This is a genomic window from Microbacterium sp. PRC9 (assembly GCF_031844125.1).
Lineage (GTDB): Bacteria > Actinomycetota > Actinomycetes > Actinomycetales > Microbacteriaceae > Microbacterium.
Window position 1 is genome coordinate 173,015 of sequence record NZ_JAUZUR010000004.1, and the last position, 55,705, is coordinate 228,719.

Consider the following 55,705-nt stretch of genomic DNA (forward strand, 5'->3'; position numbering starts at 1 on the left):
GCTGCACGTCGCCGAACAGGTTCAGGTCTTCGTCCTTGCGGTGCAGCGAGGCGCCGAAGCCGACGCCGTGTTTCCCGACGCGAGAGGAGATGATGTCTTCCAGCCCGGCGAACGCGCCGGCCACGATGAACAGCACGTTCGTCGTGTCGATCTGGATGAACTCCTGGTGCGGGTGCTTGCGGCCGCCCTGGGGCGGGACCGAGGCGACGGTGCCCTCGAGGATCTTCAGGAGCGCCTGCTGCACGCCCTCTCCCGACACGTCCCGCGTGATCGAGGGGTTCTCCGCCTTGCGGGCGATCTTGTCGACCTCGTCGATATAGATGATGCCGGTCTCGGCGCGCTTCGTGTCGAAGTCCGCGGCCTGCAGCAGCTTGAGGAGGATGTTCTCGACGTCCTCGCCGACGTAGCCGGCCTCCGTCAGCGCGGTGGCGTCGGCGACGGCGAACGGCACGTTGAGGCGCTTTGCGAGCGTCTGTGCGAGGTAGGTCTTGCCGCAGCCCGTCGGGCCGAGCAGGAGGATGTTGCTCTTCGCGAGCTCGATCTCGTCGGCGCGCTGCTCTGCGGACTGGATCGTTCCGTGGGCGCGGACGCGCTTGTAGTGGTTGTACACGGCGACCGACAGCGCGCGCTTCGCGTCGGTCTGGCCGACGACGTACTCCTCGAGGAAGGCGAAGATCTCACGAGGCTTCGGCAGGTCGAAATCGGCGACGACGCCGGACGACGACTCGGCCATGCGCTCTTCGATGATCTCGTTGCACAGCTCGACGCATTCGTCGCAGATGTAGACGCCGGGGCCGGCGATCAGCTGCTGGACCTGCTTCTGGCTCTTGCCGCAGAAGGAGCACTTGAACAAGTCGGCGCTCTCACCGATGCGTGCCATGCCGCTCCTCCTCGTACGTCGGGGGCGAGCCCCCAGCTGTTCTCCGAGCCTAATAGCTGACGCCGACATGCGGCGGCATTGCGACGCACGTTGTGGACGACCCGCGGTTCGCGGAGAGAGAACCCCTGCCGCACACGCGAGTGCCCCGCCGCCCGGTCATCCGGGCGGCGGGGCACTGAGCTCCGCGTGGAGCGACTACTTCGTCAGGGCCTGCTGGCCGCGCTTGCGCGTGGTCAGCACCTGATCGACGAGGCCGTAGGTGACCGCCTCCTCCGCGGAGAGGATCTTGTCGCGATCGATGTCCTTGTTGACCTCGGCCTGCGTCTTGTTCGAGTGCTTCGCGAGCGTCTCCTCGAGCCAGGTGCGCATGCGCAGGATCTCGGCCGCCTGGATCTCGATGTCCGACGCCTGACCGTGGCCGGCCTCGCCGACGGCGGGCTGGTGGATGAGGATGCGGGCGTTCGGCAGCGCCAGGCGCTTGCCGGGTGCGCCGGCCGCGAGCAGCACGGCCGCAGCGGACGCCGCCTGGCCCAGCACGACCGTCTGGATCTGCGGCGACACGTACTGCATCGTGTCGTAGATCGCGGTCATCGCCGTGAACGAGCCACCGGGCGAGTTGATGTACATGATGATGTCGCGGTCGGGGTCCTGGGACTCGAGCACGAGCAGCTGGGCCATGACGTCATCTGCCGAGGCATCGTCGACCTGGACGCCCAGGAAGATGACGCGGTCCTCGAACAGCTTGTTGTACGGGTCCTGGCGCTTGTAGCCGTAGGCGGTGCGCTCCTCGAACTGCGGCAGGATGTAGCGGCTGCCGGGCATCTGGAGGCCCTGGGGCGCCATCGGCGCTCCGCCGAAGGTGGGGGTCAGCATTGCGAGTTCTCTCTCTTTCGCCTTCGGGTCGTTCAGTTCGAGGAGCCGGCGGTGCCGCCGCCGCCGATGACGTCGCTCGCAGATTCGCGGATGTGGTCGACGAAGCCGTACTCCAGGGCTTCCTCGGCGCCGAACCAGCGGTCGCGGTCACCGTCGGCGTTGATCTGCTCGACCGACTTGCCGGTCTGCTTGGCGGTGATCTCGGCGAGGCGCTTCTTCATGTCGAGGATGAGCTGCGCCTGCGTCTGGATGTCGCTCGCGGTGCCGCCGAAGCCGCCGTGCGGCTGGTGGAGCAGGACGCGGGCGTTCGGCGTGATGTAGCGCTTGCCCTTCGTTCCCGCCGTGAGCAGGAGCTGGCCCATCGAGGCGGCCATGCCGATGCCGACCGTCACGATGTCGTTGGGCACGAACTGCATCGTGTCGTAGATCGCCATGCCCGCCGTGATCGAGCCACCGGGCGAGTTGATGTAGAGGTAGATGTCCTTCTCGGAGTCCTCTGCGGCGAGAAGCAGGATCTTCGCGCAGATCTCGTTGGCGTTGTCATCACGCACCTCCGACCCCAGCCAGATGATGCGGTCCTTCAACAGCCGGTCGAAGACGCTGGTCGCGACAAGTGGTTCGGCCATGTGTACTCCTGTTTCCTTGGGTCGCCATCGAATCTACCGGCGCCTCGCGAACGACCCGCCCGTGTTCGCCCTGGGCAGAGCGCGCAGAAGACGGAAGAGGACGGATGCCGCGGCATCCGTCCTCTTCGGTCAATCGGTCAGCAGACCGAAACGTGTCTCACTCGGCGTCGGCGGCCTTCTTGGCCGGAGCCTTCTTGGCGGCCGGCTTCTTGGCGGGAGCCTTCTCCGCGGCCTCGGCGTCCTCCGCGGCAGCCTTCTTCGCGGCGGGCTTGCGCGCGGGAGCCTTCTTCGCGGCGGGCTTCTCGGCGGCCTCGGCCTCTTCGGCCTCGATCACGGCGTCGGCGTCGGCTGCGGCATCCGCGATCTCCTCCGCCTCCTCGACGACCTCTTCCTCGTCCTCGGTGGCGACGAAGCCGCTGAGGTCGACGGGCTTGCCGTTCGTGTCGACGACCTTGACCTTGCCGAGCGCGACGGCGAGAGCCTTGTTGCGGGCGACCTCGCCGACGATGGCGGGGAGCTGGTTGCCCTCCTGCAGCGCGTTCACGAAGTCCTGCGGTGCCATGCCGTACTGGGCGGCCGACTGCACGAGGTACTGCGTGAGCTCGTCCTGCGAGACCTGCACGTCGACCGTCTCGGCGATCTTGTCGAGCAGCATCTGCGTCTTGAACTGCTTCTCGCTCGCCTCGGCGACCTCGGCGCGGTGGACGTCGTCCTCGAGACGGCCCTCGCCCTCGAGGTGGTTGTGCACCTCGTCCTCGATGAGCTGCGGCGGGACGGGGATCTCGACCTGCTCGAGCAGCGTCTCGATCAGCTTGTCGCGAGCGGCGGAGCCCTGCGTGAAGGCGCCCTGCTGGCCGACGCGCTCCTTGAGGCTGTCGCGCAGCTCGGCGATCGTGTCGAACTCGCTCGCGATCTGGGCGAAGTCGTCGTCGGCCTCGGGCAGCTCGCGCTCCTTGACGGCCTTGACGGTCACCGAGACCTCGGCCTCGTCGCCGGCGTGGTCGCCGCCGACGAGCTTCGAGCGGAAGGTGGTGTCCTCACCGGCGGTGAGCGAGTCGATGGCCTCGTCGATGCCCTCGAGCAGCTCGCCCGAGCCGACCTCGTAGGAGACACCCTCGGCGCGGTCGATCTCGTTGCCGTCGATCGCGGCGACGAGGTCCAGCTCGACGAAGTCGCCGGTGGCGGCGGGACGGTCGACGGTCACGAGCGTGCCGAAGCGGGCGCGCAGGCGGTCGAGCTCCTCGTCGATCGCGGCCTCGTCGACCTCGATCGCGTCGACCTCGACGGTCGTGCCCTCGAAGGACGGCAGGTCGAACTCGGGACGCACGTCGACCTCGACGGTGACCTCGAGGTCGCCCGAGAAGTCCTTCTCGTTCGGCCACGTGGTGACGTCTGCGGACGGACGGCCGAGCACGCGCAGCTCGTGGGCTGCGGCGGCCTCGCGGTAGAAGGTGTCGAGACCCTCGCTGACCGCGTGCTCGAGCACCGCGACACGACCGATGCGCTGATCGATGATCGGCGCGGGCACCTTGCCCTTGCGGAAGCCGGGGATCTGCACGTCCTGCGCGATGTGCTCGTACGCGTGCTTGATCGACGGCTTGAGCTCGTCGGGGCTGACCGTGATGTGCAGCTTGACCCGGGTGGGGCTGAGCTTCTCGACGGTGCTGTTCACCATGCCTGTACTTCTCCTCTTTCCGGCCGCACGCGGCAGCGTGCGGTTGAAGGTCTGGGTTCGAAAATTCCGAGGGCCGTGATGTCGGGGCGACAGGATTTGAACCTGCGGCCTCCCGCTCCCAAAGCGGGCGCTCTACCAAGCTGAGCTACGCCCCGGGCGGGTTCGCACGCGTGCGTGCGCCTTTCGGCCCCGAGAAGTCTAGCCGACGCGCCCGCGACGTTCCTGCGCGCCTACATCTGCTCGACCCAACCCGCGCGCCAGTCGGGGGCCGGGAACGGCTTCGTCCAATACGCGGTCTCTTTCGAGATGAGTCCGTCGCGCAGCTCGAAGACGAACACCGTCTGGTAGGGATCGCCGTCACCGTAGTCCAGATCAGCCTCCAGCACCCACAGGTCCCCGGCACCGGTGAGGCGGCGCGGCGAGATCGCAGGAAGCTGCGGAAATGCGCCGTAGATGGCGCGCCGGTTGTCTGCGCCCACGATGCGCTCGCCCGACTGCGGCCACTCGATGACGGCATCGTCGTGGAACACATCGTCCATGCCTGCGACGTCGCCCGCATTGAGTGTGGCGACGAGCGCCTCGACGACCTGTCTGCCCATGCGTTCCATGACCGGCCCCTTCGCTCGGCCGCGCGTCTGGACAGCGGGTCGGAACGGGAAGGCCGTCGCGATGTAATACGATGGACCGGTGCCCGTCCGCGGGCGCACGGGGATGTAGCTCAATGGTAGAGCCTCAGTCTTCCAAACTGATGGTGCGGGTTCGATTCCCGTCATCCCCTCCAGAAGCCCTTCCGCGGTCGGCCCCAGGCCGTCGACGGACGGGCTTCTCCCATCTGCGCCGCACGAATCCCCTGCGCGCCCTACTGTTCCCGGGTCGCCCTCTCGCGGCACACTGGGTGTGGAACTGTTCCATGCCCTCCAGGAGCCGCGATGAGCAGCCGTAAGCCGATTCCCGAGCCGGGTGAGCGCAAGCTCCCGCGGCGCCCTGCGTCGCAACTCGCCGAGAGGTGGACCCGCATCGACGGCGTCGACGTCTTCTACCGGGAGTCGCCGAATCCGACCAAGGACGAGCGCGTCATGGCGCACGTGCACGGCTTCGGACTCTCCGGCCGCTACCTGCTGCCGACGGCCGAGCGGCTCGCCGACGAGTTCCACACCTATGTCCCCGACCTTCCCGGATTCGGCCGCAGCGGCAAGCGCAAGGACATGCTCGACATCCCCGATCTCGCGCGTGCCGCGGTCGACTTCTTCGACGACCGCGGCGTCGAAAAGGCGACGCTCGTCGGCAACTCGATGGGCTGCCCCGTCATCATCGAGTTCGCGCACCGCTACCCCGAGCGCATCGACCGCGCGGTGCTGGTCTCGCCGGCGGGCGGACTGTTCAACCAGCCGCTGCGTCGGGCGATCAAGCAGCTCTCGCAGGATGCTCCGCGCGAGCCGGTGAAGATGGCGCGGGTCGCCGTGCCCGACTACGTGCGCTTCGGCGTGCCGAGCACGATGAAGATGTTCCGCTCGCTCACGCAGTACCCGTCACTGCAGCGGCTGCTCGAGATGCGCATCCCCACACTGGTCGTGCTGGGCCAGCGCGATCCGCTCCTTCCGCACGCGCACCGCGTCGACGAGATCGCCAGTCAGACCGACAGCCATGTGCTCGTCGTGATGCTCGAGGGCGCCGCCCATGCGATCAACTTCAGCCATCCGGGGCAGCTGGCCCACGTGATCCGTCACTTCATGGACGACCTGCCGATCGAGAACGATCCGGCCTGGCCCGGCCACGTGCGCCTGTACGAGGTGCACCGCGGCAAGCACCACCCGCCCGCGCAGCCGCGCGGCTGACACCTCGCGCCGCCTCAGCCGAGGGGCGTCGCGTCGCGGTGCTCGTCGATGTGCGCGAGGTAATGCTCGGCGTTGCGGAGAAGCCCTGCCCGCTCCTGCGCGGTGAGCTCCCGACGCACCTTCGCGGGCACACCCGCGACCAGGGATCCATCCGGGATGTCGGAGCCCTCGAGCACGACCGCCCCACCGGCCACGAGGCATCCCGATCCGATCTTCGCGCCGTTGAGCACCACCGCGCCCATGCCGATGAGCGAGCCGTCGCCGATCGTGCAGCCGTGGACGACGGCGTTGTGGCCGACGGAGACGTTCTCGCCGATCACGACGGGCCTGCCGGCGTCCACGTGGACCGAGACGTTGTCTTGGAGGTTGCTGTTCGCCCCCACGGTGATGGTGTCGCCGTCGGCGCGGAGCACTGCGTTGTACCAGACGCTGGCACCGGGGCCGAGGGTCACGCCCCCGACGACGCGTGCACCGGTGGCGACGAACGACGTGGGGTCGAGCGAGGGCGTCCTGCCCGCGGCGACGAGGACCGATGCTCCGGGTGCGACCGTCATGGTCCGACCCTAATCGCCAGCGCCTTCTCGATGGCGTCGGTGTACCAGGGCGCCAGCGTGTCGGCGAACGTGACCGTCAGGTGGTCCTGGTCGCGGTAGATGTTCGCCCCGCCGACGACCGGCGCGCAGGTGTCGGCGCCGCAGAACACGTCGGTGAAGTCGAGCAGCGTGACGGAGTCGAGACCGGATGCTGCGCCCCGGAGCGGATCGTCGTCCACCAGCACGTCCGATCGCGCGCCGTCGCACTCGGACATGTCGTGCGTGCGCAGGCACTTGTTGGGGTCGGTCTCCCACACGGGGTTGTCGACGACGGTGACGACGGGGATGCCGCGTGCGGTGACGGTGCTCCACGCGTCGCGGTAGCCGGCGACGGCCGCGTCGTAGGAGGAGTCGTAGCCGGCCGCCGAGTACGGAGTGGTCGCGATCGCCGCGGTGAACACGGCGTCGAGGTCGGCGTCGTCGATCGCGTTCTGCACGCGGTCGCGCCACTCGGTGCAGGCAGCGCCGAAGGCCCCCGGCGTAGCCAGCGGTGTGGCGTTCCAGGGGCACGCGCCCTTGAACCAGGTCACGAGCTGCCAGCCGTTCTCGTCCGCCATGCGCTGGAACGTCGACAGCAGCTGGTAGGCGTGGCTGTCACCGATGAGCGCGACGCGCGGGGCGTCGGGGTCGTCCGAGCCGAAGGTGCACGAGACCGGTCGCGAATCGGTGAGCTGCACGAAGCAGTCCGGATTCTCGGGCCGGTCGATGCCCGCGAAGCCGGGAGCGGGGAGGATCGTGTCGCCGAAGTCCGCGTCCGCACAGGAGGAGTCGAGGACCGACGCTGCGCCGAAGCAGTCGGGGGGATTCTGCTGCAGCTCCGCGATGTCGCGGGTGCCCTGGCTGTACAGGGGCGCGTTGACGAACCATGCGGAGGCGGCCACCAGGGCGACCACGATCATCGCGGCGAGCGACGACCACAGGGTCACGCGAGCGGGGCGAGAGGTGAGCACCTTCCAGCCGCGGGCGGGATCCTCGACGAATCGCTTCGTGAGCCATGCGAGAACGAAGCACAGCACCAGCAGCGCGACGCGATGGTAGATCGTGAGACCCCAGAACGGCACGGAGGGTGCGATGACGATCAGCGGCCAGTGCCAGAGGTAGAGCGAATACGAGATGTCTCCGACGAACTGCGCGGGACGGATCGCGAGGATGCGGGTGGGGTACCACCAGCGCTCGGTGTTCGAGGCCGCGATGACCGCGGCCGCGCCGAGAGTCGGCAGCGCCGCCATGTAGCCGGGGAACGGCGTCTGCCCGTCGAACGTGAAGGCGACGTAGACAAGGAGCAGGATGCCGCCCCAGCCGAGCACGAAGCTCCCGATTGCGCCCCGGACCCTGAGCATCGGGACGAGCGCGATCAGGGCGCCCACGCCGAACTGCCACATGCGGCCGAACGTGACGAAGTACGCGGGCGCGGGGTTCGTGATCGTGAAGACGACGCAGAACACGAACGAGACGGCGGTCACGATGCCGAGCGTCGTGATGATGACGCGGCGACGGGCGCCGCGGAAGAACTTCACGCCGATCCACGCGGCCAGCAGCATGATGAGCGGCCACATCACGTAGAACTGCTCTTCGAGCGACAGCGACCAGTAGTGCTGCACCGTGGTGGGCGAACCCGAGTGGTTGAGATAGTCGGCGGAGTTGAGCGCCAGGTACCAGTTCTCGACGTAGAACGTCGACGCGAGGATCTCGCGGACTTCGTTCGGCAACGCCGACGTGGGCATCAGATACGGCGACATCACCACTACTGCGCAGAACAGCAGGACGAGGAGGGAAGCCGGGAGCAGGCGCCGTGCGCGTCGCGCCCAGAACTGGCCGAGCTTCACCGAGCGGGTGCCGGTCAGCTCGCGCATGAGATGCGCGGTGATGAGGAAGCCCGAGATCACGAAGAAGATGTCGACGCCGATGTAACCGCCCGTGAGCCGGCCCGGCCAGAAGTGGTACAGCACGACGCACAGCACGGCGATCGCACGCAGGCCCTGCACATGCGGGATGAAGCGCGAGGGCTCGGCGTGTTCGGGCGAGCGGTCGCGGGGCTCGCGGGTCACGGTCTTTGCGGGAACGCTCAGATGCTGCGGTCCGAGGTCGTGATCGGCGGAAGGCACGAATCGACGTTAGCCGCTGTCGCACCGTCGGCCCGCACCGACGGTGCGGATTCCCCGGTTTAGCCCAGCCTTCTCTTGCTTGCGGAATGACTCCCGCTGAGTAGCGTTGCAGTCACCAGAGGCCGAAAGATGGAGACGAGCGACATGACGAACACCCAGACCACCCCCGCAACCGCAGCGAACCCCGACGTCGCCGCCGCGACGGCGCAGTTCCTCACCCCCGTCGTCCTGGGCCTGCAGGCCCTGGCTGTCAACGGAAAGCAGGCGCACTGGAACGTGCGCGGCGCGAACTTCATCGCGATCCACGAACTGCTCGACTCTGTCGTCGCCCACGCTCAGGCCGGCGCCGACCAGGCCGCCGAGCGCATCGTGGCCCTCGGGCTTCCGATCGACGCCCGCGTCGGCACGGTCGCCCAGAAGACCTCGACCGCGGTCCCCGCAGGCTTCACGCAGTGGGATGCGCTCATCCGCAACGTGATCTCCGACATGGACACGGTCATCGCCGACTCGCAGGCCGCGATCGACGGACTGGACGAGTTCGACCTCACGAGCCAGGACATCGCGATCGGCATCAAGGAGTCGCTCGAGAAGGACCGCTGGTTCCTCTTCGCGCACCTCGCCGAGTGATCGCCATCTGATGACGAAGGCCCCCGGGATCTCCCGGGGGCCTTCGTCGTGTCACGGATGCTGCAGGAAGGCGAGCACCGCGAGGACCCGGCGGTGCTCGGTGCCCGACTCCTCGAGCCCGAGCTTCGCGAAGATCGCGCTGATGTTCTTCTCCACCGCTCCCACGCCGATGAACAGCCGCCCCGCGATGCTCGCGTTGCTGCGTCCCTCGGCCATGAGTGTCAGAACATCGCGCTCGCGCGGCGTCAGCGTGGCGAGCGGATCGGGTCGCGCCGAGAGCAGCCCCTGTACGACGAGTGGATCGAGCACGGTCCCCCGCTCGCGGACGCGGCGGACGGCGTCGGTGAACTCGTCGAGGGACGTGACGCGGTCCTTCAGGAGGTAGCCGACGCCGCCCTCGCCGCCGGCGAGGAGCTCCTTCGCATACACGCCCTCGACGTACTGGCTGAGCACGAGGATGCCGACCGCCGGCAGCGCGGCGCGCACGGCCAGCGCCGCGCGGATCCCCTCGTCACGGAAGCCGGGCGGGAGGCGGACGTCGAGGATTGCGACGTCCGCACGCGCTTCGCGCACGCGGGCCACCACGTCATCGGCGTCGCCCCAGGCGCCGGCCGTGACGTATCCCGCCTCGTCGAAGAGCCGGACGAGGCCCTCACGCAGGAGGACCGAATCCTCGAACAGGACGACGCGGAGCGGGGCGGAGCGGAACGACGAGACCACTCCCTCAGGATAGGGATCGGTCATGGCAGGGCCGTGAGCGGGATGTGCGCGCCGACCGAGGTCGGCCCTCCGACCGGGCTGGTCACGACCAGCACGCCACGGAGTCCGGCGACGCGCTCGCGCAGGCCCTCGAGCCCGTGACCCGACGTGATGGCGGCGCCGCCGCGGCCGTTGTCGACGACCCAGACGTCGAGGTGCGTGGGTGTCCCGGCAGCCGTGCGTCGCAGCGACGCGCGCAGCGTGACCCCGGTGGCGCCGGAGTGCTTGACCGCGTTCGTGATCAGCTCCGCGACGATGAAGTAGACGGTACGGGCCACTTCCTGGCTGACCCCGCGGTCGACCGCGGGGTCGACCTCCAGCTGGACCCACAGCGGCGAGCCCGTCGCGAGCGCGTCGAGTGCGGCGGCCAGGCCACGGTCCTGCAGGAGGGGCGGCGCGACGCCGCTCGACAGCGCACGCAGCTCGTCGAGTGCGGCCTTCGCGTGACCCCGCGCGTCACGGGCGAGCTCGGCGGCAGCATCCGTGTCTCCCGACTCGGCGCGGCGCTCCAGCGCGGCGAGGTCCATCTGCAGCCGCACCAGGCGCTGCTGTGGACCGTCGTGGATGTCCCGTTCCAGGCGGCGCAGCGCCAGGTCTTCGGCATGGACGGCGGCACCGCGGGCGGCCGCCTCCGCACGGACCTCGGCGGCGAGCTCGTCCGAGTTCCACCGGCCGAGCATGCCCTTCGCGACCGCGTGGTGACCGCGGGCGAGGCCGCCGAGCACCCACGGCATCGTGAAGGTGAACACGATGCCCGCGACCAGGTACAGCGTGACCTCGACCGCCCAGCCGCTCCATCCGCCGAACAGCCCCGGCACGGCGTCCGCGACGAAGTGGCCCCAGTCGCCGCCGTCGCCTCGGGGCAGGAAGACACCCCAGAACCAGTACGTGAGTCCACCCAGCCCGACGCTCAGCCACACGGTCGTCAGCACGAACGAGATGGTGCTGATGATCGGGCTCACGATCATGCCGTGAACGAGGTACAGCCAGTAGTGGGCATTGCGGATGGGACGCGTGAGCGTCATCCAGAAGCCGGAGGTGTCGAGCTTGTCGCGGTTCCACTCCGGCTCGGCGATCTCGGCCAGACCCGTGAGCAGCAGCAGAAACCGGTCGGCCACGCCGAACCCGCGCGCGATGAGCAGGGTCAGCACGACGAGCGGCAGGCCGATCACGAGGATGAGCAGGCCCACACCCGTCCAGAAGAGCGCGGCGAGCACGCTCACCGAGATCATCGCGAGGACGAAGACGGCGAGAAGGTACAGCGCGCTGCCCGGTGTGCGCGCCCAGGCGCGTCCGTAGTGCGCCCAGAACCCGGGGGCGGGTTCAGTCGCGGCCGGCTGCAGCGGGGCCGGCTCAGTGGTCGTGACGGTCATCGGTGTCTCCCTCGGGACGCTTCAGGTCGGGCCGCTGGCCCGGTTCGACGACCAGGAACTGTCCCATCATGCCCTGGTCCTCGTGCCACAGCAGGTGGCAGTGATACATGTACGGAGTGGTCGGATCGGCGTGGTCCTCGAACCGCACGAGCAGGCGGTACTCGCGTTCGCCCTCGAGCGCGATCGTGTCCTTGAACCCTGCGAGTCGCGGCGGCGGCGGAGCGCCGTCGACGCTGAGGATCCGGAACTGCGTGTCGTGGACGTGGAACGAGTGCGGGAGCGGATTGCCGTTGCGCACGGTCCACACCTCGCTCGTGCCGACGGTCGCGACGACGTCGGCACGGCCGAGGTCCATCTCCCGGTCGTTGATGCTGTGCCCCGACATGACGAACGTGCGCTCGGTGGCGGCGTCCGCATCGTCCGCGGCCGGCAGGCTCGCGAGCCGCGTCGGCACCTCCGGCGAGGGGGTCAGGGATGCCGCGGCCCGCAGCTCCATCACGTCGAACGCCGCCGAGCCCGCGTGAAGAGCCGGGTCGGGAGCCTCGGAGCGGAGCACGACCCGCTCCCCCGGGCTCATCGCCACGACGATCTCCGCGCGTTCGCCGGGCGACAGCGGGATGTCGGTCGCGCGCACCGGCTCCTCAAGCAGGCCGCCGTCGGTCGCGATGAGGTCGAATGGGCGACCGTCGGCGAACGCGAGGTCGTACATGCGCGCGCTCGAGCCGTTGAGCAGGCGCAGCCGCACCCGCTCGGTCCCGACCTCGAGATACGGCGCGACGGTGCCGTTGACGAGGATCGTGTCGCCGAGCACGCCGTCGAACTGCATGCCGAGACCGCCGGCGAACGAGCCGTCGCTGTGGAACGAGCGGTCCTGGACGATGACCGGGAAGTCGTCGACGCCGTACTCGCGCGGAAGCGGGAGCGCCGACTCCTCTTCGTCGCGGACCAGGAACATGCCGGCCAGCCCCGCGTCGACCTGCTCCCTCGTGCGCTCGTGCAGGTGCGGGTGGTACCAGAGCGTCGCGGCGGGCTGGTCGATCGTCCACTCCGGATGCCACGTGGCCTCGGGCGCGATCGAAGAGTACGGACCTCCGTCCATCGCCGCGGGCAGATGCATGCCGTGCCAGTGCACCGTCGTGGGGTCGGACAGGCCGTTCGTCACATCGACGCGAACCGTCTCGCCACGCTGGGCGACGATGGTGGGTCCGAGGTAGGCGCCGTCGTAGCCGAGCGTGGGCGTTTCGCCCCCGGTGACGAACGACGAGCTCCCTTCCTGAGGGGTCAGCTCGAAGACGCGCACGCCGTGCTCGACGCGCGACGGGGCGAGCGGCGGCACGGCGAGCGGTGCACTGAAGTCGAGGGTGCCCGCGGGGGGAGGTGTCGCCCGCACGGCGTTCGTCGCGAACCAGATTCCCGCGGCCCCGACGAGCAGGACGATGACGGCGAGGGGGATGGTGACGAGTGCGATGACGAGCCGGCGGCGGCGCCTTCTCCGTGGCGGAGCCGGCGGTGCGGCGGCGCTCACGGCAGCCAGAGGGAGGGTCATGCCTCCAGCCTCGCGACGACGCCGGCGCGGCGGCATCCGACCCCCTCCCGAACCCGTACGGGGGAAGACCCCCGAACGGGCCGCGGGATTACACGCGGTGTGTCAGGCGCCCGCCCAGGAGCGTCGCAGATACGGGCATGCCTCGCAGGGCCATCTCATCGGCGCAGAGCGGGTCGCGTTCGACGATCGCGAGGTCGGCGACGTCGCCGGGACCGATCCGCGCCGGTTCCGCGGAGCCTCCGCGTGTCGATGCCGCCAGCGCCGTCGCCGCGTCGACGCGCTGCGCCGGCTGCCAGGCGTCGCGGCCGTCGCGCGTGCGGAACACCGCCGAGGCCATCGCCGCCCACGGATCGAGCGGCGACACGGGTGCATCGGAGCCGAACAGCAGGTTCGCACCGGAATCGGCGAGTGCCCGCAGCGGATACGGCTGCGCCGTCTGGCCCGCCCAGACGGTGTCGGTCAGGTCGCGGTCATCGAGCGCGTGCTCGGGCTGCACGCTCGCTCCGATGCCGAGGCGGGCGAACCGCGGGATGTCGGCATGCGAGACGAGCTGCGCGTGCTCGATCGTGCCCCACGCCCCGGTCGCGGCGAAGGCGTCGAGCGCGTGCGAGTTCGCGACATCGCCGATCGCGTGAATGGCCGAGGCGATGCCCGCCGCTGTCGCACGCGTCATCAGGTCGACGAGCGTGGCGAGATCGACGGTGAGCAGGCCGTGGTTGTGCGGATCGCCGGGATACGCGTGCGAGCACGCGGCCGTGCGAGTGCCGAGCGATCCGTCGGTGATGACCTTGAGCGGGCCGACACGGACGAGATCGGATGCTGCGCCCCGGGCGACGTCTCCGGACTTGAGCCCGTCGACGACCGCGCGATCGAGGAACTGAGGGTAGATCCCGAACGAGATGCGCAGCGCGTCGAACCCGGCGGCGAGGCGACGGGTCCACGCGTCCTCGTTCCACGACATGTCGAGGTCGACGAGCCCCACGACACCGCGGGCGGCGGCATCCCGTGCCATGCGCGCGACGAGCGGGTCGGACACCGACGCGTCGACGGCGTTGAGCCTGCGGGAGATCTCGAACGCCGGCTCCTCGCGGAGGATGCCGTGGTCGTCTGGTTCGAAGCCCTCGCGGCGGAGCGCCGCCGAGTTGAGCCACACGCTGTGCACGTCGGCGTTGATGAGGTAGGTCGGGACCTCGCCCGTGGCGGCATCGAGCACATGGAGATCGGGGGTGTCGGCCCAGAACGCGTCGCGGAAACCGCTGCCGACGCGGCGCCCGTCGGGGAGCGGGTCCGCGGCTCCCATGAGACTCGCCGCCTGCGCGGCGGACGTCGCTCCCCCGAGCGGCACGCGCTGGGCCGAAAGGGCCCACTGCACGGTGTGGACGTGGTGGTCCCAGAGCCCGGGGACGACCCAGCCGCCCTCAGCGTCGAGCACGCTTCCGTTGCGCGCGAGCGCACCGGCGGGCGCGATGTCGACGACGCGGCCCTCGGCCAGGTGCACGTCGACCGGATCCGCACCGAAAGGATCTGTGCGGTCGGAGCCGGTGAGACGCGCGTTCGCGATGACGTCGACGGTCTCGCCGCGCGCCGCCGTCACCGAGCGGCCTTCCGGGTCTCGAAGTCGCGGCGCATCTCTGCGGCCAGGCGCGGGTCGGCGTACGGACTCGCGCCGGCCTCGAGCTCCATGACGACGGTTTCGACGGTCTCGTCGGGCTTGTTCTGGCTCAGCTTGCGCTTGCCGACGACCTTCGTCGGCGTGAGCCGGAAGCCCGCCGTGCCCCTCTCGAGCCGGCGCACGTACTCCGGATCGTTCGGCGGCTCCCACATCAGGCGCGGCTGCGGCAGGCCGCTCTCGAACCGCGCGACGAGGCGTTCGAGCACTTCGAGGTTCTCCTCCGGCGCGAGCAGCTCCGGGATGCCGCTGAGGTGCGCCGAGACGAAGTTCCAGGTCGGGACGCTCTGCACGTCGCCGTACCAGCCGGGCGAGATGTACCCGTGGGGACCCTGCACGACCACGAGCAGCTCACGCTCTCCCAGCCCGTGGATGAGGTCGTCGGGCTTGCCGACATGGCCGACGATCGTCAGGTCTTCGCGTTCGGCGTCGAGGAGCACGGCGTAGTGCGAGGCGACGAGCCCGTCCTCGGTCGACGAGACGATCGTGACCCACGGGTTCTGCTCGATGAGCCGGCGGATCTCACCGACATCCGACATCGCGAAGCTCGGGTTCTGACGCATGCGCCCAGCCTATTCGCGCAGGCTGCCACCGCGGATCGGCGTCACGCCTGGCAGCGCGGGCACCAGTAGAGCTTCCGCCCCGCGGCCTCCTCCACCACGATCGCCGTGCCGCACACCCGGCACGGCAGGTCGGCGCGGTGGTAGACCCAGTGGCGATCGTCGCGACTCGCCATCGCGGCACGGTAGGCCTCGGGGTCGAGGTCGTCCATCGTCATCATCTGGCCGGTCTCGACGCCGATGGCGAGCAGTCGCACCCAGTCCCGCCAGATGTCGCGCACGACCTCCTCGGGGACGTCGCGCCCCGGCGTGTGCGGGTTCTGCCGTGCCCGGAACAGCAGCTCGGCGCGGTACACGTTGCCGATGCCGCTGACGACGTTCTGGTCCATGAGCAGCAGGCCGATCGATGTCGGCTTGCGGCGCACGACCGAGGTGAAGCGCTCCTCCCCCTCCGCGACGTCGTCGACGAGTGGGTCGGGCCCGAGTCTGGCGATCGTCGCGGCGACCTCGTCGGGTGTCTGCAGCTCGCACGCGGTCGGGCCGCGCAGGTCGGCGCACGTGACGTCGGTGAGCAGCCGCAGGCGCACCTGCCCGACCACGGGCGGCGGCCACTCGTCGCCCTCGTCGGCGAGCCCTGTGGTCTGCTCCGACATGCGCACGTGCACGCGGGTGCGCCGCGGGGCGCCGATCGAGGTCAGCGAGTTCTCGCCGGCGCTGTCGAGGATCGGGTCGTCGAGATCCGTGCCGCGCTGGTTCGTCTGTCCCATGCGGCCATTGGCCGAGGCGATCGTCGGATCGACCAGGATCTCACCTGCGAAGTCCCACGCCCCGTACATGCCCAGGTGCACGCGCAGCCAGAGGTCATCGTCGAACTCGAGGAACATCTGCTTGCCGACGGCCCGCACCGAGGTCGCGGAGCGTCCGCTCAGGATCTCCGCGCCCTCGACGAATCGGCCCTGGGGGCTCGAGGCCGCGAGCGCGCGCCCGACGAAGTTGCGGTCGAACTGGCGGGCGATGCGATGGACGGAATGCCCCTCGGGCACGACTCAGCCGGCTTCGGGGTCGAATGAGCTGTCGTCGGCGGCGAGGACGTCCGGCTGCCCGGCAGTGGCACGCGGGTCGGGCTCGAGGGCGCCGTCCTCCTCGTAGGCCGCGAGCTGGGCGATGCGGCGCGCGTGGCGCTCCTCGCCCGAGAACGGCGTCGCGATGAAGCGGTCGATGAAGGTCGCCGCCTCCTCGAAGGTGTGCTGGCGCGCCCCGATCGCGATGACGTTGGCGTCGTTGTGCTCGCGGGCGAGCTCTGCCGTGGCGATGCTCCACGCGAGGGCGGCGCGGACGCCCACGACCTTGTTCGCGGCGATCTGCTCGCCGTTGCCGGAGCCGCCGAAGACGACGCCGAGCGCCTCGATGCCCGCTGTCTGGTCGCGCACGACGGCCTTGGCGGCACGGATGCAGAACGCGGGATAGTCGTCGAGCGGGTCGTACTCGATCGGGCCGTGGTCGACGACCTCGTGACCGGCGGCCGCGAGGTGGTGCTGCAGCTGCGTCGAGAACTCGAGGCCGGCGTGGTCGGTCGCGATATGGATGCGCATGGGCTCAATCCTAGAGAGGGCGGGAAGCGGACGACGAAGGATGCTGCGCCGCGGCGAGCGGTCCGTTCAGGCGGTTCGCTCGCTCAGGGCGCGATGCCCGCGGCTGCCGGCTTGAAGCCCGCGCGCACGTTCTCGCAGCAGGCGGGACGACAGACGTCGAACCAGGGTCCGAGGTCGGTCGCGTGGGGCCGTTCCCCCGCAGGCGTGCCGTTCAGGCGCTCTTCGACGAGGTCGATCAGCCCCGACACGAACACCGGGTCGACGCCAGGCGTCGGCGTGCGCACCGCGCGGATGCCCGCCTCGGCCGCGGCATCCATCGCCTCGGTGTCGAGGTCCCACAGCACCTCCATGTGGTCGCTCATGAAGCCGAGCGGCACGATCGCGACCGCCTGCACACCGGCCGCGGGCAGCTCGGCGATCACGTCGTTCACGTCGGGCTCGAGCCACGGCTGGCTCGGAGGGCCGGATCGCGACTGGTAGACGAGATCCCACGCGACGCGGTCGGCGCCGGGGACCTCCGAGGCCACGGTCGCCATGACGACCTCGGCGACCGCGAGATGCTGTGCGGCGTAGGCGCCGCCCTCACCCAGGTCGCGGTGCAGCTCGTCGCCCTCGCGCGGGCCGGAGCGCTCGGCATCCGCCGTCGGGATGCTGTGGGTCGAGAACAGCACCCGCACGGCCTCGGGGGCGATGCCGTCGGACAGGAATCCTGCCACGGCGTCGCGCACACCGTCGACGAACGGCTGCACGAACCCGGGGTGGTCGAAGAACTGGCGCACCTTGTCGATCGTGACGCGCCCGCCCAGGTCCGTCTCCGTCAGCACGCGCGCGAAGTCCTCGCGGTACTGCCGGCAGCTCGAGAACGACGAATAGGCGCTGGTGGCGAGCGCCAGGAGCTTCGTGTGGCCGGCGTTCGCGGCATCCGTCACGGCCTCGCCCAGGTAGGGCGCCCAGTTGCGGTTTCCCCAGTAGACGGGGAGGTCCAGTCCGCGCCGAGCGAGCTCGGTCTCGAGGGCGGCCTTGAGCGCGCGATTCTGCGCGTTGATCGGGCTCACGCCGCCGAAGTGACGGTAGTGGTGCGCGACCTCTTCGAGGCGCTCATCGGGGATGCCGCGGCCGCGCGTGACGTTGCGGAGGAAGGGGATGACATCGTCCTGACCCTCGGGGCCGCCGAAGCCGGCGAGGAGGAGGCCGTCGTAGGCGACGGGCTGCTCGACGAAGGGCGAGCCGGGCGCGGCGGCGGGAGAGGCGAAGGGGACGACGTTCTGCTCGGGAGAAGTCACCCCTCCATCCTGACACCGCATCCGGGTGCTTTCAGCCACGGGATCGGGCGTTCGCGGGCCCGCTGACATAGGCTGGGACGGTTGTCATCGGTGCCAGCAGCGCTGGTGGCGGCCGCCGGATCGAGCGCTCGCGCGACGAGCCGATCGACCACCTCCGTCATCCTCACCCATGGGAGCCACAGCAGTGCCTGGAGAGAACCTCACCCGCATCGAGGCGCAGGAGCGCCGCGCGATCGTCGACACGCAGTCGTACGAGGTCGCGCTCGACCTGACGAAGGGCGCCGAGGTCTTCGGATCCCGCTCCGTCGTCCGCTTCACCGCGACGCCCGGTGCCGCGACGTTCATCGACCTGATCGCGCGCGAGGTGCGCGAGATCACCCTGAACGGCCGCTCGATCGACCCCGCGACGGCGTTCGCCGATTCGCGCATCGCGCTGGACGACCTGGCCGCCGACAACGAGCTGGTCATCGACGCGGATTGCCTGTACACGAACACCGGCGAGGGCCTGCACCGTTTCGTCGACCCGGTCGACGGCGAGGTGTACCTCTACTCGCAGTTCGAGGTGCCCGACTCGCGCCGTGTGTTCGCGGTGTTCGAGCAGCCCGACCTGAAGGCGACGTTCGCGTTCACGGTCACGGCCCCCGAGCCGTGGAAGGTCGTCTCCAACTCCGCCACCCCCGAGCCGAAGAAGCACGGTGACGGCACGGCGACCTGGCGCTTCGAGCCGACGCCGCGCATCTCGTCGTACATCACGGCGCTCATTGCGGGCCCGTACGAGGCGACGTTCTCCGAGCTGACCAGTTCGTCGGGCCGGGTCATCCCGCTCGGCGTGTACGGCCGCAAGAGCCTGTGGCAGTTCCTGGACGCGGAGTACATCTTCGACAAGACGCGTCAGGGCTTCGCCTACTTCGAGGAGAAGTTCGACTACGCCTACCCGTTCGCGAAGTACGACCAGCTGTTCGTGCCCGAGTTCAACGCGGGCGCGATGGAGAACGCCGGCGCCGTCACCTTCACCGAGACGTATGTCTTCCGCTCGAAGGTGACGGATGCCGTCAAGGAGCGTCGCGTCGTCACCATCCTCCACGAGCTCGCCCATATGTGGTTCGGCGACCTCGTCACCATGAAGTGGTGGAACGACCTGTGGCTGAACGAGTCGTTCGCCGAGTGGGCGTCGACGATCGCCACCGCCGAGGCGACCGAGTGGACCGAGGCGTGGACCACGTTCAACGCGATGGAGAAGACCTGGGCCTACCGCCAGGACCAGCTTCCCTCGACGCACCCGGTGGTCGCGCAGATCAACGACCTCGAAGACGTGCAGGTCAACTTCGACGGCATCACGTACGCCAAGGGCGGCTCGGTGCTCAAGCAGCTGGCCGCGTGGGTGGGCATCGAGGCGTTCTTCGCCGGTGTCGCCGCCTACTTCAAGAAGCACGAGTGGTCGAACACCGAGGTGGGCGACCTGCTCGCCGAGCTCGAGGCCACCAGCGGTCGCGAACTGTCGACGTGGTCGAAGAAGTGGCTCGAGACGGCGGGCGTGAACACGCTGTCGCCCGAGATCGTGACGGATGTCGACGGCACCATCACGCGCTTCGCGATCGTGCAGACCGCGCCCGCGGACTACCCGACGATCCGCCCGCACCGCCTCGGGGTCGGCTTCTACGAGCTCCGGGGTGAGGCCCTGGTGCGCGTTCACCACGTCGAGCTCGACGTGGACGGCGATCTCACCGAGGTGCCCGAGCTCAAGGGGCACAAGCGCCCGGCGCTCGTGCTCCTGAACGACGAGGACCTCGCCTACGCGAAGATCCGCCTTGACGACCAGTCGCTTCAGACCGCGATCGACCACCTCGGCAAGATCAGCGACCCGCTCGCCCGCTCGCTGGTGTGGGGTGCCGCGTGGGACCAGACGCGCGATGCCGAGGCATCCGCTTCCGACTACGTCGACCTGGTGCTGCGCAACATCGGCGCCGAGACCGAGTCGACCACCGTCCGCACCACGCTCGCGCAGCTGCAGCTCGCCGCGAACTCGTACGTCTCGCCCGAGAAGCGCGACGTCACGCGTGCCAAGGTCGCCGACGCGCTGTGGGCGCTGGCCGGCTCGGCCGAGGCCGGCGGCGACAGCCAGCTGCAGTTCGTGACCGCGTTCGCGTCCGCCGCCGCCACCCCCGGCCAGTGGGAGAAGGTCCGTCAGCTGCGCGACGGAGAGGCGGCGTTCGACGGTCTCGACATCGACACCGACCTCTCGTGGCAGCTGCTCGTGTCGCTCGCCGCCGGCGGGGTCGTGACGGCGGCCGACATCGACGAGGCCCTCGCAGCCGACAACACCGCCAAGGGCGGCGAGTTCGCCGCGCAGGCCAAGGCGGCGCTGCCGTCGGCGGAGGCGAAGGCGGCGGCGTGGTCGTCGCTCGTCGACAGCGACGACCAGCCCAACACGATCGTGCGGGCCGCAGCTCTCGGCTTCGTGCACCCCGCAGGACGCGGACTGCTCGCCGACTTCGTCGCGCGCTACTTCGCGTCGCTGCTGCCCATCTGGAACTCGCGCACGTACCAGATCGCGCAGTACCTCATCGTGGGTCTGTATCCCGCACCGCTCGCCGACGTCGCACTTCGCGACGCGACGCGCGCGTGGCTCGAGGCGAACGGCGACGCCGCTCCGGCCCTGCGCCGCCTCGTCGCCGAGAACCTCGCCGGCGTCGAGCGCGCGCTGTCGGTGCAGGACCGCGACTCCCAGTAGGCAACGACGACGGATGCCTCGACCCTGCGTGGGTCGAGGCATCCGGCGTCTTCGGCACCCTGGTACCACGTCGTCCGCGATTGTTCATCCCGAAGACTGACGCGCACGGGCACAGCTGACTCATAGCGTTGTGGGCATGATCGTTGCAGAACAGCTCACGAAGCGCTTCGGAGACAAGACCGCGGTGTCCAACGTGTCGTTCACCGTGCAGCCGGGGAAGGTCACCGGGTTCCTCGGTCCGAACGGCGCCGGCAAGTCGACCACCATGCGGATGATCGTCGGCCTCGACCGGCCCACATCCGGCACGGTGACCGTCTCCGGCCAGGATTACGCGCACCTGCGCTCACCGCTGACCGAGGTCGGCGTCCTGCTCGACGCGAAGGCCGTGCACACGGGTCGCTCGGCCCGCAACCACCTGCGCGCCATGGCCGCGACCCACGGCATCGGCCGCTCGCGCGTCGACGAGGTGATCGAGCTCACCGGCATCTCGTCGGTCGCCGGAAAGCGGGCAGGCAAGTTCTCGCTCGGCATGGGCCAGCGGCTGGGCATCGCGGCGGCGCTGCTCGGCGATCCGCGCACGCTCATCCTCGACGAGCCCGTGAACGGCCTCGATCCCGAGGGCGTGCGGTGGGTGCGCCAGTTCGTGCGGCATCTCGCCGCCGAGGGGCGCACCGTCCTGCTCTCCAGCCACCTCATGAGCGAGATGGCGCAGACCGCGGACCACGTCATCGTGCTCGGCCGCGGGCAGGTGCTCGCCGATGCCGAGCTGTCCGAGCTCGTGCAGGCGTGGACCACCAACAACGTCATCGTGCGGTCGCCGCGCCTGTCGGAGCTCGTCGCCGCCCTCGCGGGCCCCGACGTCACCGTGACGGCGTCGTCCCCCGGTGTCGCCGAGATCTCAGGCGTCACCGCCGCGTCGATCGGCGACCTCGCCGCCTCGCTCGGCATTCCCGTCCACGAACTCACCTCCCGCACCGGATCACTGGAAGACGCCTATCTCGCCCTCACCGGCGACGCCGTCGAGTACACCTCCAAGGAGATCGCATGACCGCCCTCGCCCCCGCCACGCGTGCCGACGCCGGAGCGCGCGCCGCATCGCCGTACCGACTGACGTTCGCGAATCTGCTGCGCAGCGAGTGGATCAAGATCACGACGCTCCGCTCGACGTGGTGGTCGCTCGCGATCACCGCTGTGCTCTCCATCGGCATCTCGATGATGATCGCGTCGGCGTCCGCCCAGTTCGGCGGCGGATTCCCCGCGGTCAGCGCGATCCTCTCGCCGACGCAGTTCACCATGCTCGTCGCCGGCATCCTCGGGGCGATCGTCATCACCGGCGAGTACTCGACAGGGATGATCCGCTCGACACTCACCGCCGAGCCGCGCCGCGGCGCCGTCGTCGTGGCGAAGGCGGTCGTCATCGGCGTGCTCATCGCGCTGACGACCGTGGTGACCTACGCCCTCGCGATCGCGGCGACCGCCCCGTTCCTCGCTGAGGGGATCGACTGGTCGGAGCCAGCGCAGTCGATCGTGCCGCTCGCGCTGGGCGTGCTCTCGATGGTGGTCTTCACCCTCATCGGCCTCGGGTTCGGGTTCATCCTGCGCAACGGCGCCGGAGCCATCGCGGTGACCGTCGGCGTCCTGTTCGTCCTGCCCATCGTGTTCAGCCTGTTCTCGATGTTCGGTGAGAGCTGGAGCTGGATCGCCGACCTCGCCGAGTACCTCCCGATGAATGCCGCGTCGGCGGTGACCGCTCCGGGCGCGGAGGACCTCACCGTACCGCTGGTCACGTTGGCCGCCTGGGGCCTCGTGCCGCTGGTGGGCGGCTGGGCGGTGCTGCGCGGACGCGACGCGTAGAGTCGACCGAATGCCGCGATCCGCCAGCCAGGCCGTCGTCGGTGCCGCTCCCGGCGCCGACGACGGCCTGCTGCTGCCGCGACCCCCGGGGGTCTTCCGGCGCTTCTGGGCGCGGCATCCGCGAGCCGCCGATGTGATCGTCGCGGTCCTCGCGTTCCTCCTGTCCGCACCCACTGCCGCGTTCCGCTCCGAATACCCGATCCCCCCGACGGTGCCGCAGACGGTGTACGCGATCGTCGTGGTCGTCGGCGCCTGCGTCGCCCTGGTGTTCCGCCGCTCGCGGCCGCTCCTCGTCTTCGCCGCGGCGGCGCTGCCCCTGGTGATCCTGCCGCCGAGCCTGGTCCCGGCATCCCATCTCCTTCCGGCCTTCGCGATCTACGCGGTCGCGGTCTATCGGTCGGTGCGGTCGTGCTGGATCGCCTTCGCCACGGCGACCGGCCTGATGGCGGTCTACACGGTCGTCGCCGGCCTCGCGGATCCCACAACGTGGGGCTACCTCGTCACTTCGCTGGTGTCGGGCGCCATCGCCATGCTCATCGGGGCGTTGATCGGGGTCAACGTCGGCAACCGGCGACGCTATCTCGAGGCGCTCATCGACCGATCCCGCCAGCTGCTCGTAGAGCGCGATCAGCAGGCGCGCCTGGGTGCCGCCGCCGAGCGCACGCGGATCGCCCGCGAGATGCACGACATCGTCTCGCACAACCTGACCGTCATCGTCGCCCTCGCCGAGGGGGCGACCGCGACTGCGGACCCGGCCCGCGCGCGGGCGGTCACCGAGCAGATCGCCGACACGGCACGCGGCGCCCTGACCGAGATGCGTGCGATGCTCGGCGTGCTGCGCGATCCCGAACTGTCCCCGGACGCGCCCCTCGCGCCGGTCGACGCGGCGTCGGTCGCGGATGCGGTCGAGTCGGCGCAGCGCGCCGGGTTCCCGGTCGTGCTGCACGTGGAGGGTCGCCTCGACGATGTCCCCGCGGAGGTGCGGTTCGCAGTGGCGCGCATCGTGCAGGAATCCCTCACCAACGCGATGCGGCACGCTCCCCTCGCCACCACGATCGACGCGCGGATCGCCGTGCGTGCGGACGCCGTCGACCTCGACATCGTGAACGACGGCGTGCGGCCGCGCACCGAAGCCGCAGATTCGCCCGGGGGCGCGGGGTTCGGCCTCCCGGGGCTCCGCGAGCGCGCGGCGCACGTGGGCGGCACCCTGCAGGCCGGACCCGTCGACGGCAGACGGTGGGCCGTGCGCGCTTCGCTGCCGCTGTCGGCCCAGGCAGGCGCGAAGGCCGACCTGGAGGAGAACGCACCATGACGACACCCATCCGCGTCCTCCTGGTCGACGACCAGGAGCTCATCCGACTCGGCTTCCGTCTGGTGCTCGAGGCCGAACCGGACGTCGAGGTGGTCGGTGAGGCGGCCGACGGCGACGAGGCGCTGCGTGCGGTGGCCGCCCATGCACCGGATGTGGTGCTGATGGACATTCGGATGCCGCGCACCGACGGCATCGCGGCGACCCGGTCCATCGTCGCCGCACACCCGTCGACGCGCGTTCTCGTGCTCACCACGTTCGACCTCGACGAGTACGCCGTGGGAGCGCTCGATGCCGGCGCCAGCGGATTCCTCCTCAAGGATGCGCACCGCTCCGAGCTCACCGCGGCGATCCGCGCCGTGCATCGGGGCGACGCCGTGCTGGCGCCGTCGGTCACACGGCGGCTCATCGACCGGCTCCACGCGGCGCCGCCCGTCACGGAACCCCCGAGCCCGGCGGGCGACCCGACGGCCGAGCTCACCCAGCGCGAACGGGAGGTGTTCCTCGCGATCGCGCGCGGGATGAACAACGCCGAGATCGCGGCCCATCTGTTCCTCAGCGAATCGACGGTGAAGACGCATGTCGGCCGCGTGCTGGCCAAGATCGGGGCGCGCGACCGGGTTCACGCAGTGATCCTCGCCCACCGTCATCGGCTGGTCGACGAGTCCGCGCCGCCCGACGGCGAGCGGTCCACAACCTGAGCGCCGCCCAGGCTGAGCGCGTCCTCACCTCGTTAGGATCGTGACGATGATCAGCCTCCCCCTCGACACAACGACTCCCGACGAGCCGACCATCGCAGACATCGAGTTCTGGCAGCAGGTCGGCGATTTCTTCGTCAAGGCCGGCTGGAACCTGCTCACCGTCGCCGGCATCATCGTCGGCGCATTCATCCTCGCCTGGATCCTCCGCTTCGTGATCCACCGGGTCGTCAGCCGCATCGTCAACGGCGCCAAGAACAAGGCGAACGTCGACGACACCCAGGCGCTCGAGCGGTCACCGCTCGCGTCGGTGCGGCTCGTCCAGCGCACGCGCACGCTCGGTTCGATCCTCGGCAACATCGTCAACGTGACGATCGTGATCATCGCGCTGCTGCTGATCATCAACGTGCTGGCGCCGACCGCTCTCGGATCGCTCACGCTGCTCACCGCCGCCATCGGCGCCGGTCTCGGCTTCGGCGCGCAGAACATCGTCAAGGACGTGCTCAATGGGATCTTCATCGTGGCCGAGGATCAGGTGGGGATCGGCGACGTGGTCGACCTCGGACTGGCGACGGGCGTCGTCGAGTACGTGAGCGTCCGCGTCACGCACGTCCGCGACGTCAACGGCACCCTCTGGTACGTGCGCAACGGCGAGATCCTGCGCATCGGCAACCTCTCGCAGGGCTGGTCGCGGGTCATCCTCGACCTCTCGGTGGCCACCGACTCCGACATCGGCGAGGTCGAGAAGGCGATGCTCGACACCGCCAAGGAACTCTCGAAGGATCCGAAGTGGCGCACGCGCATCCTCGAGCAGCCCGAGGTGTGGGGCCTCGAGTCGATCTCGGGCGACGCGCTCGTCATCCGTCTCGTCATGAAGACCCGCGCGAACGCGAAGGACGACGTGGCACGCGAGCTGCGCATGCGGCTGAAGCACACGATCGATGAGATGGGCATCACGCTGCCCGCCCTCACCGCGGTCATGCCGAGCGGCCTCGAGGGCGCTCAGCGTGTGCGCGGCGCCAACCCGCCCAAGACCAAGCCCACGCCGGTCGCTTCCACGCCGGAGCGTCCCGTGTGGAAGCCGAAGCGAACCCCCAAGAAGCCGTCGACACCGCCCACGGGCGACGAGCCCGGCCCGACCACCGGAGGAACCCCATGACGGACCCGGCCACCCCGCTGAGCTTCTACGACGAGGTCGGCGGCCACGACACGTTCGTGCGGCTCGTCGACGTGTTCTACCGCGGGGTCGCCGAGGACGAGGTCCTGCGCCCCATGTACCCCGAGGAGGACCTCGGCCCGGCGCAGGAGCGGCTCACGCTGTTCCTCGAGCAGTACTGGGGCGGTCCGACGACGTACAGCCAGGAGCGCGGCCACCCCCGGCTGCGTATGCGTCACGCGGCGTTCCACGTGGACCCCGACGCGCGCGACCGCTGGCTCGCGCACATGCGGGTCGCCGTGGACGAGCTCCAGCTCCCGCCGCTGCACGAGGCCACCCTCTGGGATTACCTCCAGCGCGCCGCGTATGCCATGGTGAATACCTTCGAGCCCTCGGGCATCGGACCCGCCGCAGGACCCCGGGCTGCGGCATCCATTCCCGTCACGGCGGCACCGCCGGCCGACACCGACCCCGCTCGCTGAGCTTCGCCTCAGCCTCCCCTCGCCGACGAAGGAGTCGACATGCCCTCCCACCACACCGACATCCTCGTCATCGGATGGGGACTCGCCGGTCTCGTCGCCACCGCGGAGGCGGTCGCGGCAGGCAAGCGCGTGACGATCGTCGACCAGGAGCCCCGGTCGAATCTCGGCGGGCAGGCGTGGTGGTCGTTCGGCGGCCTCTTCTTCATCGATTCGCCCGAGCAGCGACGCCTCGGCATCCGCGACTCGCTCGAGCTCGCCCGGCAGGACTGGTTCGGCAACGCCGGGTTCGACCGCGACGAGGATCTCTGGCCCCGACGCTGGGCCGAGGCCTACCTGCAGTTCGCGCACGAGGAGAAGCGCGCGTGGCTGCGCGAGAAGGGCGTCGGCTTCTTCCCGATCGTCGGCTGGGCGGAGCGAGGCGGATACACCGCGACCGGTCCGGGCAACTCGGTGCCGCGCTTCCACATCACGTGGGGCACCGGGCCCGGGATCGTGGCGCCGTTCCAGGCGGCTGTGGAAGCCGGTGAGGCCGACGGCCGCGTGACGATCCTCCCCCGCCATCGCGTCGCCTCTCTCACCGTCGACGGTGAGATCGTCACGGGCGCGGCCGGTGACGTCCTGGCTCCGTCCGGCGCCGCGCGCGGCGTCGCGAGCTCGCGCGAAGTCGTCGACACCTTCGAGGTCACGGCGGACGCGACGATCGTCTCGTCCGGAGGCATCGGGGGCAACCATGACCTCGTCCGCCAGTGGTGGCCCGAGCGCCTCGGCACTCCCCCCGCCACGATGGTGACCGGCGTTCCGGCGTACGTCGACGGCTCGATGCAGCCCGTGTCGGCGGCCGCGGGCGCGCGCCTGATCAACGGCGACCGCATGTGGCACTACGTCGAGGGCATCCAGAACTGGGATCCGATCTGGCCGGATCACGGCATCCGCATCCTTCCCGGGCCTTCGTCGGTGTGGCTCGACGCGACGGGCAATCGCCTGCCGGTGCCGCTCTTCCCCGGGTTCGACACATTGGGCACGCTCGCACACCTGCGCGCCACTGGGCACGACCACTCATGGTTCGTGCTGTCGCTGAAGATCATCGAGAAGGAGTTCACGCTCTCCGGCAGCGAGCAGAACCCCGACCTCACCGGCAAGGACGTCAAGCTCCTCGCGAAATCCCGCCTCGGAAAGGGCGCCGCCGGTCCCGTGCAGGCGTTCATGGATCACGGCGCCGACTTCGTCGTGCGCGACAGCCTCGACGACCTCATCGCGGGCATGCAGGCGCTCCCCGGCGGCGACGCGCTCGACGCCGACCGTGTCCGGTTCGAGGTCGAGGCTCGCGACCGTGAGATCGACAACGACTTCACCAAGGACGCCCAGATCGCGATGCTGCGCTCGGCGCGCGCGTTCCGCGGCGACCGCCTCATCCGCACCGCGAGCCCGCACCGCATCCTCGACCCCAAGTCCGGGCCGCTCATCGCCGTGAAGCTGCACGTGCTCACCCGAAAGTCCCTGGGCGGCATCGAGACCGACCTGTCGGGCCGCGCCCTCGGTGCCGGCGGCGAGCCCGTTCCCGGCCTGTACGCCGCGGGCGAGGCGAGCGGATTCGGCGGCGGCGGCATCCACGGCTATCGCGCCCTCGAGGGCACTTTCGTCGGCGGATGCCTCTTCTCGGGGCGGGTCGCCGGGCGCGCGGCGGCGGCGGCCATGTGACCACGAGGGTCGGGCTCAGTTCGCAGAGGATCCCGTACGACGCACGGGGGTGAGTCCGCTCGCCACCGGTCCACGCACCAGCACATGCCCGCGGCTGAGGCTCACTCGCGTCCACGGTCCGCTGGCGAAGACCCGAGCGGTCTCGCCGCCGCTGATGAAGCCGAGGCTCAGAGCTGCGAACGCGACGCCGAGCGGCAGACCTCCCAGCTCGTCATCGGGCGCGCCCCACACGGCGGCACGGACGGTGCGCACCACGTCTTCGCCGGCGTCCGTCGGCACCGTGTCGGCGACGCGGGCGATCCCCCCTTGGGCTTTGGCGGCGAGCGTCGAGGCCTCGATGCCGGGCCGCGCGTCCCAGCCGCTGCGCGGCGGGGTGATGCCCGCCCAGGCGGGCGACAGGGCGGTCTCGGGAAGCGAGAGCGCGCGCGGATCATCGGCGGTCGCAGACAGGGCGGATGCCTCGACCACGAGGTCGCACACGAGCTCGGGGTCCGCGTTCAGCGATCGGAGCGCAAGGACGGTCGGGGTCGGATCCCCGAAGCCGCGCGGTGCGAGCGGTGCCGCAGTCATCGCCAGGATCCCGCCGGAGGCCTGCAGCCGCACGCCCTCGACGGTGAAGCGCGCTGCCCGACCCGCGAAGGTGAGGGCGTCGGCGGCGGACTCGGGATCGGCGAGCAACAGGCGCGGTGACATCGCCCTCTAAGCTACCAAGCGGACCGACGGGCGGCCGCCGCCCCGGAGAGGAGCACCCGTGGATGCCGAGCCGAACGCCGAGACCGTGCCGGAGAAGGACCCGGTCGCGTCGATGCTGTCGGTCATCGATCTGAGCGCGTCCGACGCGCGCACCACGGAGGACATCTTCACCGGCGCATCGCAGTCGATGCCGCTCGGGCGCGTCTACGGCGGCCAGGTACTCGCGCAGTCCATCGTCGCCGCGTCGCGCACGATCCCCGAAGAGCGCATCGTGCACTCGATGCACGGGTACTTCCTCCGCCCGGGCGACTCGGCGAAGGGCATCACGTTCTCGGTGGACCGCATCCACGACGGCCGTTCGTTCTCGACCCGGCGCACGCAGGCGTTCCAGGAGGGAGTCCCGATCTTCTCGATGATCGCGTCCTTCCAGGACGAGGACCCGGGGCTCGAGCATCAGGAGCCCATGCCGGAAGGCGTGCCCGCGCCCGAGGACCTCCCCGACATCGAGTCGCACCTCGGCGGCCTGCATCCGATGTCCAAGCGGCTCTTCACCGATCGACCCGTGGATCTTCGGCACGTTCCGGCGCCGATCTATGTCGCGGCGGACGCCGTGAAGGCGCCGCGCCAGGCGGTCTGGATGCGCGTGCGCCGCCCGATTCCGGACGACCCCGCGATCCACCGCGCCGCGCTCGCGTACCTGAGCGACCTGACCATCCAGGAGTCGATCCTGCGCGCACACGGCGTCTCGTGGGCGACGCCGGGTCTGAAGGTCGCGAGCCTCGACCACGCCATGTGGTGGCATCGGTTCGGCCGCGTGGACGAATGGATGCTGTACGTCCAGGAGTCCCCGAGCGCCCGCGGTGGCCGGGGCCTGGCGTCAGGACGGATCTACGCCGCTGACGGCACCCTGCTGGCCAGCGTCGCCCAGGAGATCATGATCCGGGTTCCCGGGGCCGGCGGCGACGCCGGCTGAGTCGGTCGGCCGGTCAGCGCCGGTGGGCGTAGTGGATCGGCTCGCCGACGTAGGGCCCCCACGCCGCGCGCTCCTCGCCCGTGAGCCGGAGCGGGCGCCCGGTCTCGGCATCCACTTTCACGATGACCGTGGTGGCGCGTGCGTACAGCGTTCGACCGCCTGCAGCGGACTCGACCGGGCTGTAGACCTCGTAGCAGACCTCGATGCTCGACCCGCCCAGCTTGCCGAACCACATCTGCACGTCGAGCGGATGCCGCTGATACGGGACCGGCGCCAGGTACTCGATCTCCTGCCGGGCGATGAGCGTCAGCATCCCGCTGAAGATACTCGAGTCCAGCACCGCCGTCGACGGCGCGTCCTCGCCGGGCTCGGGTAGCCAGAACGCTCGCACCCGGGCCTCTTCGAGCAGCTTCAGCATCGACGTGTTGTTGACGTGGTTGAACGCGTCGAGGTCTCCCCATCGCAGGTGTATGGGGATGTGCAGGCGGCGGTCGCCGGCCGAGGCTGCGACCGCCGCGTCTCCCATCTCAGTCACGCGTGAGCTTGCGGTACGCGGTGCGGTGCGGACGCGCCGCCTCCGCACCCAGGCGCTCGACCTTGTTCGCCTCGTACGCCTCGAAGTTGCCCTCGAACCAGTACCACTTGTCGGGGTTCTCGTCGGTGCCTTCGTAGGCGAGGATGTGGGTCGCGATGCGGTCGAGGAACCAGCGGTCGTGCGTGATGACCACCGCACACCCGGGGAACTCGAGCAGCGCGTTCTCGAGCGACTGGAGGGTCTCGACGTCGAGGTCGTTCGTCGGCTCGTCGAGGAGCAGCAGGTTGCCGCCCTCCTTGAGCGTGAGCGCGAGGTTGAGGCGGTTGCGCTCACCGCCGGAGAGCACTCCGGCCTTCTTCTGCTGATCAGGACCCTTGAACCCGAACTTCGACACATAGGCGCGCGAGGGGATCTCGGTCTTGCCGACCGTGATGATGTCGAGCCCGTCCGACACGACCTCCCACAGCGTCTTGTTGGGGTCGATGTTGGCCCGCGACTGGTCGACGTAACTGATCTTGACCGTCTCGCCCACCTTGAGGTCGCCGCCGTCGAGGGGCTCGAGCCCCACGATGGTCTTGAAGAGCGTCGTCTTTCCCACGCCGTTCGGGCCGATGACTCCGACGATGCCGTTCGGCGGGAGCGTGAAGCTCAGCCCGTCGATGAGCGAGCGGCCGTCGAAGCCCTTCTGCAGCTTCTTCGCGTCGATCACGACGCTGCCCAGGCGCGGCCCGGGCGGGATCGTGATCTCCTCGAAGTCGAGCTTGCGCGTGCGGTCGGCCTCGGCCGCCATCTCCTCGTAGCGCGCGAGACGCGCCTTGGACTTGGCCTGGCGCCCCTTCTGGTTGGAGCGCACCCACTCCAGCTCCTCAGCGAGGCGCTTTGCGAGCTTGGCATCCTTCTTGCCCTGGATGGCGAGACGCTCCGCCTTCTTCTCCAGGTAGGTCGAGTAGTTGCCCTCGTAGCCGATGAGGCGCCCGCGGTCGACCTCGGCGATCCACTCGGCCACGTTGTCGAGGAAGTACCGGTCGTGGGTGATCGCGATGACGGCGCCGGCATACTTCTGCAGGTGCTGCTCGAGCCACAGCACGCTCTCGGCGTCGAGGTGGTTCGTGGGCTCGTCGAGCAGCAGCAGGTCGGGCTTCTGCAGCAGGAGCTTGGTCAGCGCGACACGGCGCTTCTCACCGCCCGAGAGCGGGCCGATCTGGGCGTCGCCCGGCGGCGTGCGCAGCGCGTCCATCGCCTGCTCGAGCTGGGAGTCGAGATCCCAGGCGTCGGCGGCGTCGATCTCTTCCTGCAGCACGCCCATCTCGGCCAGCAGTGCGTCGAAGTCGGCGTCGGGATCTGCCATGAGGCCCGAGATCTCGTTGAACCGGTCGACCTTCGCCTTGATAGCGATGCCGTCCTGAATGTTCTCGAGGACCGTCTTGGTCTCGTCGAGCTCGGGCTCCTGCATCAGGATGCCGACCGTGAAGCCGGGGCTCAGCTTCGCCTCGCCGTTGGACGGCGTGTCGAGCCCGGCCATGATCTTCAGGATCGTCGACTTTCCGGCGCCGTTGGGGCCGACCATGCCGATCTTCGCGCCCGGGAGGAACGCCATCGTGACGTCGTCGAGGATCAGCTTGTCGCCGACGGCCTTACGGGCGCGGACCATCGAGTAGATGTACTCAGCCATGCGGGTTTCTGTTCTCCTTGGACTTCAGACGTCAGCGTCCCAGCCTACCGGGCGACGCGACGAGCGGCGTGAGCCGACTCACGTCCGTCATGGTGTGAGCGGCGGTCGGACCTCACCAGTCGATGGGCCGCGTCTGCCCGACGAGGCAGGTCCCCTCGGCGAGCACCGGCACCACGACGGTGACCGGGTCACCCGTCGCCGGACCCACCTGGCCGATCAGGCACTGATCGTTCCAGCGCACCGAGAACTGGATGCTCTCGGCGGGATTGCCCACCGTCGACTGATCCTGGGTCACCTGCATCGCGGCCTTGTCGAACCCCGCCGCAGTGAGCGCATCGATGTACGCCCGCCCGGTCACCCGGGCGTCCGTCGCCCACACCGCCGCGGTGACCGACGAGAACAGCGGGAGGTTGTCGTCCGCGGTCCCGTCCGGCACGAGCGTGGGCTCGGCCGACGTCGTCGGCGTTGCGCTCGGGCTCGGGGCGCCGTCGGTGGGGGTCGCGGTGGGGGTCGGTGTCGCCTCCGGGGCGCCGGGGCTGCACGCCGTGAGCACCCCGACGAGCGCAACGGTCAGGATCACCCGTGCGGCGCGCAGTGAACGGACATCGAAGCGAGCGCGGGGCGGGAGGTCTCGGGCCACGGGGAGAGTTTAGGGCCGCCGGCCCCGCGCAAGCTGAACGCCTCAGAAGGGCGCCTCCATGCCGTCCGTCGACGGGTCGTCGCCCGCCCCGACAGCGACGAGCATCGGCCTCGCGGCCGGTTCGACCTCGCCCGCAGGCCCACCATCGATCCCGGGGGCCGCCCACGCGTCGGCACCCACGGGAGTCGGCCGCGCCTGTGCGGCGTCGATCGTCGCGCTTCGGGAATCCTTCACGAACGTCGTCGTCCCCCAGAGCAGGTCGTGCCCGATCGCCTCCGCGTCGATCTCGATCGCCGTGCCACGGCGCGTGCCGTTGTCCCATTCCCGCAGCCGGAGGCGGCCCGTGAGGATCACCCGATCTCCCTTCTGCAAGGACTGGTGAGCATGGTCGGCCAGCGAACGGAACACCGACACGGTGTACCAGTTCGTCCCGGCGTCGGTCCAGGCTTCCGCTTCGCGGTCGTAGCGGCGCTGGCCGCTCGCGACACGGAAGGTGGTGATCGGCACCCCGGCCGGCGTCCGTTTCAACTCCGGAGGTGTCGCCACGTTGCCGGTGATCGTGATGGTGTCGCCTCTGTCGCTCATCGCTCATCCTCTCTGTCACCCGAGGACCATCCTCGGTCCTGCCGGCGCCCCGTGCCCGAGGACGCCGGCAGTGGATCCAGACTCGCCGCGCCGAAGCGCTCGGAGTGCGGCGTGCGGGCGATCTGTGGACAGCGGCGTGGCGTGCTCGCCTGGGGAGGAAACGCCGGAGGACATCGCCACCCGGAATGTCGGAGGTCGTAGCTATGTTCGACTCTGAAGGAGGCACCATGTCAGCTCTCGTCGAAACCCGCACATCGGGCGCTCCCCTGCTCCGGTCGCGGACCAGCATGCGTCTCGTCACCGCGGCACCTTCCCTGTGGCGGGTCGTGGAACCGGGCGGCCGTGTGATCGGCCATCTCCAAGAAGTCGCCCAGGCCGGCGCCATCCGCTTCCGCGCGCGGCGGTACAGCCCCGCAGCTCGCGTCTTCCGCGATCTGGGCGACTTCTGGAACGCAGACGACGCTGTGGAGTGCCTGGCATTCGCCCGTTGAACCCCGTCCAGCGGGCATGGGCGCCACCCGGTGGTTCAGATGACGGCGCCGACCTGCTCCACGAGCGTCGAGGGCGCGCCGGCACGGACCGACGACCAGGCGTCCGCGAGCACGTCCGCGGCGCGCACCGTCTCCTCGGGCGGCGCCGTGAAAGGCACGCGGAGGTGTCTCTCGTGCCCGCCCTCCACGGAGAAACGCGGCCCGGCGCTCAGCAGCACGCCGCGCGCCCGCGCCTCGATGACCAGCGCGGAACTGAGCGGGGCACCCAGCTCGATCCAGAGCGAGACGCCACCATGCACGTCAGGGACGTCCCACGCAGGCAGACGCTCCCCCAGCGCGCGCACCAGCGCGTCGCGACCCGCTCGCAGCAGCTCCGAGCGCTGCCGGACGATGTCGTCGAACTGCGAGTGCAGCCGGGTGGCGATCGCCTGCTCGAACTCGGGCGTACCGAGGTCGTGCGCCGGCCGCGCGGCGACCAGCCTGCGGATCAGGTCGCCGTCGGCGCGCACCCACCCGAGCCGCAGCCCGCCCCACACCGTCTTGCCCAGTGAGCCGATGCGCACGACCGTCCCGGGCTCGGACGCCGTGAAGCCGGCCGCGAGCGGGCCGCGGTCGATGTCCAGCTCCGCGGTCGTCTCATCGAGGACGAGCACCGATCCCGACCGCTCCCCCGCCGCGAGCATCGCCTCACGCTCTCCGACGCTCATGCTCCGGCCCGTGGGATTCTGGAAGTCGGGCATCAGGTACGCCATCACGGGAAGGGTGCGCGCGAAGGCCTGCTCGGCCCGATCGAGGTCCCAGCCTTCTCCGGTCGTGACGGGGACGCCCACCAGCCGGGCGCCGGCCCGGCGGAGAGCGTCGGCCGCGTGCGGATAGGTCGGCGTCTCGACCAGCACGCGGTCCCCGCGGCCGATGAGCACGGTCGACACGAGATGGATCGCGCTCTGGGCGCCCGTCGTCACAAGCACCTCATCAGCGCGCGTCGGCACCCCGCGCGCGGTGTACCGGTCGGCGATCGCCTCACGCAGCTCGATGCGCCCGAGGACGTCGTACCCCACGCGCGACACCAGCGCGGACGCACCGCCCGCCATCTCGGCCATGATCCCGGCTAACCCCGGCCATGCGGGCGGGCTGGCCTGCTGGAGATCGATCATCCCCTCGCCGGCGTCGGCGCGCCCGGGCTCCCGGCGTCCGAGCGGCAGTGTGACGCTGCCCGAGCCGCGCAGACTCGCGATGTGGGCCGTCTCCCGAAGGCTCCGATAGGCCGCCGCCACCGTGCTGCGACTCAGGTGCAGGGCGGACGCCAGCTCGCGCTCGGCCGGCAGTGCGGTGCGAGGGGCGAGACGGTTGTCCAGGCAGAGCAGACGGATGCCGTCGGCCAGCGCTTCGTATGCAGGCTCGCGCGTGCGCCAGCCACCGAGGGCCGCCGCCAGGGCGCGCGCAGAGATGCGGGAGTCCATGGGGCCAGAGTAGTCGCATTGGACTGGGAGCTACGATCCAATTCTGCGATTGGATGGATCCATGCCACGCCGCATCGTCCAACTGCTCGTCGGTCTCTTCCTTTACGGAGCGGGCTGCGCCCTGACCGTCGAAGCCGGCCTGGGCGTCGATCCCTGGACCGTCTTCGCCCAGGGGCTGTCCGTCCGCACGGGGATCGGCATCGGCTGGATCACCAATATCGTGGGCTTCTTCGTGCTCCTGTTGTGGATTCCGCTCCGGCAGAAGCCGGGCGTCGGCACGATCGCGAACATCCTCCTGGTCGGCACCAGCATGCAGATCGTCCTCGGTGTCGTCCCGCCGATCTCGGGGTTCGTCGCCCAGTTCGCGACACTGCTCGGCGGGATCATCCTGGTCGCGATCGCGTCGGGCCTCTACATCGGGGCGCATTTCGGCCCCGGGCCACGCGACGGCCTGATGACAGGCATGCACGCGCGCCTCGGGTGGCCCATCTGGCTGTGCCGTGCCCTGGTCGAGGTGTCGGTGCTGATCGTGGGATGGCTCCTCGGCGGCACGGTCGGGATCGGCACGGTGCTCTTCGCGGTCCTGATCGGCCCGCTGGTGCACGTCGCACTGCCCCTGCTCGACACCCGCAGGAAGCCGACGCGCGTCGCCGCCGAGCGCTCGGCGTGACGCGCGTCACCCGGCGGCGCACCCGCGACCGGGCGCGCCGTGCGGGTCAGTGCTCGCGGAACATGGGCCAGTCGCTGCCCGGCGTCATGTGCGAGTGAAGTGCGCTCTTCGCGATCTCCATCGTCGGGTACGTACCCGTCGCTTCGCTCGCGCCTGCCATCGTGACCGTGTAGCCGTCGTCGTCCTTGCGGATGCTGCCGGCGACACCCGATGCTCCGTAGGCGACCCAGAGAGGGTGGTGCGTCTGCGTGGTGCTCATCGGTGAACTCCTTTCGATGCCTCCGGTCCTGACGCTACGCCGAGAGACGGTCATCCGCCAGCGTCCGCGACGGCGTGGTGCGACCCGGTAGTGTGGAATAACCCTTCCCTCCGTAGCTCAGGGGACAGAGCGAGCGGTTTCTACCCGCCAGGTCGGGGGTTCGAATCCTCCCGGAGGGGCGAACGGGTCCGGCGTGGGAGTCGGCACCCGAGTCCAGGCCCGTGGGATGTCTGGACTAGTGACAAGGATGGAGCACATGGTGGGTGCATCCGAGAACGACCGTCTGGTGTGGATCGACTGCGAGATGACCGGGCTCGACCTGGGCGTGGACGAACTGGTGGAGATCGCTGTGGTCATCACCGATTTCGAGCTGCGCACTCTCGATCCGGGATTCTCCGTCGTGATCAAACCCGACGACTCGGCGCTGGCGAACATGAATGAGTTCGTCACCAATATGCACCGCAGCTCCGGGCTGCTCGACGAGATCCCGCACGGCGTGAGCCTGGCGGACGCCGAGTTCCAGGTCCTCGAGTACATCCAGCGGTTCGTCCCGCTGGAGGGCAAGGCCCCTCTCGCCGGGAACACCATCGGCACCGACCGCATGTTCCTGGCGAAGTACATGCCGCGTGTCGACCGGTGGCTCCATTACCGCAACGTCGACGTGTCGAGCATCAAAGAGCTCTCGCGCCGCTGGTACCCGCGCGCGTACATCCACGCACCCGCGAAGGACGGCGGTCACCGCGCCCTGGCCGACATCCTCGAGTCGATCCGCGAACTCGCCTACTACCGCCAGGCGGTGTTCGTTCCGGAGCCCGGTCCGACGAGCGACGGCGCGCGCGCCGCGGCCGCTTCCGTCGTGTCGTCGTTTGCTCCGGAGGTGTGAGAGAATCGTCTGGTTGCCCGCGCGAGCGGGAGACATGGTGGGTATAGCTCAGTTGGTAGAGCACCTGGTTGTGGTCCAGGGGGTCGCGGGTTCAAGTCCCGTTACTCACCCCAAATCGATCGAATGGGGCGCGTCTTACGCGCCCCATTCGCGTAGAAGCGGGGCATCATGATGGAGATGGATGCCGCGACCTTCGAGACGCTCGTGATCGACGAGCTGGATGCGCTCCCGGACGACATGGTCGAGGGCCTCGACAACGTCGTGTTCGTGGTCGAAGACCGACCCGAGGACGGCAGTCTCGACCTGCTGGGACTGTACGACGGCTGGGCGCTGACCGAGCGGGAGCGCTACGGCATCGGCGAGCTGCCCGACCGCATCATCGTGTACCGTGAGCCGCACCTCGCGGTCTGCGACGACGAGGACGAGCTGCGCGACGAGGTGCATACGACGCTCGTGCACGAGATCGCGCACTTCTACGGAATCGATGACGACCGCCTGCACGAGCTGGGGTGGGCATGATGGCCGCGCTCGCCACACCGTCGGTCGACGAGGACATCGACCTCTCCGAACGCGTAGACCCTGCGCGCCCCTGGCAGACCGTCGTCTGGGACGATCCGGTCAACCTCATGAGCTATGTGACGCACGTGTTCCGCGAGTACTTCGGCCTCGCCCGCCCTGACGCGGAGCGCCTCATGCTCGCGGTTCACAACGAGGGGCATGCGGTCGTCTCGCGCGGTCCCCGCGAGCAGATGGAGTTGCACGCGCAAGCGATGCACGACTACGGCCTGTGGGCCACCGTGAGGCAGGAGCCCCGATGAGTGACCGGATCGTCGTGCTCGAGGTCGCCCGCCTGGAGGCCGCCCATCTCGCGGGCCTGGTCGGCCAGTTCGCCGAACTGCTGCGCGAATCCGCGCCCGACGACGGCGACCCCGCCATCGCCCGGCTGGTGCCGTCGGCTTACTCGGACGACGAGGACGCGGCGCGGGAGTTCCGGGCGTTCACGCAGTCCGACCTGCTCGATCGGCGTGCCACCGACGCAGGTCTCGTGCTGGCATCCCTCCAGGAGGCGGCCGAGATCCCGGAGGACCCCGACGACCCGGCACTGCTGGAGCAGGTGGAGATCAGGCTCGCCCCCGAGACGGCTCAGGCCTGGTTGCGCACCCTCGCCGCCGTCCGCCTGGTGCTCGCCACTCGGCTGGGCGTCGTCGACGAGGACGAGCACGAGCACGATGATCCGCGATTCGGCGTCTACGACTGGATCGGGTACCGGCTCGACGGTCTCGTGGCGGCTCTCGACATCGAGGACTGAGCCGCGCTCACGGCACGGGGAACACGAGGGACGCGAGGCTCATCGGATCGTCGCGGGTCACGTGCCGCTGTTCCTGGCGCGCCCACCGATCCCAATGAGGACGGTACGTCTCGCCGTCGCGAGCCAGGGCGCGCTCCTTGCGCGACGCCGCCGGCGACTCGAGCCACACCCGCACATCGGCGAGCCGAGCGGTCGCCGGGGTGAGCACACCGGCACCTTCGACGATGAGCGGCAGAGACGGATCGACGGCATGCGCCTCGGCAGGTTCGCCGACGGTCCAGTCCCACCGCTGCCACACCCCCACGATTCCCTTGGCGTGCGGGGTCAGGATGTGCTCCCTCGCGAGCTCGACGCCGTCGTCCAGGCCGTCCCAGCCCGGGTAGATCGAGTCGAGCGCCACGAGTTGAACGCGGCCGCGCAGCGGCCATCGTGCGACGAGCGTGCGTGCCAGCGATGTCTTGCCCGCACCGCTTCGTCCGTCGATGAGGACCACGGGATTGGATGCAGCGACCTGCGCGACTGCCGCGATGATCCGATCGACCGCGATCCCGAGCGAATGGCCGACCGCGTCCGGGCTACTTCTTGAGGGTGCGGATGACACGGCTGAGCGCGCGACCGGCGAAGAAGACGAACGGAACCGCGACGGCCAGGAGCGCGATGATGTTCGGCTCGAACCGGAGATCGTCGCCCCGACGGATATATGCGCCAACCGGGATGGCCCAGCCGCCACCGCCGCCACCGCCGTTCCCCGCCTCGTCGGATCCGCCGCCGAATCCTGACCACGTCAGCGCCACCGGGATGATGCGGACGCCGTCGACGTCCTGCTGATCGCCGTATGCGCTCTTCACGCCGAAGGACGCGGACTGCTTGCCGAGTTCGAGTGCGATGTTGGGCATGGGTCCAACGTACCCGCCGCCGCGCCGCGCGCACAGCGCGGAGGCGAACTCCGGCGACGCTGCCGAGCCTCGTGCGAGCGCGTCACCCCTGGTCGAGCCGGGGCGGGGGCGGGCTGGACGGCAGGGTGCCCCCACCACGCGTACCGAGCAGTGTCGCGCGGGTGACCGCGCCGCGTCCGAACTTCGCGGTGGCACCGTCGAGCGCATCCTCGATGCGCCGCCATCCCTCGTCGTCGTCCCACAGCGTCGGCATCGCCGCACCCGCCGGGCGCAGCTTCTCCGCGCGCACGCCGATGAGCCGTACCGGCAGCGCGCGATCCACCGACGCGAACAGTTCGTGGGCGGCATCGCCGATGCGCTGCCCGACGGCCGTGGGCTCGGGGAGCGTCTGCGAGCGGGAGATCGTCGTGAAGTCCGCGTAGCGCACCTTGATCGCGACGGTCGATGCCTCCCATCCGCTGCTGCGCAGTCGGGCGCCCACACGATCGGCGAGGCGTCGGAGTTCGGAGCGCAGGATGGCGGTGTCGCCGATGTCTTCGTGGAAGGTCTCTTCGTGCCCCACGCTCTTCTCGACGCGGGTCGTGTCGACCTCGCGCGCGTCGATCCCCCGCGCCAGGTGCCAGATCCGATCCCCCATCGCGACCCCGAGCGCCCGATCCAGCAGCTCGCGGGGCGTGTCGAGCACGTCGGCGATGGTGCGGATGCCGCGTGCCTCGAGCGCCTCGGACGTCTTGGGGCCGACGCCCCACAGTGCGCGCACCGACCGCGGCGCGAGGAACGCGGCCGTGTCGGCCTCCGCGACGATGAGCAGCCCGTCGGGTTTGCTCATCGTCGAGGCCATCTTCGCGACGTGCTTGGTCGCTGCGACGCCCACGCTGCACGTGAGGCCGGTCTCTTCGAGGACGCGGCGGCGCAGCATCCGTGCGATCTCTCCGGGACTCCCCCACAGCCGGCGCGCGCCCCGCACGTCGAGGAACGCCTCGTCGATCGAGAGCGGCTCGACCAGGGGGGTGACGTCGCGGAAGATGCGCATGACCTGCGCCGACGTCTCGAGATACCGGTCGAAATGCGGGGGGACGACGATCGCGTGCGGACACAGGCGGAGTGCCTGGCCGACCGGCATGGCCGAACGCACGCCGAAGCGGCGGGCCTCGTACGACGCGCTGGACACGACCGAGCGGCTGTCGGGCGCGCCGATGATGATCGCCTTACCGCGCAGCGACGGATCGTCCAGCTGCTCGACCGACGCGTAGAAGGCGTCCATATCGACGTGCAGGATGCCGGCGCCACTGTCGTCGGCACCTTCAGGTGAGACGACCCGGCCAGTCCCGTCGCCACGCCCCATGCCTCGATCCTTCCACCAACCTCGGACATCGAACGCGAGAGGGCGGATCCCGGTCGGAATCCGCCCTCTCGAAGCAGCACGGGTGCTCGTGCACCCTCGGCCGTTACGCGCCCGTCGAGCCGGCGCGCTCGAGCACGAGCTCGCGCACGCGCGCGGCGTCCGCCTGACCCTTCATCGCCTTCATGACCGCGCCGATGACGGCGCCCGCCGCCTGCACCTTCCCGTCGCGGATCTTCTCGAGCACGTCGGGCTGAGCGGCCAGCGCCTCGTCGATCGCCGCGATGAGCGCGCCGTCGTCCGAGACCACCGCGAGGCCGCGGGCGTCGACGATCTCCTGCGGCGTGCCCTCACCGGCGATCATGCCTTCGAGCACCTGGCGCGCGAGCTTGTCGGTGAGCGTTCCCGCGTCGACCAGCGCCTGCAGCGCGGCCACGTCCGCGGGGGTGGCGAGCTCAGCGGGCTCGCGACCCTCGGCGTTCGCGATGCGCAGCAGCTCACCCGTCCACCACTTGCGCGCCGCCGCGGGCGACGTGCCTGCGGCGATCGTCGCCTCGACCTCGGCGAGAAGACCGGCGTTGACGACGCCCTGGAAGTCGATGTCGGCGAACCCCCAGTCCGCTTTGAGACGGCGGCGGCGGGCTGCCGGCGGTTCGGGCAGCGCGGCGCGCAGCTGCTCGATCAGCTCGACGGACGGCGCCACCGGCAGCAGGTCGGGCTCGGGGAAGTAGCGGTAGTCGTCCGCGTCGGACTTGGGACGACCAGGCGACGTGGTGCCGGTGTCCTCGTGCCAGTGGCGCGTCTCCTGCGTGATCGTCCCGCCTGCGGCGAGGATGGCCGCCTGACGCTGGATCTCGTACCGCACGGCCCGCTCGACCGAGCGCATCGAGTTGACGTTCTTGGTCTCGGTGCGCGTGCCGAGCTTCTCCTGGCCACGAGGGCGCAGCGAGACATTGGCGTCGCAGCGGAGGTTTCCCCGCTCCATGCGCGCCTCCGAGATGCCCAGTGCGATCACGATGTCGCGGATCGTCGCGACGTACGCCTTCGCGATCTCGGGCGCGCGGTGCTCGGCGCCGAAGATCGGCTTGGTGACGATCTCGACGAGGGGCACGCCGGCTCGGTTGTAGTCGACCAGCGAGTACTCGGCGCCCTGGATGCGACCGGTCGAGCCGCCGACGTGCGTGAGCTTGCCGGCGTCCTCCTCCATGTGCGCGCGCTCGATCGGCACCGTGACGATCTCGCCGTCGGCAAGCTCGATGTCGACCGAGCCCTCGAAGGCGATGGGCTCGTCGTACTGCGAGATCTGGTAGTTCTTGCCGAGGTCGGGGTAGAAGTAGTTCTTCCGCGCGAACCGGCTCGACGGCGCGATCGAGCAGCCGAGGGCAAGGCCCAGGCTGATCGAATACCGCACCGCGGTCTCGTTGACGACGGGGAGCGCGCCCGGCAGTCCCATGTCGACGGGAGCGACGAGGGTGTTCGGCTCGGCACCGTGGTTCGCGTCGTTCGCCGGGTTGGCCGCCGCCGAGAACATCTTGGTCTCGGTGTTGAGCTCGACGTGCACCTCGAACCCGAGCACCGGCTCGTAGAGCTCGAGCGCCTTGTCGAAGTCCATCAGCTTGTCCTTCGCCATCAGCGGGCACCTCCGTTCGCGCCGAGCGCCGGCGCCCTGTCGAGGAGCGGACCGCCCCACGAGTCGACGAGCAGGGACTCCAGCGCCGCACCGACGCGGTACAGGCGAGCGTCCTCGTGTGCCGGGGCGAGGAACTGGATGCCGACCGGCAGGCCGTCCTCGGACGCCAGGCCGGACGGGATCGAGATTCCGGGTACGCCGGCGAGGTTCGCCGGGATGGTCGTCACGTCGTTGAGGTACATCTGCAGCGGGTCGTCGATCTTCTCGCCGAGCTTGAACGCCGTGGTGGGGGCCGACGGTGTCGCGATGACATCCACCTTCGAGAACGCGTCCGCGAAGTCCTGCTGGATGAGCGTGCGCACCTTCTGGGCCGAACCGTAGTAGGCGTCGTAGTAGCCCGCCGAGAGGGCGTAGGTGCCGAGGATGATGCGGCGCTTCACCTCCTCGCCGAAGCCGGCGTCGCGGGTCTTGGCCATGACGTCCTCCACGGTGCCGCCGGGAACGTCGACGCGCAGTCCGAAGCGGACCGAGTCGAACTTCGCCAGATTGCTGGATGCCTCGGCCGGGAGGATCAGGTAGTACGCGGCGACGCCGTACTCGAAGTGCGGCGCACTGATCTCGACGATCTCGGCGCCCTGGGCCTCCATCGCGGCGAGAGCCGCGCGGAAGGACTCCGACACGCCGGACTGGAAGCCGCTGTCGGGAAGCTCCCGGATCACGCCGACCTTGAGGCCCTTGAGCACCGCGCCGGTCGCGCCCTCGCGGGCCGCGGCCGCGAACGACGGCCAGTCGTGGGCCAGCGACGTGGAGTCGTGCGGGTCGTGCCCGCCGATCACGTCGTGGAGGAGGCCGGCGTCGAGCACCGTGCGCGTGACGGGACCGACCTGATCGAGACTCGAAGCCAGCGCGATCGCGCCGTAGCGGCTGACGCCGCCGTAGGTCGGCTTGATGCCCACGGTGCCGGTGACGTGCGCCGGCTGGCGGATGGATCCGCCGGTGTCGGAGCCGAGGGCGAGCGGGGCTTCGAAAGCCGCGACCGCGGCGGCCGAGCCACCGCCCGATCCGCCGGGGATGCGCGAGAGGTCCCAGGGGTTGCGCGTCGGACCGTACGCCGAGTGCTCGGTCGACGAGCCCATCGCGAACTCGTCCATGTTCGTCTTGCCGAGCGGGACGAGACCGGCGGCGCGCGAACGCGCGACGACGGTCGCGTCGTACGGCGACATGTAGCCCTCGAGGATCTTCGAACCGCTGGTCGACGGCATGTCGGTCGTGACCAGCACGTCCTTGATCGCGAGGGGAACGCCCGCGAGCGGGCCGAGGTCGTCGCCTGCTGCGCGCCGGCGGTCGATGTCGGCAGCCACATCCAGCGCGTGCTCGCTGACGTGGAGGAAGGCGTGCACATCGGCATCGACGGCGGCGATGCGGTCGAGGTGGGCCTGCGTGGCCTCGACGCTCGACACCTCGCCGGCGGAGAGCTTGTCTGCGAGCGCGGCGGCGCTCAGCTTCGTGAGATCGGTCACGTCGGGCCCCTTACTGCTCTTCGCCGAGGATCGCGGTCACGCGGAATCGGCCGTCCGCGGAATCCGGTGCGTTCTGCAGCACCTGCGCGAGCGTCAGCAGATCGCCGGGCACGTCCGAACGGAAGACGTTCTCGAGGGGGATCGGGTGACTGGTGGCGGGGACGTCGGGCGTGGCGACCTCGGAGACCTTGGCGATGTTGTCGACGATCGCGTCGAGCTGGCCGGTGAGGCGCTCGACCTCTCCGTCGCTCAGCTGGATCCGGGCGAGCACACCGAGATGGCGCACGAGATCGGGGGTGATTTCAGACACCACACAAGACTACCGGGGCCGCGCCCATGGCCCCGGGCGTCCCCGGCGTAGGCTGTGCCCGTGACGACCTACGACCCGCCGCGCCCCTGGATCGCCAGCTATGCCGAAGGGGTTCCGGAGGACCTCGCCCCCGTGACCGGCTCGCTCGTCGACATCGTCGATGCGTCGGCACGCGATTACCCGGATGCTGCGGCCCTGCAGTTCTTCGGACGCGAGACGTCCTACCGTTCCCTGCACGAGCAGATCGAGCGCGCGGCCGCCGGACTCCGTGACCTCGGGGTGAAGGCCGGCGACCCGGTCGCGATCGTGCTGCCGAACTGTCCGCAGCACATCGTCGCGTTCTACGCGATCCTGCGGCTGGGCGCGGTGGTGATCGAGCACAACCCGCTCTACACGCCGCGCGAGCTCCGCAAGCAGTTCGAGGACCACGGCGCGAAGCACGCGATCGTCTGGACCAAGGTCGTGGCGACTGTGCAGGAGTTCCCCGCGGACCTCGCCGTGACGAACCTCATCTCGGTCGACGTAATCACAGCGATGCCGTTCGGCACACGCCTGGCGCTCAAGCTCCCCATCGCCAAAGCCCGCGAGGCGCGCGAGGCGCTGACCGAGCGGGTCTCGGGGACGGTGACATGGGAGAAGGTCGTCGGGTCGCCGGCGCTGCCGGCATCCCATCCGCGCCCCGGCACCGACGACCTCGCGCTCATCCAGTACACGAGCGGAACCACCGGCACTCCGAAGGGCGCCTCGCTCACGCATCGGAACCTGCTCTCGAACGCGGCGCAGGCGCGCGCGTGGGTCCCGTCGATCGTCCGCGGAGACGGATGCGTCGTCTACGCGGTGCTGCCGATGTTCCACGCCTACGGACTCACGCTGTGCCTGACGTTCGCGATGTCGATGGGCGCGCGCCTGGTCCTCTTCCCCCGCTTCGACCCCGACATGGTGCTCGACGTCACGAAGAAGCATCCCGCCACCTTCCTCCCGCTCGTCCCGCCGATCGCCGATCGCCTCCTCAAGGCCGCGCGTGAGAAGGGCGTGTCGCTCGCGGGCACCCAGGTCGCGATCTCGGGAGCCATGGCGCTCCCGCATGAGCTCGTGGTGCCCTTCGAGGCGGCGTCCGGCGGGTTCCTCGTCGAGGGCTACGGGCTCAGCGAGTGCTCGCCGGTTCTGATGGCCAACCCGGTCGCCGACAACCGGGTCCCGGGGACGGTCGGCCTGCCGCTGCCGGGCACCGAGTGCCGCGTCGTCGACCCGGACGATCCGACGCAGGATGTGCCCGCCGGCGAACGGGGTGAGCTGGTCGTGCGTGGCCCGCAGGTGTTCAGCGGCTACTACGGCAAGCCCGAAGAGACCGAGGCGGTGTTCACCGATGGCTGGTTCCGCACCGGCGACATCGTCACGATCGACGACGCCGGGTTCGTGCGCATCGTCGATCGGATCAAGGAGCTGATCATCACGGGCGGCTTCAACGTCGCGCCCACCGAGGTCGAGAACGCTCTTCGCCAGTACCCCCAGGTCGAGGACGCGGCCGTCGTCGGACTCCCGAGCGAGCACTCCGGCGAGGAGGTCGTCGCCGCGATCGTGGTCGCCCCGGGCCAGGAGATCGATGTCGAAGCCGTGCGCGACTTCGCGCGGGGCATCCTCACGCCCTACAAGGTGCCGCGACGCATCTATGTGGTCGACGAGCTACCCAAGTCCCTGATCGGCAAGGTGCTGCGCCGCCAGGTGCGCGACCGCCTGCTCGCGCTGAACACGGGAGCCTGACGGCTCAGCCCTCGAGGCCGTCGCGCGCGACGGCGATCCGATAGGGATGCAGCGACGCGACGAAGACGCCGGCGGCCACCGCAGGATCGGAGTTCATCACCTCGCGCGCCGCGGGCTCGTCGTCTGCCTCGAAGATCGTGATGCCGAACGTGCCCTCGGTCTCCTGCGTCCGCCCTGCGATGACCAGCACACCGCGGTCGCGCAATGCGACCAGGTAGGCGAAGTGCTCACCCACGATGCGCTGCTCGTCGGGCGTCGCAGCGGCGACCATCTCGGGCCGAGAGGGGACGATGCGATAAAGCCACTGCGCCATGCGGTCATCATTCCAGCCATCGCCCGCTGCCGCATCGTCCGGCCCAGGCGCTGTCAGCCTGCGTCGGGCACGAGCGCGTCGACCGCCTCGGGTCCTTGCGTCACGAGGATGTGGAACTGTGCGGCATCGAGGATGCGGATGCCGAGCTCCTCCGCTTTCGTGAGCTTCGAACCGGCGCCCGGGCCGGCCGCGACGAAGTCGGTCTTCTTCGACACGCTCGACGCGGCCTTGCCCCCGGCCTTGAGAATGGCTTCCTGCGCCCCCTCACGGCTGTAGCCCTCGAGTGAGCCGGTCGCGACGACGGTGAGGCCGTCGAGCACTCCCCCGGTGCTGACGGCCGCTCCGGGACCGGGGTGGCCGGGCGTGGCGAGCTGGGCGCCTGCCGCCGCCCACCGATCGACGATGTCGCGGTGCCAGTCCACCTCGAACCATTCCCTGAGCGAATCGGCGATGATCCCCCCCACGCCCTCGACCGCGGCGAGGTCGTCACGGGATGCCTCGCGGATCGCCGCGACCGAGCCGAACCACTGGGCCAGCGCCCGCGCCGCCACCGGCCCGACGTGGCGGATGTTGAGAGCCACCAGGAAGCGCCACAGCTCCTTGGACTTCGCGCGCTCCAGCTGATCGATGAGCGTGAGCGCCTGCGCCGACGGCTGTGCGTCGGTGATGCCGGCCTTCCTCTCGGCGGGTGTGGGATTGCGCCGGAAGGGCGCCCGCCGAACGACCTCACCGGACTTGTCATCGACGCGTGGCTCGCCGGTCTCGGCGTCGCGCACGACCACCTCGATCGGCACCAGCTGCTCGACCGTGAGCTCGAAGAGCGTCGCCTCGGTCTCGAGAGGAGGCACCTCGGGCACCGACGGCTGCGTGAGCGCTGCCGCGGTCACCTCGCCCAGCGCCTCGATGTCGAGCGCACCGCGCGAGCCGATGTGCTCGACGCGGCCACGCACCTGGGCCGGGCAGGCCCGCGTGTTGGGGCAGCGCAGGTCGATGTCGCCCTCCTTCGCCGGCGCGAGCGGGAAGCCGCACTCCGGGCAGTCGGCGGGCATGACGAACTCGCGCTCGGTGCCGTTGCGGAGCTCGACCACGGGACCGAGGATCTCGGGGATCACATCGCCGGCCTTGCGCAGCACGACCGTGTCGCCGATGAGCACACCCTTCGCGCGAACGACGTCCTGGTTGTGGAGTGTCGCCTGACGCACCACCGACCCGGCGACGCGCGCCGGCGCCATCACGGCGAACGGCGTGGCGCGACCCGTCCGACCCACCGAGACGACGATGTCGAGCAGCTTCGTGTTCACCTGCTCGGGCGGGTACTTGTACGCGATCGCCCACCGCGGAGCGCGGCTGGTCGCGCCGAGCTCGTCGTGCAGCGCGAGCTCGTCGACCTTGACGACGACGCCGTCGATCTCGTGCTCGACGTCATGGCGGTGCTCGCCGTAGTGCTCCACGAACTCCAGCACGCCGTCGATGCCGTCGGACGTGCGGAAGTAGGGGCTGGTCGGGAGGCCCCACTCGGCGAGGAGGCCGTACGTCTCGCTCTGCGAATCCACCGGCGGGCGACTCCACGCGCCGACGCCGTGCACGAAGAGGCGGAGCGAATCGAGGCGGGCCTGCCCGGCCTCGCGTTCCAGGCCGTCCTTCTTGTCGAGCTGCTGGCGGAGGCCGCCCGAGGCGGCATTGCGCGGGTTGGCGAACGACGGGAACCGCCGCTCCGCGCTCAGTCGCGCCTTGGCCTCGTCGAACGTGCGTCCGCGGGCGCGCGTCTCTTCGACGGCGCGATCGCGCATGTCGGCCTGTAGCGCGTTCAGCGCCTCGAAGGCCGCGACCGGGATGAACACCTCGCCACGCACCTCGACGAGGTCGGGGTGTCCGCTGCCTGCGAGTCGCTGCGGGATCCCCGCCACGCGGATCGCGTTGATCGTGACGTCCTCACCGGTGCGGCCGTCGCCGCGCGTCGCCGCCGAGGTCAGGACGCCCCGCTCGTAGCGCAGGCTGATCGCGAGTCCGTCGATCTTGAGCTCGGTGAGCCACCGCACCTTGCGGCCGGCCGCCGTCTCGGCCTTGACGCACCAGTCCCTCAGCTCGTCGAGGCTGAACACGTTGTCGAGGCTCAGCATGCGCTCCGCGTGCTCGACCGGAGCGAACATCGAGCTCTCGGCCGCGCCGACGGTCTGGGTCGGCGAATCCTGGCCTTGGAGCTCGGGGTGCAGCCGCTCGAGCTCCTCGAGCCGGTGCATCCACCCGTCGTACGTCGCGTCGTCGACGAGTTCGGCGTTGCGTCCGTAGTACGCGTCGCGGGCGTCGATGATGCGGTCCGTCAGCTCCTGCGCCTCGGCGCGCGAGGCCTCCAGACCGGAGTCGGCGGGGAGGGGGGCCGCCGCATCGAGCGGGGCGGAGGCTGGCGTACCGAGGTCATCCGTCACCGCACCAGTCTAGGAGCGGGGTCGGACACCGCCAGGGCGCTCAGGCGCCCGCAGAACCGAGCGGCGCAGCATCCGTTCCGGTCCAGGCGTCGACCGGAACGGCCGACACCGTGCGATCGATCGTGAACTGCCCGATCACGCGCGTGCCGTCGTACAGCACGGCCGTCTGACCCGGAGCGACGCCGTCGAACGGCTCCTCGGGAACCACCGTCAGCAGGCCGTCCGCGAGCGTCGCGGTCGCCGGCACGGGGTCCGCGTGGGCGCGGATCTGCACATCGCAGGCGAACTGGCCGGCGGCCTGGGGACGCCCGGCCCAGGAGTACCGCTCGCCCGCGATCTCGGCGGTGGCGAGGGCCTCTTTCGGACCCACGACGACGGTGTTGGAAACGGGTCGCACCTCGAGCACGAAGCGCGGCTTGCCATCGGACGCCGGAACGCCGAGCTGAAGACCGCGGCGCTGGCCGACGGTGAAGGCATGCGCGCCGTCGTGCGCTCCGACGACCGCGCCGGTCCGGTCGACGATGTCACCGCGCTCGGCGCCGACCTTCTCGGCGAGCCAGCCGCGCGTGTTGCCGTCGGGGATGAAGCAGATGTCATGGCTGTCGGGCTTGTGCGCCACGGTCAGGCCGCGTTCCTCGGCCTCAGCGCGCACGAGGGCCTTCGACGGTGTCGCACCCAGCGGGAAGTAGGTGTGCGCGAGCTGCTCGGCGTTCAGCACGCCCAGCACGTAGGACTGGTCCTTCGCCGCATCCGAGGCCCGGTGCAGTTCGAGACCCTCGGGGCCGTCGACCAGCGTGGCGTAATGCCCCGTGCACACCGCGTCGAAGCCGAGCTCGATCGCGCGCTCCAGCAGCGCGGCGAACTTGATCTTCTCGTTGCACCGCATGCAGGGATTCGGCGTGCGACCGGCGCGGTATTCGGCCACGAAGTCGTCGATGACGTCGTCACGGAACCGCTCGGAGAAGTCCCACACGTAGAAGGGGATGCCGAGGCGGTCGGCGGCCCGGCGCGCGTCCATGGCGTCCTCGATCGTGCAGCAGCCGCGGCTGCCGGTGCGCAGCGTGCCGCCCGCCCGTGAGAGCGCCAGATGCACGCCGACGACCTCGTGCCCCGCCTCGACGGCCCGGGCGGCCGCGACGGCGGAGTCCACTCCACCGCTCATGGCCGCAAGGATCCGCATGGGTCCAGTCTACGAAACCCTGCCTGACCGCGGCCCGGACGCCGCCCGCGCGCGCTCGACGACGTCGGGCAGCACCGCGAGCGCGGCGTCGACGTCGGAGTCGGTCGTGGTGCGCCCCAGCGTGAACCGCAGCACCTGGCGCGCTTCGGCATCGGTCCGTCCCATCGCGAGCACGACGTGCGACGGCTCGGGCACTCCCGCCTGACAGGCCGATCCCGTGGACACCTCGACGCCCGCCATGTCGAGGAGGAAGAGCAGCGTCTCGCCCGATGCCCCGGGGAAGAGCAGGTGCGCGTTCCCGGGCACACGGTCGATCGGGTCTCCGAGCAGCTCGGCATCGGGGATGGAGCTCAGGATGCTGCGCACCAGCCGTTCCCGCAGAGCCGCCAGTCGTCGCGCCTCGGACACCCGTTCCGCCTCTGCCAGTTCGGCGGCGACCGCGAAGGCGACGGCGCCTGGCACGTCCTGCGTGCCGGCGCGCAGTCGCCGCTGCTGACCACCGCCGTGCAGGAGGGCGATGAGCTCCGCGCCGCGCGCCACGACGAGCGCGCCGACGCCTGGCGGCCCGCCGATCTTGTGCGCGGACAGGCTCATGGCCGCCAGCCCGGCGCGGCCCCGCGCATCACCCCGCCAGTCGCGGAACGACACCGGCACGTGACCGAACGCCGCCACCGCGTCGAGGTGCAGCGGCACGCCGGCCGCCGCGGCCGCGGCCGAGAGCGCGGCCCCGTCGTTCACCGTGCCGGCCTCGTTGTTCGCGACGAGCGCGGTGGCCAGGGCTGCGCCCGACAGCGCCGCGGCGAACTCGTCGACGCGGATGCGCGCAGCGTCGTCGATGCCGACGTGCCGCAGGTGCGCTCCCTGCGCCTCGAGCCACTCGACCGCGTCGAGGGTGGCGTGGTGCTCGCCGTCCGGCAGCACCACGGCGTCGGAATCCGGTCGGCGCGCCCACCACAGGCCCTTCACCGCGAGGTTGACGGCCTCGGTGCCGCCCGAGGTGAACACGATCTCGATCGGGTCGGCACCCACGACCGCGGCGAGGCGCTCGCGCGCCTCCTCCAGCACGCGTCGCGCGTGCTGGCCCGCGCCGTGGATGGACGAGGCGTTGCCTGCCGTCGCCGCGGCCCCGACCCACGCGTCTCGCGCCTCCGGTCGCAGCGGCGCAGTCGCGGCGTGATCCAGATAGATCCGCACGTCGCTCATGACCGGTGAGCCCCCTTCGCGATCGGAGCGGCAGGCTGCTGCATCCGAGTTCCGTGTCCGGTAGGACCCGGTGTCGTAACACCGCCGACTCGGACCATGGTTATGGTAGTCCGCATGATCAGCCCGGTCTCCGTGATCTCGCCCCCGGACGCGGATCTGCTCGATCCCCAGCTCGATGGGCTGGGCGTCGTGCTGCTCGACGGGCACGCACGCCTGCGCGTCTGGTCGGACGCGGCGGACGCGATCGACCTCGTCGTCTTCGACGACACCGACCTCGACTGGATCACCGCGACCGAGCCTCTGGTCGCGATCGGTGGCGGGGTCTGGGAGATCACGACGCCGCTCCTGCGCCCCGGCACGCGATACGCGATCCGCGTCGACGGGCCGCAGGCCCCCGGCAACACCTTCAACCGCGGCACGCTCCTGCTCGAGCCCTACTCCCGCGGCCTGGTCCGCACCGGGTACGACGGCTGGCGCTCGGAGGTCGTCGACGGATCGTTCGACTGGGGCGGCGTCGCCAAGCCGGCGATCCCGATGGACCGCACCGTGCTGTACGAGGGCCATCTCAAGGGCCTGTCGAAGCGGCATCCCGACGTCCCCGGCGCCCTCCGCGGCACGTACGCCGGCCTCGCCCACCCGGCCATGGTGCAGCATTTCCTCGACCTCGGCATCACCAGCATCGAGCTGCTGCCGATTCACGCGTTCACGACCGAACCGCGGCTGCTCCAGCACGGCCTCACCAACTACTGGGGTTACAACTCGCTGAACTTCTTCACCCCGCACGCCGCCTACGCCACCGAGGACGCACGTCGACAGGGCCCTGAGGCGGTCCTGCGCGAGTTCAAGGGCATGGTGAAGCTGCTGCACGAGGCGGGGCTGGAGGTGATCCTCGATGTCGTCTACAACCACACGGCCGAGGAGGGCATCGGCGGTCCGCGCTCGAGCCTGCGCGGCATCGACAACCGCGCCTACTACCGCCAGCAGGACGACGGTGCGTACATCGACGTCACCGGCTGCGGCAATGCGGTGAACACGTCGACAGATGCTGCGGCCCGCCTGGTGCTGGACTCCCTGCGCTACTGGGCGAACGAGGTCCAGATCGACGGCTTCCGCTTCGACCTCGCCGCGACGCTCGGACGCGACGCGGGGCACGTGTTCACCCCGGAGCATCCGCTGCTGCGCACCATCCTCGACGACCCCGCGCTCGCCGGCGTCAAGATGATCGCCGAGCCGTGGGACGTGGGTATGGGCGGCTGGCAGACCGGCAACTTCGGCGACGGCTGGAGCGAGTGGAACGACCGCTACCGTGACCGCGTCCGCAACTTCTGGCTGAGCGACGTCGACTACGCCCGCCGCGCCTCGACCTCCCCGGTCGGCATCGGCGGGTTCGCGAACCGCCTCGCGGGTTCCGCGAACACCTTCGCGGACGTCCGCGGTCCGCTGGCGGGCATCAACTTCGTGACGGCACACGACGGCTTCACCATGCGCGACCTCGTGTCGTACGACGTCAAGCACAATCTCGGCAACGGCGAGCAGAACCGCGACGGCGCCGACACCAATCGGTCCTTCAACCATGGCGCGGAGGGACCGACCGACGACGAGCGCATCCTCGCGACGAGGCGCAAGGCCATGCGCAACCTCCTGGGTACGCTGCTGCTGTCGGCCGGCGTGCCCATGCTGACCGCCGGCGACGAGTTCGCCCGCACGCAGCGCGGCAACAACAACGCCTACTGCCACGACTCGGTCCTGACGTGGCTGTCGTGGGAGCACGCGCCGTGGCAGCGGGACCTGTACGCGCACGTGCGCCACCTGCTCCGGCTGCGTCGCGAGAACCCGGCGCTGCGCCCCAGCCGCTTCGCGCGGCTCGGCGAACGCACGCCGTCGGCGTCCGTCATGGAGTGGTACGACGAGCACGGCGAGACGATGTCGATAGAGCGGTGGACCGATCCCTCGCACCGCACTCTGCAGTACGTCGCCGCGTCGACGCCCGAGTTCGAAGGGTTCAACCGCGTGCTGCTGATGGTCCACGGCACGGAGCGGGCGATCGACGTCACGCTTCCCGACGTGGAGGACGTGACACGGTACGTCTCGCTGTGGTCGAGCGCCGACGAGACGCCTTCCGAGAGCGGGGAGACCTTCGCACCCGGGGACACCGTCTCGCTCGCCGGCACGTCGATGCGCCTCTTCCGTGCCGAGTAGCTCCGAACCGCCGGTGAAATCGCGGCACCGCGTCACGTCGCTGTCATCCCGGTCGGGCGCGCGATAGGTTCGACTCGTGGTCACGAAGACGCGCTCCGTGCGCTCCCGCCCGTGGCGGAGCGCCTCGGCACTCCCTGTCCGCAAGACCCGCGCCTGGCAGCCGGAACGCGATACCGCAGCGCGGCGCGTTCCCCTCGCCCAGCCGACGCCGGCGGTTCCGTGGGGCGATTACCGGCCCACGGCGTTCGCCGGCGAAGTCGTCCCGTTCGGGGTGACGTCGTTCCGCGAAGGGCATGACCGCATCGGCGTGCAGCTGCGGCTGTTCTCGCCCTCCGGCGACGAATCGCTGCATCGCCTCGAGCCGCTCGAAGACGGCTTCGACCGGTGGCGGACCGAGGTGGCCCTGCTCGAGCAGGGCATCTGGCGGTTCCGGTTCGAGTCGTTCGGCGACGACTTCGCCACGTGGGAGCACGCCGCATCGCTCAAGATCGCGGCGGGGGTGGATGCCCCTCTCATGCGCGAGATGGGCGCTCGTCTGTTCGACCAGGCCGGTGCCGAGAGGGGCCGCCCCGCGGCGGAACGCCGGGCGCTCGCCGACGCGGCGGCGTCCCTGCGCGACACCGAGGTCGACGACGCCGGGGCGCTGTCGATCGTCGAGGACCCTGCGATCGCACGGTACTTCCACGAGCGGCCGGTCATGTCGCTCGTGACCATCGGGGACGACCTCGAACTGCTCGTCGAGCGCGAGCGCGCCGGCGTCGGCGCGTGGTACGAGTTCTTCCCTCGCTCCGAGGGCGCCCGTCGCCTCAAGGACGGCACCGTCAAGAGCGGCACGTTCCGCACGGCGGCCAAGCGGCTCCCGGCTGTCGCGGACATGGGCTTCGACGTGCTCTACCTGCCGCCGATCCACCCGATCGGCACGCTCAACCGCAAGGGACCGAACAACACCCTCGACGCGGGTCCCGGCGACCCCGGCTCGCCGTGGGCGATCGGCTCGGCGGCGGGCGGCCACGACAGCGTCCACCCCGACCTCGGCTCACTCGCGGACTTCCGCTCGTTCGTGCGCAAGGCGCGCGAGGAGGGCATCGAGATCGCCCTCGACCTCGCGCTGCAGGCCGCGCCCGACCACCCGTGGGTCGCCGCGCACCCGGAGTGGTTCACCACGCTCCCCGACGGGTCGATCGCCTATGCCGAGAACCCGCCCAAGAAGTACCAGGACATCTACCCGGTCAACTTCGACAACGATCCGGCAGGGATCCGCGCCGAAGTGCTGCGCGTCGTGCGCCACTGGATCGCGCAGGGCGTGCGCATCTTCCGTGTCGACAATCCCCACACCAAGCCGCTGCAGTTCTGGGAGTGGCTGATCGCGACGATCTCTGCCGACGAGCCGGACGTCGTGTTCCTCGCCGAGGCCTTCACACGGCCCGCTCCCCTGCAGAGCCTCGCGTCGGCCGGCTTCCAGCAGAGCTACACGTACTTCACGTGGCGCAACACGAAGGCGGAGCTCGAGGAGTTCCTCTCGGGCCTCGCGCACGAGACCTCCGCCTTCCTCCGCCCCAACCTCTTCGTCAACACGCCCGACATCCTCACGGAGTACCTGCAGTTCGGCGGCAGGGCGGCGTACCGCATCCGCGCAGCCATCGCGGCGACCGCCGCCCCCAGCTACGGCGTGTACGCGGGTTACGAGCTCTACGAGAACGTCGCACGCCCGGGGTCCGAAGAGAACATCGACAACGAGAAGTACGAGTACAAGGTCCGTGACTGGGCGGGGGCCGTCGAGCGCGGCGACTCGCTCGCGCCGTTCTTCACCCGCCTCAACGAGATCCGCCGCGCCCACCCGGCGCTGCGACAGCTCCGCAACCTCAGCGTCCACTGGAGCGACGACGACGCGATCCTCGTCTACGCCAAGCACCTCGACGCGGCACTGTCGCCCGACGGCCGCAGCGACACGATCATCGTGGTCGTCAACACCGATCCCCACTCGGTGCGTCAGACGATGGTCCATCTCGACACCCGTGTGTGGGGCGTCGAGCCCGGTACGCCGTACGAGGTCGAGGACCTCGTGACCGGCGGTCGCTGGACGTGGTCGGATCACAACTACGTGATGCTCGACGCGTTCACCGAGCCGGTCCACATCCTCCACGTGAAGGAGCCCCGATGACGCCCACCGACCAGGTCCTCGATGCCGTCGCGACGGGCTCGCACCACGATCCCCACGCCGTGCTCGGCATCCATCCCGACACGGATGCCGAGGGCACCGCGACCTGGATCATCCGCGCCCGCCGGCCGCTGGCGCGCAGCGTGACCGCGGTGTTCGCCGACGGCACCCGGGTGCCGCTCGAGCACGTGCACGCCGGGATCTGGGAGGGGACGCGCGCGGGAGCGCTGAACCGGTACGAGCTGCTGACCACGTACCCCGACGGCCCCGACTTCACAGCCGACGACCCCTACCGTCACTCGCCCACCATCGGCGAGCTCGACCTGCATCTCATCGGAGAGGGACGCCACGAGGAACTGTGGCGTGTGCTCGGCGCCCACCAGCGCGAGCACGACGGCTCGCGGGGAACCGCCTTCACGGTGTGGGCGCCCAACGCCCGCGCGGTGCGCGTGGTGGGCGACTTCAACGGCTGGGACGGCCAGGGGCACGCGATGCGCTCGATGGGCGGGAGCGGCGTGTGGGAGCTGTTCATCCCCGGTGTCGGCCAGGGCGCGGCGTACAAGTTCGAACTGCGCGCCCGCAACGGCGACTGGGTGCTCAAGGCCGACCCGATGGCCCGGTTCGCCGAGGTGCCGCCGGCCACAGCATCCGTCGTCGTCCAGTCCTCCTACTC

53 protein-coding genes and 4 tRNA genes (2 of these 57 cut by a window edge) are annotated in these 55,705 nt (G+C 70.1%); 24 read left to right on the top strand and 33 right to left on the bottom strand.

Going from position 1 to position 55,705, the window contains the following annotated elements:
• The 6 genes from clpX to Q9R33_RS10115 all read right to left on the bottom strand — a co-directional run.
• On the bottom strand, positions 1-880 hold the 5' portion of the coding sequence (clpX, locus tag Q9R33_RS10090; RefSeq protein WP_056367456.1) for an ATP-dependent Clp protease ATP-binding subunit ClpX. 389 nt of this gene lie to the left of the window's left edge; the window shows 880 of its 1,269 coding nt (coding positions 1-880); it begins with the start codon at positions 878-880; the stop codon falls past the left edge of the window.
• 195 nt (positions 881-1,075) lie between these two features.
• Complete coding sequence (locus Q9R33_RS10095) at positions 1,076-1,753, bottom strand: ATP-dependent Clp protease proteolytic subunit (RefSeq protein ID WP_056367457.1); 678 nt, start codon at positions 1,751-1,753, stop codon at positions 1,076-1,078.
• 32 nt (positions 1,754-1,785) lie between these two features.
• Entirely contained in the window at positions 1,786-2,379 is a 594-nt protein-coding gene (locus Q9R33_RS10100; RefSeq protein WP_045302773.1) for an ATP-dependent Clp protease proteolytic subunit, read from the bottom strand.
• Between the two features lie 157 nt (positions 2,380-2,536).
• Positions 2,537-4,051, bottom strand: a complete 1,515-nt coding sequence (gene tig / locus Q9R33_RS10105) for a trigger factor (RefSeq protein WP_310247287.1) — start codon at positions 4,049-4,051, stop codon at positions 2,537-2,539.
• A gap of 84 nt (positions 4,052-4,135) precedes the next feature.
• Positions 4,136-4,209: transfer RNA gene (locus tag Q9R33_RS10110), tRNA-Pro, on the bottom strand.
• 75 nt (positions 4,210-4,284) lie between these two features.
• Complete coding sequence (locus Q9R33_RS10115) at positions 4,285-4,662, bottom strand: nuclear transport factor 2 family protein (protein ID WP_311293666.1); 378 nt, start codon at positions 4,660-4,662, stop codon at positions 4,285-4,287.
• Positions 4,663-4,761: 99 nt separating this feature from the next.
• Between Q9R33_RS10115 and Q9R33_RS10120 the strand changes: the two genes are divergently transcribed.
• Both Q9R33_RS10120 and Q9R33_RS10125 read left to right on the top strand, forming a co-directional pair.
• A tRNA-Gly gene (locus tag Q9R33_RS10120) sits at positions 4,762-4,835 on the top strand.
• 148 nt (positions 4,836-4,983) lie between these two features.
• Positions 4,984-5,889 (top strand): alpha/beta fold hydrolase, encoded by a 906-nt coding sequence (locus Q9R33_RS10125; protein WP_056367459.1) that lies wholly within the window; start codon positions 4,984-4,986, stop codon positions 5,887-5,889.
• 14 nt (positions 5,890-5,903) lie between these two features.
• On the opposite strand, the gene Q9R33_RS10130 is transcribed toward Q9R33_RS10125, so the two are convergent.
• Positions 5,904-6,443, bottom strand: a complete 540-nt coding sequence (locus Q9R33_RS10130; protein WP_310246899.1) for a gamma carbonic anhydrase family protein — start codon at positions 6,441-6,443, stop codon at positions 5,904-5,906.
• Positions 6,440-8,587, bottom strand: a complete 2,148-nt coding sequence (locus tag Q9R33_RS10135; protein ID WP_311293667.1) for an acyltransferase family protein — start codon at positions 8,585-8,587, stop codon at positions 6,440-6,442. The genes Q9R33_RS10130 and Q9R33_RS10135 overlap by 4 nt, the downstream gene beginning before the upstream one ends.
• Positions 8,588-8,731: 144 nt before the next feature.
• Here Q9R33_RS10135 and Q9R33_RS10140 point away from each other — a divergent pair, with 144 nt between their 5' ends.
• Entirely contained in the window at positions 8,732-9,214 is a 483-nt protein-coding gene (locus Q9R33_RS10140) for a DNA starvation/stationary phase protection protein (RefSeq protein WP_311293668.1), read from the top strand.
• A gap of 51 nt (positions 9,215-9,265) precedes the next feature.
• On the opposite strand, the gene Q9R33_RS10145 is transcribed toward Q9R33_RS10140, so the two are convergent.
• The 8 genes from Q9R33_RS10145 to Q9R33_RS10180 form a co-directional block, all read right to left on the bottom strand.
• On the bottom strand, positions 9,266-9,958 hold the full coding sequence (locus Q9R33_RS10145) for a response regulator transcription factor (RefSeq protein ID WP_311293669.1): 693 nt from the start codon (positions 9,956-9,958) through the stop codon (positions 9,266-9,268).
• A complete protein-coding gene (locus Q9R33_RS10150; protein WP_311293670.1) occupies positions 9,955-11,346 on the bottom strand; it encodes a sensor domain-containing protein in 1,392 nt (463 codons plus the stop codon). Before Q9R33_RS10150 ends, Q9R33_RS10145 begins: the two co-directional genes overlap by 4 nt.
• Positions 11,327-12,892, bottom strand: a complete 1,566-nt coding sequence (locus Q9R33_RS10155; RefSeq protein WP_311293671.1) for a multicopper oxidase domain-containing protein — start codon at positions 12,890-12,892, stop codon at positions 11,327-11,329. The genes Q9R33_RS10150 and Q9R33_RS10155 overlap by 20 nt, the downstream gene beginning before the upstream one ends.
• 88 nt (positions 12,893-12,980) lie before the next feature.
• The gene (locus tag Q9R33_RS10160) at positions 12,981-14,486 is read right to left on the bottom strand and encodes an amidohydrolase family protein (protein ID WP_311293672.1); all 1,506 of its coding nucleotides are present in this window, start codon (positions 14,484-14,486) and stop codon (positions 12,981-12,983) included.
• Entirely contained in the window at positions 14,483-15,124 is a 642-nt protein-coding gene (locus tag Q9R33_RS10165) for an FMN-binding negative transcriptional regulator (RefSeq protein WP_311293673.1), read from the bottom strand. Before Q9R33_RS10165 ends, Q9R33_RS10160 begins: the two co-directional genes overlap by 4 nt.
• 41 nt (positions 15,125-15,165) lie before the next feature.
• The gene (locus tag Q9R33_RS10170) at positions 15,166-16,164 is read right to left on the bottom strand and encodes a DNA-formamidopyrimidine glycosylase family protein (RefSeq protein WP_311293674.1); all 999 of its coding nucleotides are present in this window, start codon (positions 16,162-16,164) and stop codon (positions 15,166-15,168) included.
• Positions 16,165-16,167: 3 nt separating this feature from the next.
• Complete coding sequence (locus Q9R33_RS10175) at positions 16,168-16,713, bottom strand: ribose-5-phosphate isomerase (RefSeq protein WP_056367469.1); 546 nt, start codon at positions 16,711-16,713, stop codon at positions 16,168-16,170.
• An 83-nt stretch (positions 16,714-16,796) separates the two neighbouring features.
• Positions 16,797-18,017 (bottom strand): ferrochelatase, encoded by a 1,221-nt coding sequence (locus tag Q9R33_RS10180; RefSeq protein WP_396654098.1) that lies wholly within the window; start codon positions 18,015-18,017, stop codon positions 16,797-16,799.
• 163 nt (positions 18,018-18,180) lie between these two features.
• Here Q9R33_RS10180 and pepN point away from each other — a divergent pair, with 163 nt between their 5' ends.
• The 8 genes from pepN to Q9R33_RS10220 all read left to right on the top strand — a co-directional run bounded on the left by pepN (position 18,181) and on the right by Q9R33_RS10220 (position 27,924).
• Positions 18,181-20,727 (top strand): aminopeptidase N, encoded by a 2,547-nt coding sequence (gene pepN / locus Q9R33_RS10185; RefSeq protein WP_311293832.1) that lies wholly within the window; start codon positions 18,181-18,183, stop codon positions 20,725-20,727.
• Between the two features lie 136 nt (positions 20,728-20,863).
• A complete protein-coding gene (locus Q9R33_RS10190) occupies positions 20,864-21,775 on the top strand; it encodes an ABC transporter ATP-binding protein (RefSeq protein ID WP_311293676.1) in 912 nt (303 codons plus the stop codon).
• Positions 21,772-22,581 carry an ABC transporter permease subunit gene (locus Q9R33_RS10195; protein ID WP_056367471.1) on the top strand — a complete coding sequence of 270 codons (810 nt, stop codon included), beginning with the start codon at positions 21,772-21,774 and terminating at the stop codon, positions 22,579-22,581. The genes Q9R33_RS10190 and Q9R33_RS10195 overlap by 4 nt, the downstream gene beginning before the upstream one ends.
• Positions 22,582-22,591: 10 nt before the next feature.
• Complete coding sequence (locus tag Q9R33_RS10200; RefSeq protein WP_311293677.1) at positions 22,592-23,893, top strand: histidine kinase; 1,302 nt, start codon at positions 22,592-22,594, stop codon at positions 23,891-23,893.
• A complete protein-coding gene (locus Q9R33_RS10205; protein WP_056367473.1) occupies positions 23,890-24,591 on the top strand; it encodes a response regulator transcription factor in 702 nt (233 codons plus the stop codon). Before Q9R33_RS10200 ends, Q9R33_RS10205 begins: the two co-directional genes overlap by 4 nt.
• Positions 24,592-24,637: 46 nt before the next feature.
• Positions 24,638-25,747, top strand: a complete 1,110-nt coding sequence (locus Q9R33_RS10210; protein WP_311293678.1) for a mechanosensitive ion channel domain-containing protein — start codon at positions 24,638-24,640, stop codon at positions 25,745-25,747.
• On the top strand, positions 25,744-26,226 hold the full coding sequence (locus Q9R33_RS10215; protein WP_311293679.1) for a globin: 483 nt from the start codon (positions 25,744-25,746) through the stop codon (positions 26,224-26,226). The genes Q9R33_RS10210 and Q9R33_RS10215 overlap by 4 nt, the downstream gene beginning before the upstream one ends.
• A gap of 39 nt (positions 26,227-26,265) precedes the next feature.
• Complete coding sequence (locus Q9R33_RS10220; RefSeq protein WP_311293680.1) at positions 26,266-27,924, top strand: FAD-binding dehydrogenase; 1,659 nt, start codon at positions 26,266-26,268, stop codon at positions 27,922-27,924.
• Positions 27,925-27,939: 15 nt separating this feature from the next.
• Here Q9R33_RS10220 and Q9R33_RS10225 read toward each other — a convergent pair whose 3' ends face one another.
• The gene (locus tag Q9R33_RS10225) at positions 27,940-28,617 is read right to left on the bottom strand and encodes a hypothetical protein (protein WP_310246941.1); all 678 of its coding nucleotides are present in this window, start codon (positions 28,615-28,617) and stop codon (positions 27,940-27,942) included.
• 112 nt (positions 28,618-28,729) lie between these two features.
• Between Q9R33_RS10225 and Q9R33_RS10230 the strand changes: the two genes are divergently transcribed.
• Entirely contained in the window at positions 28,730-29,590 is an 861-nt protein-coding gene (locus tag Q9R33_RS10230; RefSeq protein ID WP_311293833.1) for an acyl-CoA thioesterase II, read from the top strand.
• A 13-nt stretch (positions 29,591-29,603) separates the two neighbouring features.
• On the opposite strand, the gene Q9R33_RS10235 is transcribed toward Q9R33_RS10230, so the two are convergent.
• The 4 genes from Q9R33_RS10235 to Q9R33_RS10250 form a co-directional block, all read right to left on the bottom strand.
• Positions 29,604-30,116 (bottom strand): thioesterase family protein, encoded by a 513-nt coding sequence (locus Q9R33_RS10235; RefSeq protein WP_310247291.1) that lies wholly within the window; start codon positions 30,114-30,116, stop codon positions 29,604-29,606.
• A gap of 1 nt (position 30,117) precedes the next feature.
• The gene (gene ettA, locus Q9R33_RS10240) at positions 30,118-31,797 is read right to left on the bottom strand and encodes an energy-dependent translational throttle protein EttA (protein WP_056367479.1); all 1,680 of its coding nucleotides are present in this window, start codon (positions 31,795-31,797) and stop codon (positions 30,118-30,120) included.
• 112 nt (positions 31,798-31,909) lie between these two features.
• Complete coding sequence (locus tag Q9R33_RS10245; RefSeq protein WP_396654088.1) at positions 31,910-32,437, bottom strand: DUF6993 domain-containing protein; 528 nt, start codon at positions 32,435-32,437, stop codon at positions 31,910-31,912.
• A 42-nt stretch (positions 32,438-32,479) separates the two neighbouring features.
• The gene (locus Q9R33_RS10250) at positions 32,480-33,022 is read right to left on the bottom strand and encodes a single-stranded DNA-binding protein (RefSeq protein ID WP_311293681.1); all 543 of its coding nucleotides are present in this window, start codon (positions 33,020-33,022) and stop codon (positions 32,480-32,482) included.
• Between the two features lie 227 nt (positions 33,023-33,249).
• Here Q9R33_RS10250 and Q9R33_RS10255 point away from each other — a divergent pair, with 227 nt between their 5' ends.
• The gene (locus Q9R33_RS10255) at positions 33,250-33,513 is read left to right on the top strand and encodes a hypothetical protein (protein ID WP_311293682.1); all 264 of its coding nucleotides are present in this window, start codon (positions 33,250-33,252) and stop codon (positions 33,511-33,513) included.
• 35 nt (positions 33,514-33,548) lie between these two features.
• Here the strand turns inward: Q9R33_RS10255 and Q9R33_RS10260 are convergent, their stop codons facing one another.
• Positions 33,549-34,973 carry a PLP-dependent aminotransferase family protein gene (locus Q9R33_RS10260; protein ID WP_056367482.1) on the bottom strand — a complete coding sequence of 475 codons (1,425 nt, stop codon included), beginning with the start codon at positions 34,971-34,973 and terminating at the stop codon, positions 33,549-33,551.
• Between the two features lie 61 nt (positions 34,974-35,034).
• Between Q9R33_RS10260 and Q9R33_RS10265 the strand changes: the two genes are divergently transcribed.
• Complete coding sequence (locus tag Q9R33_RS10265; RefSeq protein WP_310246956.1) at positions 35,035-35,643, top strand: hypothetical protein; 609 nt, start codon at positions 35,035-35,037, stop codon at positions 35,641-35,643.
• Positions 35,644-35,689: 46 nt separating this feature from the next.
• On the opposite strand, the gene Q9R33_RS10270 is transcribed toward Q9R33_RS10265, so the two are convergent.
• Positions 35,690-35,902 (bottom strand): hypothetical protein, encoded by a 213-nt coding sequence (locus Q9R33_RS10270; RefSeq protein WP_056367484.1) that lies wholly within the window; start codon positions 35,900-35,902, stop codon positions 35,690-35,692.
• A gap of 106 nt (positions 35,903-36,008) precedes the next feature.
• Here Q9R33_RS10270 and Q9R33_RS10275 point away from each other — a divergent pair.
• From Q9R33_RS10275 to Q9R33_RS10300, 6 genes are all read left to right on the top strand, one after another.
• Positions 36,009-36,081: transfer RNA gene (locus tag Q9R33_RS10275), tRNA-Arg, on the top strand.
• 77 nt (positions 36,082-36,158) lie between these two features.
• Positions 36,159-36,785, top strand: coding sequence for an oligoribonuclease (orn, locus tag Q9R33_RS10280; protein WP_056367485.1), 627 nt, complete (start codon positions 36,159-36,161; stop codon positions 36,783-36,785).
• Positions 36,786-36,822: 37 nt separating this feature from the next.
• Positions 36,823-36,898: transfer RNA gene (locus Q9R33_RS10285), tRNA-His, on the top strand.
• Between the two features lie 58 nt (positions 36,899-36,956).
• Positions 36,957-37,304: a metallopeptidase family protein gene (locus Q9R33_RS10290; protein WP_082496959.1), complete on the top strand. Its 348-nt coding sequence runs from the start codon at positions 36,957-36,959 to the stop codon at positions 37,302-37,304.
• Positions 37,304-37,603, top strand: a complete 300-nt coding sequence (gene clpS, locus Q9R33_RS10295) for an ATP-dependent Clp protease adapter ClpS (RefSeq protein ID WP_056367487.1) — start codon at positions 37,304-37,306, stop codon at positions 37,601-37,603. The genes Q9R33_RS10290 and clpS overlap by 1 nt, the downstream gene beginning before the upstream one ends.
• The gene (locus Q9R33_RS10300) at positions 37,600-38,094 is read left to right on the top strand and encodes a DUF2017 family protein (RefSeq protein WP_310246963.1); all 495 of its coding nucleotides are present in this window, start codon (positions 37,600-37,602) and stop codon (positions 38,092-38,094) included. Before clpS ends, Q9R33_RS10300 begins: the two co-directional genes overlap by 4 nt.
• A 7-nt stretch (positions 38,095-38,101) precedes the next feature.
• Here the strand turns inward: Q9R33_RS10300 and Q9R33_RS10305 are convergent, their stop codons facing one another.
• The 6 genes from Q9R33_RS10305 to gatC all read right to left on the bottom strand — a co-directional run bounded on the left by Q9R33_RS10305 (position 38,102) and on the right by gatC (position 43,792).
• The gene (locus Q9R33_RS10305; RefSeq protein WP_310247294.1) at positions 38,102-38,626 is read right to left on the bottom strand and encodes a hypothetical protein; all 525 of its coding nucleotides are present in this window, start codon (positions 38,624-38,626) and stop codon (positions 38,102-38,104) included.
• 43 nt (positions 38,627-38,669) lie between these two features.
• The gene (locus Q9R33_RS10310; protein ID WP_056367489.1) at positions 38,670-38,990 is read right to left on the bottom strand and encodes a hypothetical protein; all 321 of its coding nucleotides are present in this window, start codon (positions 38,988-38,990) and stop codon (positions 38,670-38,672) included.
• Between the two features lie 82 nt (positions 38,991-39,072).
• Positions 39,073-40,335 carry a DNA polymerase IV gene (locus tag Q9R33_RS10315; RefSeq protein WP_310246967.1) on the bottom strand — a complete coding sequence of 421 codons (1,263 nt, stop codon included), beginning with the start codon at positions 40,333-40,335 and terminating at the stop codon, positions 39,073-39,075.
• Between the two features lie 103 nt (positions 40,336-40,438).
• Entirely contained in the window at positions 40,439-41,962 is a 1,524-nt protein-coding gene (gatB, locus tag Q9R33_RS10320; RefSeq protein ID WP_310246970.1) for an Asp-tRNA(Asn)/Glu-tRNA(Gln) amidotransferase subunit GatB, read from the bottom strand.
• Positions 41,962-43,482, bottom strand: coding sequence for an Asp-tRNA(Asn)/Glu-tRNA(Gln) amidotransferase subunit GatA (gatA, locus tag Q9R33_RS10325; RefSeq protein WP_310246973.1), 1,521 nt, complete (start codon positions 43,480-43,482; stop codon positions 41,962-41,964). Before gatA ends, gatB begins: the two co-directional genes overlap by 1 nt.
• A 10-nt stretch (positions 43,483-43,492) precedes the next feature.
• Positions 43,493-43,792: an Asp-tRNA(Asn)/Glu-tRNA(Gln) amidotransferase subunit GatC gene (gatC, locus tag Q9R33_RS10330; RefSeq protein ID WP_056368308.1), complete on the bottom strand. Its 300-nt coding sequence runs from the start codon at positions 43,790-43,792 to the stop codon at positions 43,493-43,495.
• A gap of 60 nt (positions 43,793-43,852) precedes the next feature.
• Here gatC and Q9R33_RS10335 point away from each other — a divergent pair, with 60 nt between their 5' ends.
• Entirely contained in the window at positions 43,853-45,553 is a 1,701-nt protein-coding gene (locus Q9R33_RS10335) for a long-chain-fatty-acid--CoA ligase (RefSeq protein ID WP_310246975.1), read from the top strand.
• Between the two features lie 4 nt (positions 45,554-45,557).
• On the opposite strand, the gene Q9R33_RS10340 is transcribed toward Q9R33_RS10335, so the two are convergent.
• The 4 genes from Q9R33_RS10340 to Q9R33_RS10355 all read right to left on the bottom strand — a co-directional run bounded on the left by Q9R33_RS10340 (position 45,558) and on the right by Q9R33_RS10355 (position 50,666).
• Positions 45,558-45,866, bottom strand: coding sequence for a YciI family protein (locus Q9R33_RS10340; protein ID WP_310246978.1), 309 nt, complete (start codon positions 45,864-45,866; stop codon positions 45,558-45,560).
• Between the two features lie 53 nt (positions 45,867-45,919).
• Positions 45,920-48,220, bottom strand: a complete 2,301-nt coding sequence (ligA, locus tag Q9R33_RS10345) for an NAD-dependent DNA ligase LigA (protein ID WP_396654099.1) — start codon at positions 48,218-48,220, stop codon at positions 45,920-45,922.
• A gap of 112 nt (positions 48,221-48,332) precedes the next feature.
• Positions 48,333-49,472, bottom strand: a complete 1,140-nt coding sequence (gene mnmA, locus Q9R33_RS10350; RefSeq protein ID WP_310246984.1) for a tRNA 2-thiouridine(34) synthase MnmA — start codon at positions 49,470-49,472, stop codon at positions 48,333-48,335.
• Between the two features lie 9 nt (positions 49,473-49,481).
• Positions 49,482-50,666: a cysteine desulfurase family protein gene (locus tag Q9R33_RS10355; protein WP_310247297.1), complete on the bottom strand. Its 1,185-nt coding sequence runs from the start codon at positions 50,664-50,666 to the stop codon at positions 49,482-49,484.
• Positions 50,667-50,789: 123 nt separating this feature from the next.
• Between Q9R33_RS10355 and glgX the strand changes: the two genes are divergently transcribed.
• The 3 genes from glgX to glgB form a co-directional block, all read left to right on the top strand.
• Positions 50,790-52,874: a glycogen debranching protein GlgX gene (gene glgX / locus Q9R33_RS10360; protein WP_310246987.1), complete on the top strand. Its 2,085-nt coding sequence runs from the start codon at positions 50,790-50,792 to the stop codon at positions 52,872-52,874.
• Between the two features lie 76 nt (positions 52,875-52,950).
• Positions 52,951-55,035 (top strand): maltotransferase domain-containing protein, encoded by a 2,085-nt coding sequence (locus tag Q9R33_RS10365; RefSeq protein ID WP_311293684.1) that lies wholly within the window; start codon positions 52,951-52,953, stop codon positions 55,033-55,035.
• Positions 55,032-55,705, top strand: the start of a protein-coding gene (glgB, locus tag Q9R33_RS10370; protein ID WP_056367501.1) for a 1,4-alpha-glucan branching protein GlgB. 1,504 nt of this gene lie beyond the right edge of the window; only the first 674 of its 2,178 coding nucleotides appear in the window; the start codon lies at positions 55,032-55,034; its stop codon lies beyond the right edge, outside the window. The genes Q9R33_RS10365 and glgB overlap by 4 nt, the downstream gene beginning before the upstream one ends.

What these genes read in the sequence shown, in the direction of transcription:
- gatB (WP_310246970.1), bottom strand. Translation starts at nt 41,962, where the DNA reads ATGGCGAAGGACAAGCTGATGGACTTCGACAAGGCGCTCGAGCTCTAC.
- Q9R33_RS10180 (WP_396654098.1), bottom strand. Translation starts at nt 18,017, where the DNA reads ATGCGGTGTCAGGATGGAGGGGTGACTTCTCCCGAGCAGAACGTCGTC.
- Q9R33_RS10210 (WP_311293678.1), top strand. Translation starts at nt 24,638, where the DNA reads ATGATCAGCCTCCCCCTCGACACAACGACTCCCGACGAGCCGACCATC.
- Q9R33_RS10115 (WP_311293666.1), bottom strand. Translation starts at nt 4,662, where the DNA reads ATGGAACGCATGGGCAGACAGGTCGTCGAGGCGCTCGTCGCCACACTC.
- Q9R33_RS10100 (WP_045302773.1), bottom strand. Translation starts at nt 2,379, where the DNA reads ATGGCCGAACCACTTGTCGCGACCAGCGTCTTCGACCGGCTGTTGAAG.
- Q9R33_RS10190 (WP_311293676.1), top strand. Translation starts at nt 20,864, where the DNA reads ATGATCGTTGCAGAACAGCTCACGAAGCGCTTCGGAGACAAGACCGCG.
- Q9R33_RS10125 (WP_056367459.1), top strand. Translation starts at nt 4,984, where the DNA reads ATGAGCAGCCGTAAGCCGATTCCCGAGCCGGGTGAGCGCAAGCTCCCG.
- Q9R33_RS10235 (WP_310247291.1), bottom strand. Translation starts at nt 30,116, where the DNA reads ATGGGAGACGCGGCGGTCGCAGCCTCGGCCGGCGACCGCCGCCTGCAC.
- Q9R33_RS10265 (WP_310246956.1), top strand. Translation starts at nt 35,035, where the DNA reads ATGCCACGCCGCATCGTCCAACTGCTCGTCGGTCTCTTCCTTTACGGA.
- Q9R33_RS10290 (WP_082496959.1), top strand. Translation starts at nt 36,957, where the DNA reads ATGGAGATGGATGCCGCGACCTTCGAGACGCTCGTGATCGACGAGCTG.
- mnmA (WP_310246984.1), bottom strand. Translation starts at nt 49,472, where the DNA reads ATGCGGATCCTTGCGGCCATGAGCGGTGGAGTGGACTCCGCCGTCGCG.
- Q9R33_RS10200 (WP_311293677.1), top strand. Translation starts at nt 22,592, where the DNA reads ATGCCGCGATCCGCCAGCCAGGCCGTCGTCGGTGCCGCTCCCGGCGCC.
- Q9R33_RS10230 (WP_311293833.1), top strand. Translation starts at nt 28,730, where the DNA reads ATGCTGTCGGTCATCGATCTGAGCGCGTCCGACGCGCGCACCACGGAG.
- Q9R33_RS10095 (WP_056367457.1), bottom strand. Translation starts at nt 1,753, where the DNA reads ATGCTGACCCCCACCTTCGGCGGAGCGCCGATGGCGCCCCAGGGCCTC.
- Q9R33_RS10250 (WP_311293681.1), bottom strand. Translation starts at nt 33,022, where the DNA reads ATGAGCGACAGAGGCGACACCATCACGATCACCGGCAACGTGGCGACA.
- orn (WP_056367485.1), top strand. Translation starts at nt 36,159, where the DNA reads ATGGTGGGTGCATCCGAGAACGACCGTCTGGTGTGGATCGACTGCGAG.
- Q9R33_RS10260 (WP_056367482.1), bottom strand. Translation starts at nt 34,973, where the DNA reads ATGGACTCCCGCATCTCTGCGCGCGCCCTGGCGGCGGCCCTCGGTGGC.
- Q9R33_RS10145 (WP_311293669.1), bottom strand. Translation starts at nt 9,958, where the DNA reads ATGACCGATCCCTATCCTGAGGGAGTGGTCTCGTCGTTCCGCTCCGCC.
- Q9R33_RS10155 (WP_311293671.1), bottom strand. Translation starts at nt 12,892, where the DNA reads ATGACCCTCCCTCTGGCTGCCGTGAGCGCCGCCGCACCGCCGGCTCCG.
- Q9R33_RS10340 (WP_310246978.1), bottom strand. Translation starts at nt 45,866, where the DNA reads ATGGCGCAGTGGCTTTATCGCATCGTCCCCTCTCGGCCCGAGATGGTC.
- Q9R33_RS10270 (WP_056367484.1), bottom strand. Translation starts at nt 35,902, where the DNA reads ATGAGCACCACGCAGACGCACCACCCTCTCTGGGTCGCCTACGGAGCA.
- ettA (WP_056367479.1), bottom strand. Translation starts at nt 31,797, where the DNA reads ATGGCTGAGTACATCTACTCGATGGTCCGCGCCCGTAAGGCCGTCGGC.
- Q9R33_RS10300 (WP_310246963.1), top strand. Translation starts at nt 37,600, where the DNA reads ATGAGTGACCGGATCGTCGTGCTCGAGGTCGCCCGCCTGGAGGCCGCC.
- Q9R33_RS10165 (WP_311293673.1), bottom strand. Translation starts at nt 15,124, where the DNA reads ATGCGTCAGAACCCGAGCTTCGCGATGTCGGATGTCGGTGAGATCCGC.
- Q9R33_RS10175 (WP_056367469.1), bottom strand. Translation starts at nt 16,713, where the DNA reads ATGCGCATCCATATCGCGACCGACCACGCCGGCCTCGAGTTCTCGACG.
- Q9R33_RS10195 (WP_056367471.1), top strand. Translation starts at nt 21,772, where the DNA reads ATGACCGCCCTCGCCCCCGCCACGCGTGCCGACGCCGGAGCGCGCGCC.
- Q9R33_RS10315 (WP_310246967.1), bottom strand. Translation starts at nt 40,335, where the DNA reads ATGGGGCGTGGCGACGGGACTGGCCGGGTCGTCTCACCTGAAGGTGCC.
- Q9R33_RS10205 (WP_056367473.1), top strand. Translation starts at nt 23,890, where the DNA reads ATGACGACACCCATCCGCGTCCTCCTGGTCGACGACCAGGAGCTCATC.
- Q9R33_RS10140 (WP_311293668.1), top strand. Translation starts at nt 8,732, where the DNA reads ATGACGAACACCCAGACCACCCCCGCAACCGCAGCGAACCCCGACGTC.
- Q9R33_RS10310 (WP_056367489.1), bottom strand. Translation starts at nt 38,990, where the DNA reads ATGCCCAACATCGCACTCGAACTCGGCAAGCAGTCCGCGTCCTTCGGC.
- Q9R33_RS10225 (WP_310246941.1), bottom strand. Translation starts at nt 28,617, where the DNA reads ATGTCACCGCGCCTGTTGCTCGCCGATCCCGAGTCCGCCGCCGACGCC.
- Q9R33_RS10150 (WP_311293670.1), bottom strand. Translation starts at nt 11,346, where the DNA reads ATGACCGTCACGACCACTGAGCCGGCCCCGCTGCAGCCGGCCGCGACT.
- clpS (WP_056367487.1), top strand. Translation starts at nt 37,304, where the DNA reads ATGGCCGCGCTCGCCACACCGTCGGTCGACGAGGACATCGACCTCTCC.
- Q9R33_RS10255 (WP_311293682.1), top strand. Translation starts at nt 33,250, where the DNA reads ATGTCAGCTCTCGTCGAAACCCGCACATCGGGCGCTCCCCTGCTCCGG.
- Q9R33_RS10215 (WP_311293679.1), top strand. Translation starts at nt 25,744, where the DNA reads ATGACGGACCCGGCCACCCCGCTGAGCTTCTACGACGAGGTCGGCGGC.
- glgX (WP_310246987.1), top strand. Translation starts at nt 50,790, where the DNA reads ATGATCAGCCCGGTCTCCGTGATCTCGCCCCCGGACGCGGATCTGCTC.
- Q9R33_RS10220 (WP_311293680.1), top strand. Translation starts at nt 26,266, where the DNA reads ATGCCCTCCCACCACACCGACATCCTCGTCATCGGATGGGGACTCGCC.
- Q9R33_RS10130 (WP_310246899.1), bottom strand. Translation starts at nt 6,443, where the DNA reads ATGACGGTCGCACCCGGAGCATCGGTCCTCGTCGCCGCGGGCAGGACG.